Annotated in this window: 51 protein-coding genes and 1 pseudogene (1 of these 52 cut by a window edge); 22 read left to right on the top strand and 30 right to left on the bottom strand. The window is 73.9% G+C overall.

Annotation, left to right across the window (positions count from 1 at the left end; all coding sequences use genetic code 11):
- Nucleotides 1-896, top strand: the 3' end of a protein-coding gene (gene ligA, locus AMK19_RS27470; RefSeq protein WP_073816309.1) for an NAD-dependent DNA ligase LigA. It extends 1,162 nt beyond the left edge of the window; the window shows 896 of its 2,058 coding nt (coding positions 1,163-2,058); its start codon lies off the left edge, out of view; it ends in the stop codon at nucleotides 894-896.
- Nucleotides 897-960: 64 nt separating this feature from the next.
- Here ligA and AMK19_RS27465 read toward each other — a convergent pair whose 3' ends face one another.
- Genes AMK19_RS27465 through AMK19_RS37620 form a run of 4 tightly spaced genes read right to left on the bottom strand, consistent with a single transcriptional unit; the run spans nucleotide 961 to nucleotide 5,160 of the window.
- On the bottom strand, nucleotides 961-1,665 hold the full coding sequence (locus tag AMK19_RS27465) for a TSUP family transporter (RefSeq protein WP_073816307.1): 705 nt from the start codon (nucleotides 1,663-1,665) through the stop codon (nucleotides 961-963).
- A complete protein-coding gene (locus AMK19_RS27460) occupies nucleotides 1,662-2,984 on the bottom strand; it encodes an MFS transporter (RefSeq protein ID WP_073816305.1) in 1,323 nt (440 codons plus the stop codon). The genes AMK19_RS27465 and AMK19_RS27460 overlap by 4 nt, the downstream gene beginning before the upstream one ends.
- Complete coding sequence (locus AMK19_RS37625) at nucleotides 2,981-3,826, bottom strand: SDR family NAD(P)-dependent oxidoreductase (protein ID WP_073816303.1); 846 nt, start codon at nucleotides 3,824-3,826, stop codon at nucleotides 2,981-2,983. Before AMK19_RS37625 ends, AMK19_RS27460 begins: the two co-directional genes overlap by 4 nt.
- A complete protein-coding gene (locus AMK19_RS37620) occupies nucleotides 3,823-5,160 on the bottom strand; it encodes a flavin-containing monooxygenase (protein ID WP_073816302.1) in 1,338 nt (445 codons plus the stop codon). The genes AMK19_RS37625 and AMK19_RS37620 overlap by 4 nt, the downstream gene beginning before the upstream one ends.
- 132 nt (nucleotides 5,161-5,292) lie before the next feature.
- Between AMK19_RS37620 and AMK19_RS27445 the strand changes: the two genes are divergently transcribed.
- Nucleotides 5,293-5,931 (top strand): TetR/AcrR family transcriptional regulator, encoded by a 639-nt coding sequence (locus AMK19_RS27445; RefSeq protein ID WP_073816300.1) that lies wholly within the window; start codon nucleotides 5,293-5,295, stop codon nucleotides 5,929-5,931.
- A gap of 7 nt (nucleotides 5,932-5,938) precedes the next feature.
- On the opposite strand, the gene AMK19_RS27440 is transcribed toward AMK19_RS27445, so the two are convergent.
- The gene (locus AMK19_RS27440) at nucleotides 5,939-6,325 is read right to left on the bottom strand and encodes a hypothetical protein (protein ID WP_073816298.1); all 387 of its coding nucleotides are present in this window, start codon (nucleotides 6,323-6,325) and stop codon (nucleotides 5,939-5,941) included.
- 63 nt (nucleotides 6,326-6,388) lie between these two features.
- Between AMK19_RS27440 and AMK19_RS27435 the strand changes: the two genes are divergently transcribed.
- The 3 genes from AMK19_RS27435 (at nucleotide 6,389) to AMK19_RS27425 (ending at nucleotide 9,701) form a co-directional block, all read left to right on the top strand.
- Nucleotides 6,389-6,982, top strand: coding sequence for a TetR/AcrR family transcriptional regulator (locus AMK19_RS27435; protein ID WP_073816296.1), 594 nt, complete (start codon nucleotides 6,389-6,391; stop codon nucleotides 6,980-6,982).
- 115 nt (nucleotides 6,983-7,097) lie between these two features.
- Nucleotides 7,098-8,528 carry an MFS transporter gene (locus tag AMK19_RS27430; protein ID WP_073816295.1) on the top strand — a complete coding sequence of 477 codons (1,431 nt, stop codon included), beginning with the start codon at nucleotides 7,098-7,100 and terminating at the stop codon, nucleotides 8,526-8,528.
- Between the two features lie 555 nt (nucleotides 8,529-9,083).
- Entirely contained in the window at nucleotides 9,084-9,701 is a 618-nt protein-coding gene (locus AMK19_RS27425) for a TetR/AcrR family transcriptional regulator (RefSeq protein WP_073816293.1), read from the top strand.
- A gap of 7 nt (nucleotides 9,702-9,708) precedes the next feature.
- Here the strand turns inward: AMK19_RS27425 and AMK19_RS27420 are convergent, their stop codons facing one another.
- Nucleotides 9,709-10,086: a hypothetical protein gene (locus tag AMK19_RS27420; RefSeq protein WP_073816291.1), complete on the bottom strand. Its 378-nt coding sequence runs from the start codon at nucleotides 10,084-10,086 to the stop codon at nucleotides 9,709-9,711.
- A gap of 32 nt (nucleotides 10,087-10,118) precedes the next feature.
- Entirely contained in the window at nucleotides 10,119-11,108 is a 990-nt protein-coding gene (locus AMK19_RS27415) for a helix-turn-helix transcriptional regulator (RefSeq protein ID WP_073816290.1), read from the bottom strand.
- A gap of 159 nt (nucleotides 11,109-11,267) precedes the next feature.
- On the opposite strand from AMK19_RS27415, the gene AMK19_RS27410 reads away from it, so the two are divergent.
- A complete protein-coding gene (locus tag AMK19_RS27410) occupies nucleotides 11,268-12,956 on the top strand; it encodes an MFS transporter (protein WP_241844614.1) in 1,689 nt (562 codons plus the stop codon).
- A gap of 81 nt (nucleotides 12,957-13,037) precedes the next feature.
- On the opposite strand, the gene AMK19_RS27405 is transcribed toward AMK19_RS27410, so the two are convergent.
- Nucleotides 13,038-14,432, bottom strand: a complete 1,395-nt coding sequence (locus AMK19_RS27405; protein WP_073816289.1) for a helix-turn-helix domain-containing protein — start codon at nucleotides 14,430-14,432, stop codon at nucleotides 13,038-13,040.
- A 257-nt stretch (nucleotides 14,433-14,689) separates the two neighbouring features.
- Here AMK19_RS27405 and AMK19_RS27400 point away from each other — a divergent pair, with 257 nt between their 5' ends.
- The gene (locus tag AMK19_RS27400) at nucleotides 14,690-17,881 is read left to right on the top strand and encodes a M28 family peptidase (RefSeq protein WP_073816287.1); all 3,192 of its coding nucleotides are present in this window, start codon (nucleotides 14,690-14,692) and stop codon (nucleotides 17,879-17,881) included.
- An 85-nt stretch (nucleotides 17,882-17,966) separates the two neighbouring features.
- Here the strand turns inward: AMK19_RS27400 and AMK19_RS27395 are convergent, their stop codons facing one another.
- Nucleotides 17,967-18,800 carry a hypothetical protein gene (locus tag AMK19_RS27395; protein ID WP_143200426.1) on the bottom strand — a complete coding sequence of 278 codons (834 nt, stop codon included), beginning with the start codon at nucleotides 18,798-18,800 and terminating at the stop codon, nucleotides 17,967-17,969.
- A gap of 157 nt (nucleotides 18,801-18,957) precedes the next feature.
- Here AMK19_RS27395 and lepB point away from each other — a divergent pair, with 157 nt between their 5' ends.
- Nucleotides 18,958-19,650: a signal peptidase I gene (gene lepB, locus AMK19_RS27390; protein WP_241844613.1), complete on the top strand. Its 693-nt coding sequence runs from the start codon at nucleotides 18,958-18,960 to the stop codon at nucleotides 19,648-19,650.
- Nucleotides 19,651-19,721: 71 nt separating this feature from the next.
- A complete protein-coding gene (locus AMK19_RS27385) occupies nucleotides 19,722-20,051 on the top strand; it encodes a cupin domain-containing protein (RefSeq protein WP_073816283.1) in 330 nt (109 codons plus the stop codon).
- Nucleotides 20,052-20,082: 31 nt separating this feature from the next.
- Here the strand turns inward: AMK19_RS27385 and AMK19_RS27380 are convergent, their stop codons facing one another.
- Complete coding sequence (locus AMK19_RS27380) at nucleotides 20,083-20,640, bottom strand: NIPSNAP family protein (protein WP_073816282.1); 558 nt, start codon at nucleotides 20,638-20,640, stop codon at nucleotides 20,083-20,085.
- On the bottom strand, nucleotides 20,637-21,110 hold the full coding sequence (locus tag AMK19_RS27375) for a hypothetical protein (protein WP_073816280.1): 474 nt from the start codon (nucleotides 21,108-21,110) through the stop codon (nucleotides 20,637-20,639). The genes AMK19_RS27380 and AMK19_RS27375 overlap by 4 nt, the downstream gene beginning before the upstream one ends.
- Before the next feature lie 64 nt (nucleotides 21,111-21,174).
- Between AMK19_RS27375 and AMK19_RS27370 the strand changes: the two genes are divergently transcribed.
- Nucleotides 21,175-22,119 (top strand): helix-turn-helix transcriptional regulator, encoded by a 945-nt coding sequence (locus tag AMK19_RS27370; RefSeq protein WP_073816363.1) that lies wholly within the window; start codon nucleotides 21,175-21,177, stop codon nucleotides 22,117-22,119.
- On the opposite strand, the gene AMK19_RS27365 is transcribed toward AMK19_RS27370, so the two are convergent.
- From AMK19_RS27365 to AMK19_RS37615, 7 genes and pseudogenes are all read right to left on the bottom strand, one after another.
- Complete coding sequence (locus AMK19_RS27365) at nucleotides 22,116-23,717, bottom strand: MFS transporter (RefSeq protein WP_073816278.1); 1,602 nt, start codon at nucleotides 23,715-23,717, stop codon at nucleotides 22,116-22,118. The genes AMK19_RS27370 and AMK19_RS27365 overlap by 4 nt on opposite strands.
- Before the next feature lie 31 nt (nucleotides 23,718-23,748).
- Nucleotides 23,749-24,039 carry an SHOCT domain-containing protein gene (locus AMK19_RS27360; protein ID WP_073816277.1) on the bottom strand — a complete coding sequence of 97 codons (291 nt, stop codon included), beginning with the start codon at nucleotides 24,037-24,039 and terminating at the stop codon, nucleotides 23,749-23,751.
- Between the two features lie 52 nt (nucleotides 24,040-24,091).
- Entirely contained in the window at nucleotides 24,092-24,553 is a 462-nt protein-coding gene (locus tag AMK19_RS27355; RefSeq protein ID WP_241844612.1) for a DUF6325 family protein, read from the bottom strand.
- 181 nt (nucleotides 24,554-24,734) lie between these two features.
- Entirely contained in the window at nucleotides 24,735-25,394 is a 660-nt protein-coding gene (locus AMK19_RS27350) for a hypothetical protein (RefSeq protein WP_073816275.1), read from the bottom strand.
- A 68-nt stretch (nucleotides 25,395-25,462) separates the two neighbouring features.
- The gene (locus AMK19_RS27345; RefSeq protein WP_073816274.1) at nucleotides 25,463-26,467 is read right to left on the bottom strand and encodes a LacI family DNA-binding transcriptional regulator; all 1,005 of its coding nucleotides are present in this window, start codon (nucleotides 26,465-26,467) and stop codon (nucleotides 25,463-25,465) included.
- Between the two features lie 607 nt (nucleotides 26,468-27,074).
- Complete coding sequence (locus AMK19_RS27340) at nucleotides 27,075-27,812, bottom strand: hypothetical protein (RefSeq protein ID WP_073816272.1); 738 nt, start codon at nucleotides 27,810-27,812, stop codon at nucleotides 27,075-27,077.
- A 134-nt stretch (nucleotides 27,813-27,946) separates the two neighbouring features.
- A pseudogene (locus AMK19_RS37615) lies at nucleotides 27,947-28,069 on the bottom strand (transposase); the annotation flags it as partial.
- 436 nt (nucleotides 28,070-28,505) lie between these two features.
- Between AMK19_RS37615 and AMK19_RS27330 the strand changes: the two are divergent.
- A complete protein-coding gene (locus AMK19_RS27330; RefSeq protein ID WP_073816270.1) occupies nucleotides 28,506-28,757 on the top strand; it encodes a hypothetical protein in 252 nt (83 codons plus the stop codon).
- A gap of 497 nt (nucleotides 28,758-29,254) precedes the next feature.
- Here AMK19_RS27330 and AMK19_RS27325 read toward each other — a convergent pair whose 3' ends face one another.
- Nucleotides 29,255-30,259 carry a hypothetical protein gene (locus AMK19_RS27325; protein ID WP_073816268.1) on the bottom strand — a complete coding sequence of 335 codons (1,005 nt, stop codon included), beginning with the start codon at nucleotides 30,257-30,259 and terminating at the stop codon, nucleotides 29,255-29,257.
- A gap of 102 nt (nucleotides 30,260-30,361) precedes the next feature.
- Nucleotides 30,362-30,595 carry a hypothetical protein gene (locus AMK19_RS27320; protein ID WP_073816267.1) on the bottom strand — a complete coding sequence of 78 codons (234 nt, stop codon included), beginning with the start codon at nucleotides 30,593-30,595 and terminating at the stop codon, nucleotides 30,362-30,364.
- Between the two features lie 257 nt (nucleotides 30,596-30,852).
- On the opposite strand from AMK19_RS27320, the gene AMK19_RS27315 reads away from it, so the two are divergent.
- From AMK19_RS27315 to AMK19_RS27295, 5 genes are all read left to right on the top strand, one after another.
- Complete coding sequence (locus AMK19_RS27315) at nucleotides 30,853-31,431, top strand: hypothetical protein (RefSeq protein WP_073816265.1); 579 nt, start codon at nucleotides 30,853-30,855, stop codon at nucleotides 31,429-31,431.
- A gap of 253 nt (nucleotides 31,432-31,684) precedes the next feature.
- Entirely contained in the window at nucleotides 31,685-32,215 is a 531-nt protein-coding gene (locus AMK19_RS27310) for a toxin-antitoxin system HicB family antitoxin (RefSeq protein WP_073816263.1), read from the top strand.
- A 110-nt stretch (nucleotides 32,216-32,325) separates the two neighbouring features.
- Nucleotides 32,326-33,171, top strand: a complete 846-nt coding sequence (locus AMK19_RS27305) for a DUF4097 family beta strand repeat-containing protein (RefSeq protein ID WP_073816261.1) — start codon at nucleotides 32,326-32,328, stop codon at nucleotides 33,169-33,171.
- A gap of 77 nt (nucleotides 33,172-33,248) precedes the next feature.
- Complete coding sequence (locus AMK19_RS27300; RefSeq protein WP_073816259.1) at nucleotides 33,249-34,235, top strand: ATP-binding cassette domain-containing protein; 987 nt, start codon at nucleotides 33,249-33,251, stop codon at nucleotides 34,233-34,235.
- Nucleotides 34,232-35,017 (top strand): ABC transporter permease, encoded by a 786-nt coding sequence (locus AMK19_RS27295; protein ID WP_073816258.1) that lies wholly within the window; start codon nucleotides 34,232-34,234, stop codon nucleotides 35,015-35,017. Before AMK19_RS27300 ends, AMK19_RS27295 begins: the two co-directional genes overlap by 4 nt.
- A 49-nt stretch (nucleotides 35,018-35,066) precedes the next feature.
- Here the strand turns inward: AMK19_RS27295 and AMK19_RS27290 are convergent, their stop codons facing one another.
- The 3 genes from AMK19_RS27290 to AMK19_RS27280 form a co-directional block, all read right to left on the bottom strand.
- Nucleotides 35,067-36,725, bottom strand: a complete 1,659-nt coding sequence (locus AMK19_RS27290; RefSeq protein ID WP_073816256.1) for an alkaline phosphatase D family protein — start codon at nucleotides 36,723-36,725, stop codon at nucleotides 35,067-35,069.
- Between the two features lie 235 nt (nucleotides 36,726-36,960).
- On the bottom strand, nucleotides 36,961-37,602 hold the full coding sequence (locus tag AMK19_RS27285; protein ID WP_073816254.1) for an HNH endonuclease family protein: 642 nt from the start codon (nucleotides 37,600-37,602) through the stop codon (nucleotides 36,961-36,963).
- A 197-nt stretch (nucleotides 37,603-37,799) separates the two neighbouring features.
- Entirely contained in the window at nucleotides 37,800-38,294 is a 495-nt protein-coding gene (locus tag AMK19_RS27280) for an Lrp/AsnC family transcriptional regulator (protein ID WP_073816252.1), read from the bottom strand.
- Nucleotides 38,295-38,399: 105 nt separating this feature from the next.
- Between AMK19_RS27280 and AMK19_RS27275 the strand changes: the two genes are divergently transcribed.
- Nucleotides 38,400-39,671, top strand: coding sequence for an APC family permease (locus AMK19_RS27275; protein ID WP_083647407.1), 1,272 nt, complete (start codon nucleotides 38,400-38,402; stop codon nucleotides 39,669-39,671).
- A 66-nt stretch (nucleotides 39,672-39,737) separates the two neighbouring features.
- Here the strand turns inward: AMK19_RS27275 and AMK19_RS27270 are convergent, their stop codons facing one another.
- Nucleotides 39,738-40,253, bottom strand: coding sequence for a GNAT family N-acetyltransferase (locus tag AMK19_RS27270; RefSeq protein WP_073816251.1), 516 nt, complete (start codon nucleotides 40,251-40,253; stop codon nucleotides 39,738-39,740).
- 560 nt (nucleotides 40,254-40,813) lie between these two features.
- Here AMK19_RS27270 and AMK19_RS38280 point away from each other — a divergent pair.
- Together AMK19_RS38280 and AMK19_RS27265 are read left to right on the top strand one after the other, a co-directional pair.
- Nucleotides 40,814-40,942, top strand: a complete 129-nt coding sequence (locus tag AMK19_RS38280; protein ID WP_274537003.1) for a hypothetical protein — start codon at nucleotides 40,814-40,816, stop codon at nucleotides 40,940-40,942.
- Nucleotides 40,939-41,325 (top strand): hypothetical protein, encoded by a 387-nt coding sequence (locus AMK19_RS27265; protein WP_073816249.1) that lies wholly within the window; start codon nucleotides 40,939-40,941, stop codon nucleotides 41,323-41,325. The genes AMK19_RS38280 and AMK19_RS27265 overlap by 4 nt, the downstream gene beginning before the upstream one ends.
- 60 nt (nucleotides 41,326-41,385) lie before the next feature.
- Here AMK19_RS27265 and AMK19_RS27260 read toward each other — a convergent pair whose 3' ends face one another.
- Nucleotides 41,386-42,801, bottom strand: coding sequence for a glycoside hydrolase family 6 protein (locus AMK19_RS27260; RefSeq protein WP_073816247.1), 1,416 nt, complete (start codon nucleotides 42,799-42,801; stop codon nucleotides 41,386-41,388).
- Between the two features lie 338 nt (nucleotides 42,802-43,139).
- On the opposite strand from AMK19_RS27260, the gene AMK19_RS27255 reads away from it, so the two are divergent.
- Nucleotides 43,140-43,775: a hypothetical protein gene (locus AMK19_RS27255; protein ID WP_143200423.1), complete on the top strand. Its 636-nt coding sequence runs from the start codon at nucleotides 43,140-43,142 to the stop codon at nucleotides 43,773-43,775.
- Between the two features lie 7 nt (nucleotides 43,776-43,782).
- On the opposite strand, the gene AMK19_RS27250 is transcribed toward AMK19_RS27255, so the two are convergent.
- Complete coding sequence (locus AMK19_RS27250) at nucleotides 43,783-44,160, bottom strand: ArsR/SmtB family transcription factor (RefSeq protein ID WP_073816243.1); 378 nt, start codon at nucleotides 44,158-44,160, stop codon at nucleotides 43,783-43,785.
- A 151-nt stretch (nucleotides 44,161-44,311) separates the two neighbouring features.
- Between AMK19_RS27250 and AMK19_RS27245 the strand changes: the two genes are divergently transcribed.
- The gene (locus AMK19_RS27245) at nucleotides 44,312-45,685 is read left to right on the top strand and encodes an NAD(P)-binding domain-containing protein (RefSeq protein ID WP_073816242.1); all 1,374 of its coding nucleotides are present in this window, start codon (nucleotides 44,312-44,314) and stop codon (nucleotides 45,683-45,685) included.
- Between the two features lie 74 nt (nucleotides 45,686-45,759).
- Nucleotides 45,760-46,458, top strand: a complete 699-nt coding sequence (locus AMK19_RS27240) for a DUF6193 family natural product biosynthesis protein (RefSeq protein ID WP_073816240.1) — start codon at nucleotides 45,760-45,762, stop codon at nucleotides 46,456-46,458.
- A 7-nt stretch (nucleotides 46,459-46,465) separates the two neighbouring features.
- Here the strand turns inward: AMK19_RS27240 and AMK19_RS27235 are convergent, their stop codons facing one another.
- The 4 genes from AMK19_RS27235 to AMK19_RS36170 form a co-directional block, all read right to left on the bottom strand.
- On the bottom strand, nucleotides 46,466-47,752 hold the full coding sequence (locus tag AMK19_RS27235) for an SUKH-4 family immunity protein (protein WP_073816359.1): 1,287 nt from the start codon (nucleotides 47,750-47,752) through the stop codon (nucleotides 46,466-46,468).
- A 58-nt stretch (nucleotides 47,753-47,810) separates the two neighbouring features.
- Entirely contained in the window at nucleotides 47,811-49,622 is a 1,812-nt protein-coding gene (locus tag AMK19_RS27230) for a hypothetical protein (RefSeq protein WP_073816238.1), read from the bottom strand.
- Between the two features lie 43 nt (nucleotides 49,623-49,665).
- Nucleotides 49,666-51,786, bottom strand: coding sequence for an SUKH-4 family immunity protein (locus AMK19_RS27225; RefSeq protein ID WP_073816236.1), 2,121 nt, complete (start codon nucleotides 51,784-51,786; stop codon nucleotides 49,666-49,668).
- A gap of 68 nt (nucleotides 51,787-51,854) precedes the next feature.
- Nucleotides 51,855-53,669, bottom strand: coding sequence for a toxin glutamine deamidase domain-containing protein (locus tag AMK19_RS36170; protein WP_073816234.1), 1,815 nt, complete (start codon nucleotides 53,667-53,669; stop codon nucleotides 51,855-51,857).
- Nucleotides 53,670-55,635 lie beyond the last annotated feature (1,966 nt).

The raw sequence follows: 55,635 nt of genomic DNA, 5'->3' as shown, positions 1-55,635 counted from the left end.
CGCTGGTGGAGCAGCGCACCGGCGCGGAGCGGCCGATCGTCTTCCCGGAGGCGTGTCCGCGCTGTGGGGAGGCGATCGACACGAGCGAGCAGCGGTGGCGGTGCTCGCGGGGCCGCAACTGCCAGGCGGTGGCGTCGATCATCTACGCGGCGGGCCGCGACCAGTTGGACATCGAGGGTCTGGGTTCGACCCGTGCGGTGCAGCTGGTGGAGGCGGGCCTGGTGGCGGATCTGGCGGACGTGTTCACGTTGACGCGGGATCAGCTGCTGGCGCTGGAGCGGATGGGCGAGACGTCCACGGACAACCTGCTGGCGGCGATCGGCGCGGCGCGCTCGCAGCCGCTGCACCGGGCGTTCTGCGCGCTGGGCATCCGGGGCACCGGCCGCAGCATGTCGCGCCGGATCGCGGCGCACTTCGGTTCGATGGCGGCGATCCGTGCGGCGGACGCGGAGACGCTGGCGGCGGTGGACGGCATCGGCCCGGAGAAGGCCCGCCTGCTGGTGACCGAACTCGCCGAGCTGGCCGACCTGTTGGACCGGCTGGAGCAGCAGGGCGTGGGCACGGCCGTCACCGAGCCGCAGGCTCCGTCGCCGGCCGCGGACACCGCCGAGGGGGGTCCGCTGCCGGGCGAGGGGGGTCCGCTGGCGGGCGAGGCGGTGGTGGTGACGGGCGCCATGACGGGTCCGCTGGCGGCGCTGTCCCGCAACGGGATGAACGAGTTGGTCGAGCGGGCCGGCGGCAAGGCCTCGTCCTCGGTGTCGAAGCGGACGACGCTGCTGGTGGCGGGCGAGAAGGCCGGTTCGAAGCGGGCGAAGGCGGAGGAGCTGGGCGTCCGGATCGTCTCCCCGGACGAATTCGCGGTCCTGCTCGCCGAGCACCTGCCGACGCAGGGCTGACGTCGGCTCGCCCAGCACCTGCCGCCGCAGGGCTGACGTCGGGTCGGCGCGGGCCGCGCCGACGTCAGGTCAGCGCGGTGCCGATCAGGGCGAGCGCGCCGGCGCAGGAGACGGCGAGCACGCCGGTGCGGGTGGCGGTGGGCGACAGGCGCGGGGAGAGCGCCATGCCGGTGGCCGCGCCGACGGCGAGCGCGGCCACCGCGGGCCAGGACGGCAGGACGATGCCGAGCACGACGGCGGTGGCCGCGTTCTGCACCAGGAAGAAGGCGTGCAGGGTGGCCCGTGCTTCGCGCGCGGGCCAGCCGGCGTTGGCGGCGTACAGGCCGATCGGGGGGCCGCCGACGCCTCCGACGACGTTCAGTCCGGCGCTGGCGAGGCCGCTGATCCAGGCCCCGGCGGGGCGGCGCAGGAACGCGGAGCGCAGTCCGCGGGCGAGCAGGGCGACGCCGGCCAGCACGCCGAGGCCGGCGGCGACGGCGAGCAGCCGGGTGTCGACGGCGGTGAGCAGCGCGGCGGCGACGGGGGTGCCGATCAGGGTGGGCAGCAGCAGGCGGCCGGTGTCCCGGGGGCGGGTGTGCCGCCAGTCCCGGGACAGTGGCAGCAGCGAGGCGAGCAGGGCGAGCAGCAGCACGGTGGGGACGCCGCGGTGCGGGCCGACGGCGGCGATCAGCGCGGGTGCGGCGATCAGCGAGAAGCCCATGCCGGTGGCGGCCTGCGCGAACGCGCCGAGCGCGACGGCCGCCACGGCGAGGGCGTCGGGTCCGGTCACGGGGTGCGGTCCAAGGTGCATCGGCGCTGGAACCACAGGGCGACGGCCATCAGCGCGGCGGGCAGGGCGGTGAAGCCGAGCAGCAGCGCGTCCAGGGCGGTGGCGCTCTGCGCGGCGGGGTGGCCGCCGGTGCTGGAGGCGAAGCCGCCGAGGGCGAGGACGGCGGAGTACAGGTAGGGGCCGACGGCGGTGCCGGTGGCCTCGGTGGCGGTCCACACGCCGGTGTAGGCGCCGGCCTTGGAGGAGCCGGCGGCGTTGACGGCGTCGGACAGCATGGAGAACGCGAACAGTTGCAGGCCGGAGAAGGCGAGGCCCATGGCCATCACGACGACGGCGGTGAGCGCGACGCCCGCGGTGCCTGCGGCCTTCGCGCCGGGCAGCAGGGCGAGCGAGCCGGCGGCGAACACGGCCTGGGAGATCAGCAGTCCGCGCTGTTTGCCGATCCGGCGCGACCAGGCCGTCCAGGCGGGTCCGGCGAACATCGCGGGGCCGAGGAACAGGCCCATGAACAGCGCCGTCAGCTTGGCGTTGTGGAACAGGTACTGGGTGACGTAGGGCAGCGCGGCCAGGAACAGGTGGGTGGTGGTGCCGGTGAACAGGTAGGAGGCCACCAGGGTGCGGAAGTTGCGGTCCTGGCGGGCGATCCGCAGGTCGGCGAGGGTGGAGTGTCCGGCCTGCGGGTCGGGCGGGCGGAAGCCGCAGGCGTCGGTGAGGCGGCGCACGCCGCGCAGCGCGACGGCGGCGGAGGCGGTCGTCGCGACGGCCAGCAGCAGCGCCATCCGGGTGTAGTCGCCGCGTCCGCCGCCGGCGGCGAGGGCGGGTGCGGCGACGCCCGCGCCGAGCAGGCCGATGGTCAGCAGCGCCATCCGGAACATGAAGACCCGGGTGCGTTCGTGGTAACCGACGAGCAGGTCGGACGGGGTGGTGAGGTAGGGCACCTGGAACGCGGCGAACAGCAGGTTGCCGACGACCAGCCAGCCGCCGACCCACAACGCGGCCGGTGCGCCGGTGAGTTGGGCGGGGACGGTGAACATGGCGGCCATCGCGAGGCCGAGCAGCAGTCCGGTGCGCATCATCCCCCGGCGGTGGCCGTGGGCGCGGGCCTGCCGGTCGGAGCGGGAGCCGAGCAGCGGGTGGACCACGATGTCGACGATCTTGGGCAGCAGCAGGGCGAGGCCGGCCAGCGCGGCGGGGACGCCGAGCACGTCGGTGAGGAAGTAGAGCAGCAGCAGTCCGGGCACGGTGACCCACACGCCCATGCCGACCGAGCCGCTGGCGTACAGGGTGAGCGTGCGGCGGCCGGCCCGGGGGCCGGTCACCGGGTGCTCCGGTGGCGGGCGGCGACGCCGGCGGCGAGCGGGGCGTCGTCGAAGGAGCCGGCGGCGGCGCGCTTGGCGAGGGTGTTCCGGACGATCCGGTCGGTGAGCGCGGGCAGGTGCCGGGCGAGGAAGAACTCGACGGCGCCTTTGCGGGTGGTGGGCAGGTCGCGGCGGGCCCGGACGGCGAGCGCGGCGCGTTCCACGGTGTCGACGACGCCGTCGAGCGGCTCGTAGACGCTCATGCCGTCGAGCGAGAGGCCGGCGGCCCTGGTGGAGTCGTGGATGGGGCTGCGCACGGCGGACGGGTAGACGCAGGAGACGGTGACGTGGGTGCCGAGTTCGAGGCGCAGCGCGTCGGCGTAGGCGACCATGGCGCGCTTGGAGGCGCCGTAGGCGGCGGCGAGCGGGAGCTGCATGACGGCCATTCGGGAGGTGACCATGACGACCCGGCCGCGGGCGGCGACCAGGGCGTCGACGCAGGCGGCGGTGGTGCGCCAGGTGCCGAGCAGGTTGATCTCCAGCTGGCGGCGGACTTCGTCGCCGGGGGCGTACTCGGCGGGTGCGGGGCCGCCGATGCCGGCGTTGTTGACCAGGACGTCGAGGCCGCCGAGGGTGTCAAGGGCTTCGGCGACGGCGGTGGCGGTGCCGGTGTCGTCGGTGATGTCGCACGGCAGGACGGTGAAGGGTTCGTCGCCGGTGGGGTGCAGGTCGAGGCCGACGACGTGGGCGCCGGCCCGGGTGAGGCGTTCGCCGAGGGAGCGGCCGATGGTGCCGGAGGCGCCGGTGATCAGGATGCGGCGGCCGCGCGGGTCCTGACGTCGATCGAAGAGTCGGATCGTCATATCGCTGCCTTCGTGGTGGGGTTGGCGCGGGCGACGCGGCGGGCGGCGCGGCGGGCGCCGGCCCGCAGTTCGCGCGGCACGGCGGCGGTGTACTGGTCGAAGTCGATCCGCATCATCGGCCGCTTGTCGCCCCAGCGGCGGACGGCGGCGGTGTGCGCCCGGCGCACCTGCGCGCGCTGCTGTTCGGGGGTGGGCAGCGCGTAGCGGCCGGCCAGGTGGGCGGCGACCAGCTTGCCCTGGGCCTCGACGACGGGCAGCGCGGCGCCGGTGGACTGCATCAGGCCGACGAAGCTCAGGGTGGGGTCGTCGAGGTGGAACACCCTTTGGTAGAGCGGCAGTTCCTGTGGGTCGTCGCCGACCCAGCGGGCGTCCAGGAACGGGACGGTGACGTGGTAGCCGGTGGCCCAGACGATCACGTCGACGCGGTCGGCGGTGCCGTCGGTGAACTGCACCCGCCGGCCGTCGAGCCGTTCGATGCCGGGGCGGGCCTCGACCTCGCCGTGGGTGAGGCGGTGCAGGATGGTGTCGCTGATGGTGGGGTGGTTCTGGAACAGCCCGCCGGCGGGCTTCGGCAGGCCGTACTTCTCGGGGGTGCCGACGGCCAGGCGCAGCACGCGCTGGGCGACGCTCTGTCGGATCCGCCAGGGCAGCACGGCGAGGGCGCCGCCGGTGGCGTCGGAGGGGCGGCCGAACAGGTACTTGGGCACGATGTGGCTGCCGTGCCGGGCGGAGAGCAGCACCGGCCCGTGGGCGACGTGCGAGGCGTCGACGGCGATGTCCATCGCGGAGTTGCCCATGCCGACGACCAGCACCCGCTTGTCCCGGTAGGCGTCGGCGCTGCGGTGGTCGTGGGCGTGCAGCTGGGCGCCGTCGAAGGTTCCGGGGTAGCCGGGGCTGGGCCATTTCGGTTCGCGGTTGTGGCCGTTGGCGACCACCACGGCGTCGAACTGCTCGGCGCCGGCGGCGGTTTCGACCTCCCAGTGGGTGTGGGTGCGGCGGACGGCGGTGACGTCGGCGCCGAACCGGATCCGTTCGGTGACGCCGAACCGGTGGGCGTAGTCGGTGAGGTAGCCGGCCACCTTGGCGGCCGAGGGGTAGTCGGGCCACTGTTCGGGCATCGGGTGGTCGGCGAACTGGGTGCGGCCCTTGCTGGTGTTCAGGTGCAGGCTGTCGTACGCCGGTGACGTCCCGGCGCTGTCGTCGCCCGCCCACAGGCCGCCGACCCGGTCGCCGCGTTCCAGCACGGTGACGTCGAGGTCGTGGTCGAGCAGCGCCTTGGCCGTGGCGAGCCCGGCCGCGCCGGCGCCGATCACCGCCACCTTCGTGGAGCCCATGCCGGGCCCTCCTCTCCGTGGAAGGCGCTCATTCAATCGAATGATGGAGGAATGGGCAATGCTCGGTGACCTGGGTTTTCTGTCTCCGTCATGTGATTGAAACAGGCACGACACGTCCGGTAGCCTCGACCCATGAGCACCCGGTCCGACGACAGTCCTCGCGAGCGCATCGTGGCGACGGCCACCCGCCTGTTCGCGGAGCGCGGCTACGACGCGACGAGCACCAGGGCGATCGGCGACGCGGTCGGGCTGAACATCGCCACCGTGGCCTACCACGTGGGCGCCAAGCCGGAGTTGTACCGCGAGGTGATGCGCCGCGCGCACCTGGCGCAGCGCGAGGTGGTGACCGACGCGGTGCGCCGGCTGCACGCCTGCGGGCCCTCGGCGGAGGAGACCCGGGCGGCGCTGCTCGCCTTCGTGGACGCCTATCTGTCGTTCTGTCTGAGCAACCCCGCGGTGCCGGCGCTGTGGATGCGCCGCTGGCTGGCCGAGGGCTCCGACCTGGCCGACATCGAGACGGAGTTCGCCGGCCCGCTGGTGGCCGAGGTCGCCGCCGCCGTCCGCGAGGTGCTGGCCCGGGCGGGCCTGGGCGCCGGGGTGGACGTCGAGATGCTGGTGTTCACCATCGTCTGGACGTCCCACTCCTTCGGCCAGGCCGGTGTCATCGACGCGGACGGCCGCCGCCTGGGCCCGCTCGACATTCCGATGCTGGACCGCTTCCGCCGCCACCTGCACACCGTCGTCAACGGCGTGCTGGACCAGCACTCCTGACGGTTCGTCAGTTTTCCTGCCCGGCCGGGCCCACCTCCCGCCCCCGGGCCAGCACGGCCGCGAACACCGGCGCCGCGAGCAGCTGGTAGCCGATCCACACCTCGCCGCCCGCGCTGCTGCCACTGCGGGCCAGCAGCAGCCCGACGGCGGCGGTCAGCGCCCATCCGGCGTCGTAGCCGACCATCAGCCGGGTGCAGGTGCGGGCCGACCGCCGCCGCACGTACCGGATCTCGACCTCGCCGCAGATCAGCAGCGCCACCGCACTGGCGATCATCAGCCATGGTGCGACGCCGAGTTGGCGGCCGACCGGCACCGCGCCGAGTCCGTACACCGCCGCCAGCAGCACCTTGAAGGCGCCGTCGGCCACGATCCCGATCGTCATGTTCCTCGCCATGCGGGTTCCCCTCCCTGGACGGTTTTCTCGTAACGAGATTACGAGCATAATCCTCTTATGCGAATGACGAGAGCCGAGGCCAAGGAACGCAACCGCCGGGCACTGCTGGACGCCGCCCTCCAGGTGGTCTCCCGGGACGGCCACCGGGCCCGCCTGGACGAGATCGCCGAGCTGGCCGGGGTGACCACGGGCGCGGTCTACTCGCTGTTCGGCAGCAAGAACGGCCTGGTGGTGGCCGTCGTCGCGGACCACCTGGGCCCGCACTACGCCGAGCTCGAACAGACCCTGCCGCGCGAGCTCGACCTCCCGGCGGCGGTCGAGTCCTTCGCCCGCCACTACCGCCGCAGCTGCGACGCCCCCGGCGCGACGGCCGCCCTCTCGCTCCAGGTCACGCTGCTGGACATGGCGGTGCACGACGCCGACCTGCGCATCCGGCTGGCCGAGTCGATCCGCGCCCAGGAGGACCGGCTGGTGGGGCTGTTCGCCGGCCGGGCGCACGGTGCCGGCACGGTGACGGCGGATCAGGCGCAGCGCCTGGTCGGCGCGCTGCGGCCGCTGTTCGTCGGCCTCACCCAGGGCGTGGTGCTGGGCCTCGCCGACACCGCCGACGAGCAGTTCTTCGCGGACGCGGCCCGGGCGCTGGTCCAACTCGTCTGAGCCGGCCGGGAGATCCTCGGAAATCCGCTCGAACTCGAACACTACTGTTCAAGTTCGAGGTTTTCCGGTATCCATTAACCCGTACACTACTGTTCGAGTTAATGGGGGTCCGACCATGCACGGCACCGCACACCGACCGTCCCCGCCCCACCGGCCCTCGCCCCACCGGCCCGCGGCGCACCCGCGCCGGCGGCTGCTGCTGGGGGTGCTCTGCCTGGCCCAGTTCATGCTGATCGTGGACGTCACGGTGATCAACGTCGCGCTGCCCGCGATCGGCGCCGACCTGCACCTCGGCCGCTCCGCGCTGACCTGGGCGGTCACCGCGTACACGCTCTGCTTCGGCGGACTGATGCTGCTGGGCGGCCGCCTGGCCGACGCGTTCGGGGCGCGCCGGATGCTGACGGCCGGTCTGGTCCTGTTCACCGCGGCCTCGTTGACGGCCGGGCTGGCCGACGGTCCGGTCCTGCTGCTGGCCGGGCGCGCGGCGCAGGGGGTGGGTGCGGCCCTGGTGTCGCCGGCCGCGCTGACCGCGCTGACCCGTAGCTTCGACGGGCCGGAACGCACCCGGGCGCTGGGCGTGTGGGCGATGCTCGGCGGAATCGGCTTCGCGGCCGGCGCGATGCTCGGCGGCCTCCTCACCGCCGGCCCCGGCTGGCACTGGGTGTTCTTCGTCAACCTGCCGGTCGGCCTCGGCCTCCTCGCCGCCCTGCCCGCCCTGCTCCCCGCCGCGCCGCCGACCGGCGGGCGACACGTCGACCTGCCCGGGGCGCTGCTGGTCACCGCCGCCACCGGCGCGCTCGTCCTCGGACTGGTCAACGCCGGTGACAGCGGCTGGAGTTCGGCCGACGTGCTGCTGCCGCTGCTCGGCGCCGCCGCGCTGTACGTCCTGTTCGCGGTGGTCGAGCGGCGCACGGCCGCCCCGCTGCTGGACGTCCGCGTGCTGGCCCGCCGTCCGGTCGCCGCCGGGTCGCTGCTGATGCTGGTGGCCACCGTGCTGCTGCTCGGCCTGGTCTTCCTCGGCTCGCTCTACCTGCAGGAGGTCCGCCACCTCTCGGCGCTCGCCACCGGCGCGCTGGTCCTGCCGATGGCGGCCGGCACCGCCGTCGCCGCCCACCTGACGGGTCATCTGCTGGCCCGCGCGAGCGTCCGCGCCGTCGCCGCCGGCGGCCTGCTGCTCGCGGCGGCCGGAAGTCTGCTCCTCGCCCTCACCGACGGCCCGGCCTGGACGGTCGCCGGGCTCACCGTCGCCGCGTTCGGGGTGGTGCCGGTCCTGGTCTGCGCGACCACCACCGCCCTCGGCGACGCCTCCCACCACGAGGCGGGCGTGGCCTCCGGCGTCGTCAACACCTTCCACGAGGTCGGCGGCGCGATCGGCATCGCCCTGGTCTCCACCGCCGCCGCCCCGGGCATCGCCGCCCACACCTCCGCCGGCTTCCCCACCGCCCACCTCCTCCTCGCCGCCGTCGCCCTCCTGACGGCCGCCCTCGCCCCGACCCTGATCCCCCCGGGCCGCGCCCAGCACCCGGCGGGCATGCACGCCCACTGAAACGCCCCGGGCCGGGGCCCCGGGCGGAGCAGCCAACCGGTCGCACGCCGGGCGCAGTCGGGTGGCCTGCCGGCAACGCCCGTACGGCCACCGCAGCTCCCCGGGGCCCGGAAAGGAGATCCCGGCGTCACGTGCCGCCCGGCCGAGAGGCACACCTGCAACCGGCGGCGCACACCGTGCCCTCCGCTCAACCCCGACCGGGCCGGTGCGTGCGACCACGCGGGCGGGCCAACCACCCTCCTGCCCCAGCCAGTTGACCGGCCCGTCCGGGCTCGGCGGGAAGGTCTCCCGGGCCACCGGGTCGAACGGCGTGCGCGGACCGTTCCACCTGGCCTGCCCGGACCAGCAGGTAGCTCCCCGGGTCGAGGCCGGCGTCCCTGCCCCGACCACCCATGCACTGCGCGCAGTCGGGCCGTTTTCCCGCTCGACCCGCACTTGCCGGCGCACCTTCGAGGTCGCCGCCGGCCTCCCCCGTACCACCGGAGTCTCCAAGCCGCTCCGGGCCCGGAAGGAGCCCTCCGGGGGTCCGCAGGAGACGGGCCTAGACTTCCCACCATGGACTCCGACCAGCGCCGCGCCGCCGCGCCCACCCGGCGGGGCGGCTCCGGCCAGGCCCGGCGGGCCGACGCCGAACGCAACATCGCCGCGATCCTGGCCGCCGCCGCCGGCTGCTTCGCCCGTGACCCGCAGGCCAGCATGACCGAGATCGCCGCTGCGGCGGGCGTCGGCAGGGTCACCCTGTACGCGCACTTCCCGTCCCGGGAGGCGCTGCTCGGCGAGTTGATGGACCGTGCGCTGCGCGAGGTCACGGCCACTGTCGCGGCCCAGAACCTGGCGGACTCTCCGGCCGACCAGGCCCTGCGCACCCTGCTGCGTTCGTCCTGGCAGCTGCTCGACCGCAACCTGCGGATGCTGCACGCCGCCCGTCGCGCCCTGCCCGCGGAGACCGTCGAGGACCGGCATGCCGACATCCTCGCCACCGTCGAGCAGTTGATCACCCGCGGGCAGGACGAGGGCGTCCTCCGTGCCGACCTGCCCGCCCACTGGCTGGTCACCAGTGTCTACACGCTGATCCTCGCCGCGGGCGACCAGGTCGAGTCCGGCCGGTTCACCTCGGCCGAGGCGCTGGCCGCGCTCGAAGCGACCGTCGCCTCGGCCGTGCGGCCGGACTGACGCACCGTCAGCGCTCCTCGCGCGGGCGCTCCCACTCCTCGGGCTCGTCCGGCCCGTACTCCGCCTCGGACTGCTCACGCAGCTTGACCGCCCGCTTCTCGGACTCGGCGCGCTCCTCCGGCGACAGGTTCTCCGCCGCGGTCCGCATCTCGCCGAGCCGCGCGCCGATCGCCGAGAGGTACCGGTCGGACTCCACCACGTCCCGCATCCCGATCCGCCCGCTCAGCACCTCCCGGGCCATCTGCTGGAGCTCCGGCCCGACGCCGTCCGTCTTCGCGATCGTCCGCAGCGCCCGGTGCAACTCCGCGGCCTGCGACGGATTGTCGGCGACGTCGAGCAGGTCCGCGTCCGAGATCTCCGGCTCGCGATCGTCTGCTGCGCCCATGGCTGCCTCCTCGGGATCGGTGAATCAGGCGATCATAATCCCCGCCCGGAGGGGGCGTCATGCGCGGCGGCGTCGAGGCGGCCGATCACCTGGCGGGCCGCTTCGGCGAGTTCGGGCGGTCCTTCGACGGTGAACGGGCAGTTGAAGGTGATGAGGAAACCGATGAGCCCCGACCAGGACCACGCCCCCATCCGGATCCGGGTGATCCGCTCGTCGATCGCTTCGAAGCTCGCCGTGCCCGGAGCCCACTTCGCCACCAACGTCGCGGGGCACTCCATCAGGACGGTGCCCCAGCACGGCCAGGTGTCCGCGGCGTCCCCCCGGTCGGGCTGGAGCTGGACGAAGCGGGTGAGGTCCGCCTCCGGCACATCACGGGGACCGAACCGCCAGGCGGTGGAGGTCAGTTGCCCGATGCGGTCGAGCCGATAGGTGTGCCAGGAGTTCCCGCGCCGGTCGTACCCCACCAGATACCAGCGCCCGGACCAGACGACGAGCCGATGGGGTTCGACCAGAACCTCGTCGTCCACCGGGTCGCGGTCGACGGACCGGTAGGCGAACCGCACCAGCTCGCGCTGCTGCGCGGCGGCGCTCAGCTGCGCCAGCAGCGCGGGATCGACCTGGGGCGGGGCCAACTCCCAGGCGTTCTCCAGCTGTTCGACCGAGAAGGTCGCCAGCCTGCGGGCCAGGTGGGGAGGCAGCAGCTCCTTGATGGAGTTCAGCGCCCGCTTCGTGGCGTCCCCCATGCCGATCACCGAGGCCGGAGCCGTCTGCAGGGCCAGCGCGATGGCGACGGCCTGCTCGTCGTCGACGATCAGCGGGGGCAGCCGCGCTCCGCGGGACAGCCGGTAGAAGCCGGAGGGGCCTTTGCGCGCCGTGACGGGATAGCCCAGTTCGCGCAGTCGGTTGATGTCGCGCCGGACCGTCCGCGGGGACACCCCCAGCCGCTCGGCCAGACCGTCGCCGGTCCACTCCTTCTGGGCCTGAAGCAGGCTGAGCAGCTCCAGCGTTCGGTTGGCGATCACGGACTGCCCTCCGGATTGGTGTGAGTAGCGGTCAGATTACGTCCTCTTCTGCTGGCAGGGTGCCACTGGCTCGGAGGCCGGACGCCTCCCCGGCACCCCCTGCCTCGCCCTCGGCGACCGAACCGGGTGCACCCCCGTCGAACAGAACGGAAGAACGCCGTGTCCGAGAAGGCTGTGCCCGAAAATGCTGTGCCCGAGAACCCGGCTCGGGCCTCGCCCGCCGATCGGCGCGCCTGGTGGGGCCTGGTCGCCATTTCCCTCGGCGTCTCGCTGGTGGTCGTGGACTTCACCATCGTCAATGTGGTGATGCCGCCGATCATCGACGACCTGGAGCTCTCCGCCTTCGGCGCCCAGTGGATCCAGGAGTCCTACGCGATCGTCCTGGCCGCCCTGCTGCTGGTGATGGGCCGTCTCTCGGACATCCTGGGAGCGCGCAGGCTGTTCATGGTCGGGACCGTGGTCTTCGGGCTGGCCAGCGTCGCCGCGGCGGTGTCGCCCACCGGGGAGCTGTTGATCGCCGGCCGGATCGCGCAGGGTGTCGGGGGCGCGATCGTCATGCCGACCTCGCTGGCGCTGCTCAATCTGACCTTCCGGGGTCCGGACCGCGGCAAGGCGTTCGCCGTCTGGGGATCGACGATCGGGGCGGCCGCCGCAGTCGGACCGCTGCTGGGTGGCCGGCTCGCCGACTACTCCTGGCGGTGGGCGTTCGGCATCAACATCGCGGTCGTCGTGCTGATCCTCGTCGGCGTCATGAGGTTTCTCCGGCCCTCCCTCCGCCGACCGGGACGAATCGACGCCGGCGGCGCGGTGGCGTCGGTGCTGGGCCTCGGTCTTCTCGCGTTCGCGCTGATCGAGGGACGCAATTACGGGTGGTGGGAACCGCGCAAGGACTTCGGCCCTTTCGGGGACGGCACGGGCCTGTCGGTCGTTCCGGTCTCCCTGATCGTCGCGGTGGTGTGTCTCGCCCTCTTCCTGTTCCTCCAGGTGCGGCGCACCCGGGGCAACGGCACGGCGCCGCTGATGGACACTTCGCTGTTCGCCATCAAGTCCTTCAGCACGGGCAACCTCGCGACACTCGTCATCGCCCTGGCCGAGTTCGGCATGCTCGCCGTGCTGCCGCTGTGGCTCCAGTACGCCCTGGGTTACTCCCCGCTCCGGACCGGGCTACTGGTCTTCGTCGTCGCGGTCGGCAGCTTCTTCGCGAGCGGCGCGAGCTTCGGCATGGCCGAGCGGATCGGGCCGCTCGGCCTGGTCCGGATCGGCCTGGCCCTGGAGGCCGCCGGCCTGCCGGTGTTCGGCCTGCTGGCCGACCGCGACTCCCAGTGGTGGGTCATCGCCATCGCCCTGTTCCTGTACGGCATGGGGGTCGGCTTCGCCACGGCCCGGATCACCGACGTGGTCCTGGCCGACGTGCCGCCGTGGCAGGCCGGCCAGGGCTCCGGGATCCAGAGCGCCGCACGCCAACTCGGCTCCGCACTCGGTATTGCGGTCCTGACCTCGACGTTCTTCACGGCACTGGCCTCCGACCTGTCGCACCGGCTCGTCCGGCTGGGAACACCCGGGGCCACCGCCGACCAGCTGTCCTCGGCGGTCTCCGACAGCGCCGGCGCGATGATCTCCGGGCTCGGCAACGACCCGCGGACGGCGTCCGCCGCCGACGCCGCCCGCGACGCCATGTCCCACGCGGTCCGGATCAGCGGCTGGACCTGTGCCGCGCTGCTCGTCCTCGGCATGCTGGCGACCTTCCTCGTCCCCCGGCCCGGCCAGGGCACCCGGCAGCGGGGAGGGCGCCAACCCGCCGAAGCGGCATCGAACGCCGCGATCGACGCCGGCCGGCTCCACACCTAGGAACGGTGCGTCTCCCGAGGGGCCACCGCCGACCGGAACGCCGTCCCTCCGTGGATCGTCACGGCACGGAGGGAGTCGTGGTCAGATCGCGGCGGCCAGCCGGGCGGCGGTCTCGGTGGCGGTGCGGCCCCAGCGGGGGGCGCCGGCGGCGAGGCGGGTGCGCAGGCCGCGCAGTTCGTGGCGGACCAGGGCGGGGAGGGCGTCGGGCGGGGTGTCGAGGAGGGGGGCGAGGGTGGCGACGGCGGCGTGCGGGTCGTCCTGGCAGAGCTGGCAGTCGGCGATGCGGGCGGTCAGCATGGCGCGGGCGGCGGGGAGTTGGCCGGTGCCGAGCAGGTCGAGGGCGGTGTGTGCGGCGGTCAGGGCGCGGCGGGCGAGGCGGGGGTCTCCGCCGGCGACGGCGAGGTCGCGCAGGGCGGCGGAGGAGCCGGATTCGAGGCGCATCCGCAGGGCGGGCGGGGCGAGCCAGGAGACCAGGGAGGAGGCGTCCTCGGGCTGGTCGAGGTGGTGGCGGGCCAGCGCGAGGTGGCGGACGGTGGCGCGGACGTCGCCGGCGAGTGCGGTGGCGCGGGCCTCGCCGATCCGGGAGAGCGCGCCGGACCAGTGGTGTTCGGGTGCGGCGCGGCGGATCTCGCGGGCGTAGTCGCGGGAGGAGGCGGGGTCGTCGTCGAGCAGTCCGAGGACGGCCATGTCGCTGAGGGCGGCGACCTGGGTGGCGGGGTCGCCGGCCAGGGCGGCCCAGCCGACGGCGCGGTCGAAGCAGGCCATCGCGGTGGCGGGGCGTCCGCCGTGCAGGCGCAGGCTGCCGGCGGCGTGGGCGTGTTCGGCGGCGAGGCGGGCGAGGACGCGGCGGTGCCGGGTGGGGGCGTCGACGAGGCGGGCGACGACGGCGCGCAGCGTGGTCTCGATCACGGCGCCGGGTCCGCGTTCGCCCATGGCCCGTTCGGCGCTGTGGAGTTGGGTCCCGAGGACGGCGACGAGGGCGTGCACGGTGTCGGTGTCGAGCGGTGCGGCGGGGTCGTCGCGGAACGCGGCGTGCAGGGCCAGGGCGACGGCGGGCGGCGGGAGTTGGCAGCCGGCCGCGCCGTGCAGCGGGCACTGGAGGTCGTGGTGGGGCAGGCCGGTCGGCCAGTGGTCGGCGGCGACGACCGCGGCGGCGCTGTCGCCGGGCGGCAGCGGGGGGCGCAGCAGGTGGGCGGGCAGGGCGGGGCGGTCGGCCTCGGCGGTTTCGGCGCGTCCGTGGCAGCGGGTCAGTTCGCCGCTGGTGCACAGGAGTTCGTCGAGGCGGCGGGCGAGCCGGGGGGTGGCGCGGCGGGCGCCGTGTTCGAGGCGGCTGACGGCGGTGTGGTCGTAGCCGACGGCGGCGCCGAGTTGGGCCTGGGTCCAGCCGGCGTGGCGGCGCCAGTGGCGCAGCAGTGCGCCGAACTCCTGCCAGCTTCCGCTGTCCGGTGTGTCGACCCGGTCGGTTGTCTCCAGCATGCGCCGCCACCTCCCCGAAGGCTTCGCTGCGTCCGCCCGGGGTGGGGGCGGTATCGAGACGGTACCGAACGCACCCCGGCCGCGTACATGGCGTGGTCTGTACCAATTCTTTGCCAATGTCTCCCGGGGGCCGGGCATTTGACGGAACTTGCCAGCCCTTGGTGCGGGCTGTCCGATCCGTTGACCGTGGCATGGCGAGGGTGTGAGGGTTCCGGGCACCCCCACACCTGTGGCACCCCCACACATAGGAGCTCTGAATGAAACGCAGATTGCTGACCGCCGGCACCACCCTGGCCGTGCTGGGCGGCATGCTGGGCGGTTTCGTCGGGCAGGCTGTCGCCTCCCCGACCCCCGCCCCGCTCGCGCCGACACCACTGGCCGCGGCGGTCTCGGCCGCGGATCTGGCCGCCTCGGCCGGCCTGGACGCGCTGGCCAAGGGTCCTGACGAGGCGTACGAGCGGTCCTCGGTCACCCCGTTCGTCGGCGGCCTGTACTCGGTGTCGTACGAGCGCACCTACAAGGGCCTGCCGGTGGTCGGCGGCGACGCGGTGGTGCTCGCCGACGGGCAGGGCAAGGTCCGCTCGGTGCAGAGCGCGGCGTCGGGCCCGGTCGGGGTGCCGACGAAGGCGAAGGTGAGCGCGGCGGCCGCGGAGAAGGCCGCGCGCGCGAAGCTGGCGAAGGTGGACTCCGCCGAGGCGCCGCGCCTGGTGGTCCGGGTCAAGGACGGCACCTCGCGCCTGGCCTGGGAGTCGGTGCTGTCGGGTTCGACCGAGAGCCGGCCCAGCCACCTGCACGTGTTCGTCGACGCGATCACCGGCGAGGTCGCCGACAGCTACGACGACGTCAAGGCCGGCACCATCAACAGCAAGTGGAACGGCCCGGCGGGCCTGACCATCTCGACCACCGGCTCGGGCAGTTCGTACTCGCTGCGCGACCCGAGCCGTCCGGGCCTGCAGTGTTCGGACTACTCGACCGGTTCGGTCTTCAGCAAGTCCACCGACTCCTGGGGCACGGGTGCCGCGACCTCGAAGGAGACCGGCTGCGCCGACGCGATGTTCGCGGCGCAGAAGGAGTGGGACATGCTCCGCGACTGGCTGGGTCGCAACGGCCACAACGGCAACGGCGGCAGCTGGCCGGTGAAGGTCGGCCTGAACGACGTCAACGCGTACTGGGACGGCTCGACCATCTCGATCGGCCACAGCCAGGCCAACGAGTGGATCGCGGCGATCGACGTGGTGGGCCACGAGTTCGGCCACGGCCTCGACCAGTTCACGCCGGGCGGCGCCTCCAGCAACGAGGCGGGCCTGGGCGAGGCGACCGGCGACATCATGGGTGCGCTGACCGAGGCGTACGCCAACGAGCCGGCGCCGTACGACACCCCGGACTACACGGTCGGCGAGATGATCAACCTGGTCGGGCAGGGCCCGATCCGGGTGATGTACAACCCGTCGCAGATATCCGGCAACCCGAACTGCTACTCGTCGTCGATCCCGAACACCGAGGAGCACGCGGCGGCCGGCCCGCTGAACCACTGGTTCTACCTGCTGGCGGAGGGCTCGGCCCCGGGCGGCGGCAAGCCGTCCAGCCCGACCTGCAACTCGTCCTCGGTGACGGGCGTCGGCATCCAGACCGCGGGCAAGATCTTCTACGGCGGCATGCTGCTGAAGACCAGCGGCATGACGTACAAGAAGTACCGCACCGCGACCCTGACGGCCGCGAAGAACCTCGACTCCACCTGCAACCTGTTCAACCGCACCAAGGCCGCCTGGGACGCCGTCTCGGTGCCGGCCCAGCCCGGCGACCCGACCTGCGCCGGCAACCCGAGCGACTACTCGCTGGCGCTGAGCCCGTCCTCGGGCACCGTGCAGGCGGGCTCCTCCACCACGGCGACGATCTCCACCTCCGTCACCGCCGGCTCGGCCTCGACCGTCTCGCTGTCCGTGACCGGCGCGCCCTCCGGCACCACGGCGACGGTCTCCCCGTCGAGCGTGCAGTCCGGCGGTTCGGCGACGCTGAACATCAGCGTCGGCGCGAACACCGCGGCGGGCACCTACCCGCTGACGGTGACCGGCTCCGGCCCGGCCACCCACACCGCGCAGTACCAGCTGACGGTGAGCGGCGGGGGCAACCCCGGCGGTTCGGCCCCGGACATCAACGTCGCCAACGTGCAGGCGCACCTGAGCCAGCTGTACACGATCGCGCAGCAGAACGGCGGCAACCGCCGGGCGGGCAGCGCGGGTTACACGCAGTCGCTGGCGTACCTCAAGGGCAAGCTGCAGGCGGCGGGCTACACCGTCAGCGAGCAGACCTGCACCTCCTGCTCGTACAGCTCGAACAACCTGATCGCGGACTGGCCGGGCGGCCCGTCGGACCAGGTCACCATGTTCGGCGCGCACCTGGACTCGGTCTCGGCCGGCCCGGGCATCAACGACAACGGCTCCGGTTCGGCGGTGCTGCTGGAGAACGCGCTCGTCCTGGCGCAGCAGAACCCGAACATGACCAAGCACGTCCGGTTCGCCTGGTGGGCCGGTGAAGAGCAGGGCATGCAGGGTTCGGCGTACTACGTGGGCCAGCTGTCCTCGACCCAGCGTTCGGCGATCAAGGGCTACTACAACTTCGACATGGTCGGCTCCACCAACGCCGGCTACTTCGTCAACAACGTCAACTCGGCCACCGCGGCGCCGCTGAAGGCGTACTGGGACTCGCTGAACCTCCAGCCGGAGGAGAACGTCGAGGGCCAGGGCCGTTCCGACGACTACTCGTTCCAGCAGGCGGGCATCCCGACCTCGGGCTACGCGGCGGGCGCGGACGCCACCAAGACCTCGGCGCAGGCCGCCAAGTGGGGCGGCACGGCGGGCCGTTCGTACGACTCGTGCTACCACTCGTCGTGCGACACCACCTCCAACGTCGACGCGACGGTGCTGAACCGCAACGCCGACGGCGTGGCGTACGCGATCTGGAAGACCTCGGTCGGCGGCACCACCACGCCGGTCAACGACTTCAGCGTCTCGGTGAACCCGGCCACCGGCACCGTCCAGGCCGGCTCCGCCGCGACCGCGACGCTCTCCACCGCGACCACCTCCGGCTCGGCGCAGAGCGTGGCGCTGACCGCGAGCGGCGCGCCGTCCGGCACCACCGTCTCGTTCAGCCCGTCCTCCGTCTCCAGCGGCGGCAGCTCGTCCGTGACGGTCGCCACCTCCTCCTCCACCCCGGCCGGCACCTACACCATCACGCTGACCGGCACCGGCGCCTCGGCCACCCACTCCACCACCTTCACCCTGGTGGTGAACGGCGGTGGCGGCGGCAACACCACCTGGGCCGCCGGCGTCAACTACAACACGGGTGACGTGGTCACCTACAACGGCGTCAGCTACCGCTGCCTGCAGGCGCACCTCTCGCAGAGCACCTGGACGCCGGACGTGGTTCCCGCCCTCTGGCAGCGCATCTAGCCGCGGGGCAGTAAGGCAGTACGGCGGGTGGTGCCGCGGCCGGTTGGGGGACGGGCCGCGGCACCGCTCGTTTTTCGGCGTCGCGTCAGTTCGGCAGTCGCACCACGGCCGTGGCGGCCTGCGACTCGCCGAACCCCCAGCCCGCGACGGTCGAGCAGCCGGCGGCGTCCAGCACGTCGCTCCACGGTCCGTCGCCGGCTCCGGTGAAGAAGCCGCCCTCGCTGCGCGCGTCGGCCTCGGAGCGGCACAGCACGCGCAGGTGGTCGCGGAGCGCGGGGTGCGTCAGCGCGCCGAGGCGCTCCTGCCAGGGCGCGGCGGCGGGGCGGGCGGTGTCCACGTCGTACGAGGTCACCAGGTGGTCGGGGCCGCGCTCGGTGAAGGTGGCGGCCCGCATCGCGTCGTGCAGGGTGCCGTCGGTGGCGACGCGCAGCACGACGGTCAGCCAGTAGTTCAGCTTCTTGCACCGCTTGTCGGCCAGGTCGAGTCCGTGCCGTTCCAGCAGCGGCGCCAGGGCGGCCCCGGTCACCAGGGCCGCGCCGGCGGCGTCCTCGGCGGCCGCGGCGCGCAGGTCGGCGACGAAGGCGTCGTCGAACGGCCGGGGGCCCTTGTGGCCGTCCGCACCCCACAGTCCGGTGGCGGCCAGCAGGTCGGCGTCGAAACGGAACAGCGACGCCGCCAGGTCGAACCGCCAGTTCCACGGCGAGAACGGGTACGGGCCGTCCGGGTCCGGCAGGTGCCTGGGCGCGCCGTCCGCCAGCGCGTCGGCGGTGGCCCAGGCGCACGGGAACAGGAACTCGTCGAGGGTCTCCGAGGCGTAGTACACCCCGTACCCGGTGTCCTTCCCGTCGTCCGCCGCGCCGTCGAGCAGTATCGCGAAGGCGTCGGCCAGTGCCGCGTCCCAGTCCGTTCCAGTCGTCACGGGCGCATCTCTCTTTCCATTCGTACCAAGGGAGTTGACGCAAGGTATCGGCTCCCGACGACAGCCGCTTACGCCCGCCCGACGGGCCGCGTCCGTACGATGGCGCACGGCCGGGGCCGCGAGGGCCCGTTCGGCCTCCCGGGGGAAGGGTCGTCCGTTGCCGTACCGCTTCGCGCCGCTCGCCGGCGCCTCGACCCGGAAGCTGCGCGGGCTGGTGGTGCCGGCCGCGGTGGCGCTGCTGGCGGCGTTCGTGCTGAAGACCTTCGTGTTCCAGGTGTTCGTCATCCCGTCCGGCTCGATGATGGGCACCCTGCAGAAGGGCGACCGGGTCGCCGTCGACCGGTTCAGCCCGTGGCTGGGCGAGACCCCGCGCCGCGGCGAGGTGGTGGTCTTCCGCGACCCGGGCGGCTGGCTCACCTCGGCGCCGGCCGGTGCGGGCGGCGTCCTCGGCGGGGTCCGCTCCGCGCTGAGCTGGGTCGGGCTGGCGCCCTCCGCGGACGAGAAGGACCTGATCAAGCGCGTCGTCGCGGTCGGCGGCGACACCGTCGACTGCCGCGCGGGCCACCCGCTGACGGTGAACGGCACCGCCCTGGACGAGCCGTACCTGTACCCCGGCGCGACGCCCTGCGACGACTACCCCGTCGGCACGGTCACCGTCCCGCCCGACCACCTGTGGGTGATGGGCGACCACCGCAACGACTCCGCGGACTCCCGCTACCAGCAACTCCACAACGCCGGCGGCGGATTCGTCCCCGTCGACCACGTCATCGGCCGCGCCCGCGTCCTGCTCTGGCCACTCCCCCGCTGGGCCTCCCTGCCCGTCCCCGCGACCTTCCGGCACGTCGGCTGACGCCGCCCGGCCCGGGCGTGCGCCCAACTGCCGTTTGGCCGGGGGCAGTCGGCGTGCCAGGATCGGGCCCCGTGGAGATCATCGACAGTGGACGGTTCCGCCCGGGGGCGGACGGCGCGGCCGAGTACGTGGAGCAACTGCGCGTCCCCGCACTGAGTTTCGGCACCTACTCGCTGCCGGCGGGCTCGGCGGACGGGCAGTCGCCGCACCGCGAGGACGAGGTGTACGTGGTGACCCAGGGCCGGGGCCGGTTCACCTCCGGGGAACGGACGGTGGACGTCGGGCCCGGCACGGCGCTGTTCGTCCCGGCCCTGGAGGCGCACCGCTTCCACGACATCACCGAGGACCTGGTGGCCCTGGTGTTCTTCGCCCCCGCCTACAGCGGCGTCCCGCAGGACTGACGTTCGGTCGCCGACCCAATGTGCGGCGCCGTCAGCCTGCCGCGGTCACCGGGGCCAGCCGCAGGCGTTGGAGCGGGGGCCAGGGCGGCGGTTCCGACGGCCCGAACCAGGCGCGGACGTCCAGGCCGGTGCGGACGGGGAGTCGGGGGAAGTCGTTGACGGCGTGTTCGGTGCGGTGGAGGGCGTGGCGCGGGTGGAGGTGCCGGTCGGCCCAGGCGTCGAACGCGGTGGCGGTGGGCGGTCGGCAGATGGTCGCCTGCACTTCCGTCGCGCCCGGGTCGGGGAGGAAGCCGGGGCCGCGCAGCAGCAGGACGTCGTCGCTGTCGATCATCGTGGCGTTGGCCTCGTCGCGGTGCGCCCGCCAGACCGGGCCGGTGTAGAACGCCTCCAGGGCGCGCCGGCGGTGCGCCATGTCGGGGAAGGCGCGCAGCCAGACGAAGCGGTCGGGGTGGTCCAGGTCGCGGAAGCGGCCGCCGAGCGTGATGCCGACGGCCTGCTGGCCGGTGACGAACTCCCGCTCGAACAGGTCGATCAGGGCGTCCCGGGCGCCGGGGTGCAGGGTGTACTGGCGCAGTTCGACGACGCTCATGCGGCGGCTCCGTCGGCGGTGCGGGTGAGGTCCATGGTCCAGTTGAGTTCCCAGCTGCGGCCGCCGTCGGCGGAGAACTCCTGTTCCCAGCGGGCGGTGTCCGGTCCGAGGCGTTGCCAGACGAAGTGCACCCGGATCGGGCGGCCGTCGTAGTGGTCGTCGCCGTAGAAGTCGCCGCGGTCGCCGGTGAAGCGGCCGGCCATCGGCGGGTCGAGCCGTCCGGTGCGGCTGTCGGACCAGTGGATGGTCCACTCCTTCGCGGCGTGGTCGTACAGGCGCAGCGTCAGGCCCTGCCGTCCGAGGGTCGGGAAGTCGATCTCGTCGATGTTGCCCGCGCCGCCGAACAGCGGCCGCACCACGGCGAGGCCGGGGAACTCCTCCCAGGTGTCGCCGGCGGGTTCGGCGAGCGGGGCGGTGAGGCGGCGGTTGGCGACCTGCCAGGTGCCGTGCAGGAAGTCGAAGTCGTTCATGCGCCGCAGGTTAGGGCCGCTCCCCTGACATCCACTGTCAGTGGAGATCGGCACACTGGTGCTCATGCGTGCGAGCCGACTGGTCACTCTTCTGCTGCTGCTCCAGAACCGCGGCCGCCTGACGGCCGGTCAACTCGCGCAGGAGCTGGAGGTCTCCGTCCGGACGGTCTACCGGGACGTGGAGGCGCTGGCCGCGGCCGGCGTCCCGCTGTACGGCGAGGCCGGGCACGCGGGCGGCTACCGCCTGGTGGACGGCTACCGGACGCGCCTGACGGGGCTGACGGCGGACGAGGCGCAGGCCGCGTTCCTCGCCGCGCTGCCCGGCACGGCCGCCGAACTCGGCCTCGGCGAGGCCCTCGCCACCGCCCGCCTCAAGCTCCGGGCGGCGCTCCCGGCGGAGTTGCGCACGCACGCCGACCGCATCCAGGAGCGCTTCCTGCTCGACGCCCCCGGCTGGTACGGCGACGCCGACCGCACCCCGCACCTGACGGCGGTGGCCGGCGCGGTGTGGGCGCGGCGCGCGGTGCTGATGGGCTACCGCCGCTGGCGCGCCCCGGAGGAGATCTCTCGGCGGGTCGAGCCGTACGGGCTGGTGCTGAAGGCCGGCCGCTGGTACCTGGTCGCGGGCGGGCCGTCCGGGCCGCGCACCTACCGGGTCGACCAGATCCTCGAACTCACCTGCCTGGACGATGAGTTCACCGTCCCCGCGGACTTCTCCCTGCCCGCCTGGTGGTCCGCCCACCTGACCGGCTTCCGCGCCCGCCTGCACACCGGCCACGCGGTCGTCCGCCTCACCCCGGAGGGCGCCCGCCGCCTCGGCGTGCCCCCGGCGGCGGACGGCGGCTGGACACAGGCCCGGGTCCCGATCGAGTCGGTCGACCACGCGCACGGCGACTTCCTGCGCCTGGGCGCCGAGATCGAGGTCCTGGACCCGCCCGAACTCCGCGCCCGCCTCGCCACGACCGCCCGCACCCTGGCCGCCCGCTACGCCCAGGGGGCCGGGGCCTAGCCCGTGGCCGAGCTGCGCGCGTTGGGGTCGCGGGTCCTGGGGAGGTGGCGGGTGAACAGCAGGGCGCCGCCGGTGATGACCGTGCAGGCGAGGACGGCCGACCTGAGGCCCTGGATCTGCGCGTCCCGGTAGTGGCCGACGAGGGCCTCGGCCTCCTGCGGCGGCACGTCGGATCGGGTGGCCAGCGCGGCCGAGACCTGGTCGGCGGGCACGAAGGCGATGCCCGCCGAGACGTGCGTGGCGGTCTCCTGCGCGACGGCCGCGCTCACCCGCGGGTCGCTCTCGATCCTGGTGGTGACGGAGGTGGCGAGGGCGCCGATGAGCAGTGCGCCGATCAGCGCCGTGCCCAGCGAGGAGCCGAGGTTCTGCGCGGTGTACTGCAGGCCGCCGGCCTCGCTGCGTTCCGCGGCGCGCACGCTGGACTGCACCGTGTTGCCCAGCTGGGAGGCGAGCATGCCCAGGCCGATGCCGAGCAGCGCCATCGCGCCCGCGAACGAGCCGCCCTTCAGCTGCGGCCCGATCGCCGCGATCAGCCACAGGGTGGCGGCGAACAGCACCAGCAGGCCGGTCCGGACGATCGTCCGGGGCGAGGCGAACCGCAGCAGCAGCGAGCCGCACATCGAGGTGGCGAGCATCGTCACGGAGACCGGCAGCAGCCGCAGGCCGGTCTCGAACGCGTCCAGGCCCTGCACCACCTGGAGGTAGAGCGGGATGACGAAGAACAGGCCCAGCAGGACGGTGTTCTGGTTGAACAGCGTCACCAGTCCCGCGCGCAGCGGCCGGTTGCGGAACAGGTCCAGCGAGACCAGCGGTGTCCCGCCGCGCCGCTCCCAGCGCCGCTCGTGCACGCAGAACGCGTACAGCAGGACGCCGCCGAGCCCGATGGCGAACAGGGTCGGCGCGAAGCCGAGGACGGTGAACGGCGGGTTGCGCGGCTGCACCCAGCCCCAGCTGCCGCTCTGCAGCACGGCCAGGACCGCCAGTGCCAGGCCGGCGGCGGACAGCGCGGCGCCGAGGACGTCCAGCCGGGACCGCTCGGTGGGCGCGGGCTGCGGCGGGATCCAGCGCATCACCGCCAGGATCGCGACGACCAGGACCACCTCGCCGGCGAACACCAGCCGCCAGGTCAGGTAGGTGGTGACCCAGCCGCCGAGCAGCGGCCCGACGGCGATGCCCGCGCCGGCCAGCCCGCCGACCACGCCGTAGGCGATCGCCCGCTCGCGTCCCTGGTACGACCCGGCGACCAGGGCGGCCAGCGCGGGCAGCACCAGCGCCGCGCCCAGGCCCTCGATCACCGACCAGCCGAGCGCGAGCACGGCGACCGTCGGTGCCAGCGCGGTCAGGCCGGAGCCGACGCCGTACACGACCAGGCCGACCACGAAGACCTTCCGGCGGCCGACCATGTCGCCGATCTTGCCGCCGGTCAGCATGAAGGCCGCCATCACCAGGGTGTAGAGGGTGATGACGGCCTGGATGGTGGTGACCTCGGTGTGGAAGTCGGCGACCAGTTGACTGATCGACACGTTCATCACCGAGGCGTCCAGCACCATCAGGAACTGCGCCGTCCCGAGGACGAGCAGCGGCTTCCACCTGTTCACCGTGCCGTGCCTCCTTCGGCCGCCGGGAGCGTCAGCCGCCGAGGATCCGGGCCTTCTGCGCGGCGAACTCCTGCTCGGTGAGCACGCCCTGTTCCTTGAGCGTGGCGAGCTGCTGGAGCTGGTCGAGTTTCTGCTCCATGCTCATTCCCGCCGGCGGGGGCGGCGGCGGAGGGGGCGGGGCGACGGGTTCGGCGTAGCCGACGTGCTGGGGCTCCTGCTGGGCCCACCGGCCGGCCTGCCGCCGGGAGACCCGGTTGGAGACGGCGGTGGCGGTGCCGGCGACGACCGCGGTGCGGGCGACGCCGCGGAGCAGTCCGGGCATGGTTTCCACCCTTCTGTGGGTTCTGTCGGTGGGGTGCTCCGCACGGACGCGATCAGCCCGTGCTTCCGGTCCCCTCGATCGCGTCGAGGTCCTCGATCACGTCCTGCAGCGGCACCCGCCCGCCGGCGAGCATCCGGGCGTCGGCCCGGCGCAGCGCGGCGGCCAGCGGGGCGGCCCACCGGTTCTCGTAGAGCAGGACGAGGGCGGAGTTGCCGGGGTCGAGCAGGGAGCCCGCCTCGGCCACGTCGTCGTCGCCGAGCAGGCCGGACGAGGCGCCCTCGAACACGGCGAGGTCCAGCTGTCCGTCGCCGTCGAGGTCGGCGACTTCGACGACCAGGACCGTGCCGTCGGTGTCCTTGCGCAGGAACGTCAGGTCGAGGATGCGGATGATGCCGCGGTCGACCAGGTCGACCAGCAGCGGCATTCCCTCGCCGGTCAGTCGGCTGCCGGGGAAGGAGATCACCAGGTAGTCGATCGGGCCGAGTTCGTCCAGGTCTTGGTTTTCCGTGCTCACGGCGGCTCCCGGGGAAGAGCGGGCGGCCGACTACGGGGCCGGCCGGGGCGGGGCCGGCGTCTTCGCAGCCGACCGGCTCCTCGTCCACGCTAGCCCTTGCCGTCGCCCGCCGCCCTTCCTGGCCACTACGGAGCGTGACGTCCCGGTGGGTGTGACCGGCTCCGGTCGGGCGCCGTCGGCGTCACCGGCGGACCGGCCCACCGGCCCCGGACGGGCGCAGCAGGACCTCGCTGCCGATCGGGGTGAACCCGCAGGCGAGGAAGGCGCGCAGGGAGCGGGCGTTGCCGGGCGAGACGGCGGCGAACACCGGCTCGCCGATCGGGACGAGGGTGAGCGCGTCGGCGATCAGCGAGCGTCCGAGGCCGGGCCGGCCGCTCTCCTCGGGCCGGTGCAGTTCGATGCTCAACTCCCGTCGCCCGGCGAGGCCTTGGGCGAGGGTGACCAGTCCGCGCCGGTCGCCGTAGACGCCGACGTCCGTGCGCAGTTCCCGGGCGTGCCGCACCCGGTCGTGGCCGTCCAGGCCGTCCAGCGGCCCCAGTTGCGCGGGGCCGCCGGCGCCGCGGGCGACCAGGGTCGCGTCGAGGCAGCCGATCCACCCGCCGGGGCCGGCCAGGTACCGCAGGAAGTCGGGCGCCATCGACTCCCCGTACCCGTCGGGTCCCTGGGCCCGCACCTCGGCCGCCGGGCACGCGGTGGCCAGCACCGCGTGCCCGGTGAACGCCACGGCGGCCGCGAGTCCGCCCGCGAGCGCGGGGAGCACCGTCACTCCGCCGTCCACCGGCGGGAACGCGCCGTCGGCCGCGTCCAGGAAGTGCCCCAGCAGCGGATGCGAATCGTCCATCCTTCGACCACCGTCCGTCGGTTGTGGATCGTCGTCGGCCGGCCGGCCGGTGATGTCGGGGCCCGGGCTCAGGTGGAGTCCCGCACCACCAGCTGCGTTTCGAGGATGATCATGGGTCGGCTCACCGTCTCGCCGTTGATCCGGGCGATCAGCAGGCGCGCCATCTCCCGCCCCATCTTCTCCAGCGGCTGGTGCACGGAGGTCAGCGGCGGATCGGTGTGGAGGGCGATCGGCGAGTTGTCGAACCCGACGAGGGCGACGTCCTCGGGCACGCTGCGTCCCTGCGCCTTCAGGACGCGCAGGGCGCCGATCGCCATGTTGTCCGAGGCTGCGAAGACGGCGTCGATCTCCCTGTCGAGCAGCAGCAGTTCTTCCATCGCGAGGGCGCCGGAGTCGGCGGAGAAGTCGCCGTGGGCGACCAGCCCGGCGCCCAGCGAGGCGTCGGCGAGCGCGTCCTGATAGCCCTGCAGCCGCTGCACCCCCGCCCGCATGTCCTGCGGGCCGGTGATGGTGGCGATCCGGGTCCTCCCCTGCTTCACCAGGTGCCGCACGGCCCGCCGCGCGCCGTCGCGGTTGTTCACGTCCACGCAGTACGTCGGGTCGAAGCCGGTGGGGGCTCCGGCGACCACCGTCGGGATCCCGCTCTCCTCCAGGAGGCGGGGCATCGGGTCGTCGCCGTGCAGCGAGGTCAGCAGCACGCCGTCGACGTGCTGGGCCGTCAGGTAGTGCAGCAGTTGGTCCTTCTCCGGCTCCGACTGCGCGATGGCCAGCAGCAGTTGCAGGCCGGTGCTGGCCAGTCCCCGCTTGATGCCGCTCATCAGGCCGGAGAAGTACGGCTCGTCCCAGACCGTGTCCTCGGAGACGGCCATCACCAGGGCGACCGTGTCGGTGCGGCGCCGCACCAGCCCTCGGGCCAGGCTGTTGGGCACGTAGCTCAGTTCGTCGATCGCCCGCAGCACCGCCTCCCGGGACTTGGCGCTGACCTTCGACGAGCCGTTGATCACGCGGGACGCAGTGCCGCGGCCGACACCCGCGTGCGCGGCAACGGACTCCAAGGTCGGTCTTTGGCCCATGGTGGCATCCCCCTCTTGCCGAGAAAACCTCTGCTGTCGTCACCCGCCCCACAGGGGTGGTGACATGCCCGTCCGTGCAGGCTACCCGCTCTGCGGCCCCGGCGGCCGAGCAGTCTGCATGTTCAACGCCGCGCCGGTGACGGGGCGTTCGGAGCGTCACTGCCGGCCTGGCGAACCCGGTCGGTGGCTTCGCACCGGACCCGCCGCGCGGTCGGCGGAGGTGGGACGCGGCGGACGCCAGGACGTCCTCGATCCGCAGACCGCGCCGGGCGTCCAGAGGATGGCCCGTCCCGGACCTCACCGCCGCGGCGAACTCGTCCGCCACCCGCGCGAACGCGCCTTCCAGCTCCCCCGGCCAGTCCAACTGCACGTGCTCCCGCGCGCCGTGCACCTCGACCCGCGCCGGGAGCGGCGCACCGTCGACCGCAGTCGACGTAGATCGCGGCGGTGGCGCGGCGCGGGCGATGGAACCGATCCGGCTCGGAGACGGACCGCCGTGATGTCGGGGGTGGAGCGCCCGGCTCGACGTCCGTGGCCAGGACTTCGTGCCTGACCCGTACCGCCGCGCCACCCACCGGCCTCGCAGAGATTATTTCGCTGAGAAACCTCAGTGCTCGGCGGCGTTGCGGAACTGGAGGGCGAGAGTCGACACCTGCTGGATGTCGGTGGCACCGGAAGCCATCACGGTACCGTCAGTTCCGGCGTCCTCCCAGTGGCAGATGACGACGCTGCCGCTTTTGGTGCGGCCGCAGCGCATCAGCCCGCCGAGCGGGCCGGGGTCGACGTCCTTCGCGTCCTCGACCTTGGCACCGGCGAAGAAGTTGACGAAGAGCCATTCCAGGGAGTGCTCAGACTTCTCGGCGGCGCCTTCCGGATCCCACGCGGCCGTCGATGCGGAGAACACGACACTGGGCTGCGTCCCGCCCGGAGCCTTCGAGTAGTACCAGAGATGTTCGGACGTCCTGCCCTTCGTCTTCGCGGCGAGCTGGGCCGCAGCTTCACCGGTGATGAGGTGATAGCCGGCGACGGTGTCGGGCGCGTCGACGGTCCGGTTGGTCGGCCCGGTCTCGGCCGCCGCCCCGTAGGGGGTTTCGCTTCTCAGGTCCAGGACGAACTTCGCTGTGAAGGAGGCGCAGATCACGACCATGGCCAGAGCCAGCAGGATTTGGCGCTTCTTCCGCAGCGCGGTGACCCGGGGCAGGTCCTCCGGCATCATGGCGACCGGATTGCGCCACCTTCGGGTGAGCACCCAGACGACGACGATGCCGACGGCCAACACGGCGGCCAGGCCGAGGACTTGTCCCTGCAGGAATGCCGTGGAATGGGTGTCGATGGCGAGAAGCATGCGCGGCACCCTAACGGTCACTCACATGCCGGCTACGGAGTTGCTGCCGGGCGATCACCGTGAAACAGGACGAATCGCCGACGAATGAAGGCGAATTCGTTATGCGCCGAATTCGTTATGCGCCGATCGACGGTGAAACGTGTATGCAGCGTGGCCCACGGTCCGTAGCGCTCGGGCACATCTCGCCAGGCCGTCCCGGTTCGGAGCGTCCACACGATCCCGTTCAGGATCCTGCGGTCGTCCAGCCGCGCCACACCAGTGTCGTTGACGACCGCCCCAAGAGCCGATCCGGAGCGAACACCCTCGCCGCCGTAAAGATGTGACGGTCAGTCGGATCGCCGTGGATGACGGTTCGTCACGGTCCTTCCGAAGTGCGACGCCGCGCTCCGCCGGGGAAGTCGTCGGCCGGACACCGCTACAGGTGTCATCTACGCCTCCTGCCAGGGGAGTTCGCCCAACGGGCCGTGCCGCACCACCCACCGGCTCGGGCGGCGCGCGGCGGCGCACCCGGACGGCCGCACGCCGGGACGCGGTAGTACGTACCACCCGATCGGCCGAGTTGGGGCACGCTCGCATCGATCACGCCGGTCTCGGGCCGCCATCATCGTGCCGGTACCCGAACCACCGCGTCCGCCACCGGCCTCGAGCGGTGACGGTGCCTCCCGCATGGTCGCTCGAAAAGGAACACGCACGATGAACTTCCACAGCCTGGCCCGCCGTGCCCAGTCGATCGCCGCCGCGCTCGTACTCGCCGCCGGGGCCTTCACCGGCGCCTCCCCCGCCCACGCGACCGACTGCGGCCCGGACGCGCAGCTGCGCCCCGTCTCGACCACGGCGGGAACAGGCAGTTGGTCGTCGCCCCACGGGCACCCGCTGGCCGGCCTCGCCGGGGGCGCGTCCGGCGGGCCGACGGCCCACGACATCGCCGGTCGGCAGCACCGCTGACCGCCGCCCGCCCTGCGCCGATCTCGCGCAGGCCGGAACGAACCCGCGCTCGGCCCACGCGCGTTGGGACGCGACGCTGTCGTGGCAGGCGGTCGCCACGCCCCGGCCCGCGGCCCGCTCCGCGACGCGGTGGGCGACGCGGCCGGTGCCGTCCTCCAGGTCGGCCGCACTCGGCAACAAGCAGGTAGAAGGCGCAACTGCCCTCCGCTGCTCGGCCAGTGCGGCTCCGGACCCGTCGGCGAACCGGTCGAAGAACGCGTCGCCGCGGTCGGAGATCGAGCCGGCGAAGCAGCTGCGGTCGGCCGGCTCGAGGACCAGGGCCGCCGGGACATGGTCGGGCATCGGCCGAACCCCCGGCCTCGTCGCGCGCCGGGGTCGCCCGGGTTCCCACCGCCGAGGCAGCCGAGAACCGTCGGCGCTCTCGGCAGCCGGTTCGTCGAGGGCGGTCGCCCCTGCCGCGCGTCGCGGCTCCGCCGCCGCCTCGGAGGCCGGGCCCGCTATACGGGCCGTGGGACCGGGTGGCGGGCCAGCAGGTCGCCGATCAGCCGGCCGTCGAACCAGATGCCGATGTGCCGCCTCGGCGGGGGTGGGTCGTCGCGGTCGAGTTCGGCGCGCAGCGGGCCGGGGACGTGGACGGCGGAGCGCAGGGGCGGGAAGGCGAGGTACCGCCAGATCGCGAGGTCGAGCGGGATGCCGGCGACGCCGGGCGGGGTGGGCCAGGGCCGGCCGGTCTGCGGGTGGCAGGGCACGAGGGCGAGCTCGGAGTGACGGTTCGTCAGGGGGCGGCCCGGGCCGTGCAGGGCGCAGCGTTTCGCCGGCCCGGCGGCACCGGGCCGGTGGCGGCGCAGGCCGCGGTCGAGGAGGGCCGCGGCCGTGTCGTCCTGGAACACCACGGGCGAGCCCTCGGCGGCGAGGATCAGTGCGACCAAGGTGACGCTCGCCTCCTGCTCGTAGCGGTAGCGCCAGCGGCCGTTCGCGTCGAGCGGCGGGACGGCGTGGCGGTCGTGGAGCAGATCCGTCCAGTCGGCGACGGGCAGCGCCGGGCCGGCGGGGACCGTGCGTATCGCGTCCGGCTCCAGCCACACGGCGTGCCAGAGCGAGCAGTCGTCCACCCACGCGCCCACCGGGTGTCCGCAGTGGGCGCAGGCGAGGTTGGGGCCGTCCTGGCCGGCGACGCCGCAGCAGCTGCCCTCGTAGCGACCGGGGATCGTCATGGTGCCGATGTCGTCCCCGGGTGCCAGCAGGATGCGCCCGGGCGCGCCGTCGGACAGCCGGCGGTCCGGACCGGATCGGCGGGGTGGGTAGCCGCGGGCCTCGGCCAGTTCCTCCCAGGGCCGCCAGGGCGGGCCGGACGGGTCCGGGTCGGCGGCGTAGCTCCCGGACTCCATCAGGGCCGGCAGCGGCATGTTGCCCACCCTGTGATGGGCGTAGACCGGGAACCGGACGCGGCTGACCGGCCGGGTGAGTGCGGTCGCGCAGTGCGCGCACGCGAAGAGCTCCAATGGGCACCCTCCTTCGACGACCCGCGCAAGGTCGCACACCGACCGCTGCGGCCGCAAAGGGTTTTCCGACGCCCTGTCAAGACCGCGCCGAGGCCGCCGTGTTCAGCCCTGTTCGCGCAGCGCCTCGTCGACCTGGTGGCGCTCGTAGCCGATCCGCACGATGTCGAAGGCGGCGGGGCGCGGCCGCTGCTCCGACGGCAGCGCGAGGTGGGCGTCGACCTGCTGCCGGTCGTAGCCGCGCCGCACCAGGTCGAACGCGGCCACCGTCTCCTCAACGGGCTTGGCGGCGGCGGGAGTTCGACGCTGCCACCAGCGGGTGCGGTGTTCCTCGGTCATGGCGGTGGTCCTCCCCGTCGGCGTTTCCTTTCTGGATGCTATCCGGCGCGCCGCGAGGCTCCGTGCCGCTCCCTCGCCGGGCGGCGAGCGGTGCCGGACCTGGGCCTCCCGGCCCGCACTGCCGTGTGCGTCACGGTCGGGGCCGGGGGCGTCATTCCACGTCTGCACGCCACCCGTCAGGGGGAAACCACTCAGAAAGGTCGCATACGAATCCGATGGAGGGCGCAGGGGACACCACTCACGAACGGAGCCACCCGATGCGTCGGATCAGCACCGCACTCACCGCCTTGGCCGCCACGGCCGCCACCCTCCTGCCCGCCTCCGCCGGGGCGGCCGACTTCGGCCGCCCCGGGGCCGCCGCGGACCCGAACCCGAACTTCGCCGTCGACTGCGCCACCACCGGCGGCGGCGTGCAGCAGACCGAGAGCTGGCTCTTCAAGCCCGCCCCGAGCACCGACGGCCGCAGCGTCTCCGCGACCCACCGCACCAGCTACCGCGGCTGTTCGGGCAGTGCGAAAAGCACGCTGAACCAGAACGCGCCGGTCACCTGGAACTCCAGCTGCACGGACCCCTTCCCGGACTCGACCACCGAGACGGTCACCTACACCTGGGACACCGGCGACACCACCACGGTGAACTTCGACAAGGTGACGGTGACCAAGGAGGCCGGCGGCAACGTGATCCGCTTCCGAATGAAGAGCACGGGCACCGTCACGGCGGGCAGCGGCGTCGGCAAGGCCGTCACCCGCAACACGCTCTTCGACCCGGTCGGCAGCGGGTGCGACAAGGACTCCACCGAAGTGTTCGGCGTCACCGCCGACTTCACCATCGGCTGAGCACCCTCGGCGCCGCCGGGCGTCCGCCGGTACGCCGGTGGCGCGCCACGCGCAGGGCACCGGCGGCGCCGCCCTTGGCACACACCTGGCACCACATGGCACCACGTGGCACCACATGGCACCAGCCCGATCTGCCCGGCACCACCGTACGCCGCACTCATCCCCGCAGGTCAGGACGGTCCACCCCGCGCCCCCAACCACCGCCCCCCACAACGGACTTGTCGTGGCATCAAAGTGATGCCACGATGGGGCCATGGACCTCACCCCGTATGTCGACAACCTCCGCCGCGAGTTGGCGGTGGCCGCCGAGGCCGGTGGGCCTGATGCCCGCGCTCTGGCCGAGCGGCTGACCGCCCCGCTGGAGTCGGCGACCCGGCTGACCATGCTCCATGTGCTCTCCGCCGCGATGGCCGAGGTCACCCGCGAGCTGGCCCCGGGTTCGGTCGATGTCCGACTGCGTGGACTGGACCCGGACTTCGTGGTGACCGCACCGCTCCCCGAGCCCACCGCCCCCGAGCCCGCCCCCGCCACTGCGCCCGCCCCTGTGCCCGCGACCGCCGACCTGTCCGCCGCCGAGGACGACGGCGGGACGGCCCGGATCAACCTGCGGCTGCCGGCCCAGTTGAAGGCGCGCGCCGAGGAGGCCGCCGCCCGCGAGGGGCTGTCGGTCAACGCGTGGCTGGTGCGGGCGGTGGCGTCCGCCGTCGAGGGCGGCGCCCGTCCGCGCGGGCCGGTGGAGCGCTCGCAGACGTTCGGCCAGAGCTTCACCGGCTGGGTCCGCTGAGCCCGCGCCGCCACCTCAACTCCCGAGACTCCCGGACCTGCCGCGACTTCCGCGACTTCCGCGACGCCGGAAACTCCCGCGACGCCAGAGACCCCAAGGACGGTACTGCCATGCCTTCGTTCGACACCCCCGAGCCGATCTCGCTGAACGCCCAGGTGTCCGCGGGCTCGGTGCACGTCGTCGCGACCGACCGCACCGACACCGTGGTCGAGGCCCGGCCGCGCGACCCGGAGCGGGAGGCGGACGTGCGCGCCGCCGAGCAGACCGCGATCGACTTCGCGGGCGGCGTGCTGACCGTCCGCACCCCCAAGCAGCGCCACCTGCTGGGGCGGACCGGCGTGGTGGACGTGTCCGTCGAACTGCCGGCCGGCTCACGGCTGGAGGCCGGCGGCGCGTGGGCGCAGGTGCTCGGCGAGGGGCGGCTCGGCGAGGTGCGGGTGAAGACCGCGTCCGGGGACATCCGGCTGGACCGCACCGGGCCGTTGCAGCTGACGGCCGCGCACGGGTCGATCACCGTCGACGAGGTGCAGGGCCGGGCGGAGATCACCACGAGTTCGGGCGCCGTCCGGGTGGGGCTGCTGGACGGCCCGGCGGTGGTGAAGAACTCCTACGGCAGCACCACCGTCGCGGTCGCCACCGGCGACCTGCAGGTGAGCGGTGCCAATGGCGACATCACGGTCGAACGGGCCGCGGCCTCGGTCCGCGCCAGCACCGCCCGGGGCACTCTGCTGGTCGGCGAAGTCGCGCGCGGCAGCGTGCAGTTGGAGAACGGCTTCGGCGCGATCGAGGTCGGCGTCCGGGCCGGCACGGCAGCCTGGCTGGACGTCAGCGCGCAGCGCGGGCAGGTCCGCAACTCGCTGGCCGACACGGACGCGCCGGAGCGGCACGAGGAGACCGTCGAGGTCCGCGCCCGTACCCGGTTCGGCAACATCGACATCCGCCGTGCCCGCTCCTGACGATCCGTCAGCACCGTCAGCTAAGCCACCACCACCGCATCCGGTCCACCAAGGGGGGACACATGCCCACGTTTGTCATGCCCACACCCAGAAAGCTCAGGGAAGAGCCCTCGCGCCCGGCCGTCACCGCCGTCGGCCTGCGCAAGTCGTACGGCGGCCGGACCGTCCTCGACGGCCTCGACCTCGCCATCCCCGCCGGGACGGTGTTCGCCCTGCTCGGGCCGAACGGCGCGGGCAAGACCACCACGGTCGAGATCCTCACCACCCTGGTGGCCGCGGACGGCGGCCAGGCGCAGATCGCCGGCCACGACCTGCGCACCGACCCGGACGGGGTGCGCTCGGCGATCGGGGCCACCGGGCAGTTCGCCGCCGTGGACGACCTGCTCACCGCCGAGGAGAACCTCCGCCTGATGGCCGACCTGCTGCACCTGCCCAGACCCCAAGGACGTTCCCGCACCAGGGAGTTGCTGGAGCGCTTCGACATCGCGGAGGCGGCCGGCCGGCGCGCCTCGACCTTCTCGGGCGGGATGCGCCGCAGGCTCGACCTGGCGATGACGCTGGTCGGCGCCCCGGAGGTGATCTTCCTGGACGAGCCGACCACGGGCCTCGACCCGCGCAGCCGCCGCACCATGTGGAAGACCGTGCGCGGCCTGGTCGCGGGCGGCACCACGGTCTTCCTGACCACCCAGTACCTGGAGGAGGCCGACCAACTCGCCGACCGCATCGCCGTCCTGGACGGCGGCCGGATCGTCGCCGAGGGCACCCCCGACGAACTGAAGACCCGCATCCCCGGCAACCACGTCCGCCTGCGCTTCGCCGACCCGGCCGCCTACGGGCGCGCCTGCGCCGCGTTCCCGGGCGCGAGCCGCGACGAGGAGAACCTCGCACTGCGCATCGCCGGCGACGCCGGACTGGACGCCCTGCGCGCCCTGATCGACCGCCTGGACGCGGCCGGCGTCCCCACCGCCGACTTCTCGGTGCACACCCCGGACCTCGACGACGTCTTCTTCGCGCTGACCGGCAGCGCCGCATCCCGCCACCACGCCGAGGAGACCCCGCGATGAGCAGCACCCTCGCCCTGACCGCCCACGACTCGCTGACCATGCTGCGCCGCAACCTCAAGCACGCCGCCCGCTACCCGGCGCTCACCTTCGGCCAGGCGATGACGCCGATCATGATGCTGCTGCTGTTCGTCTACGCCTTCGGCGACTCGATCGGCGCGGGCCTCGGCGGCGGGCGCGACGCGTACCTGTCCTACCTGACGCCCGGCATCCTGGTGATGGGCGTGGCGGGCGGCTCGATGTCCACCTCGGTGGCGATCTGCTCCGATCTGACGGGCGGCATCGTCAACCGCTTCCGCACCATGAACATCGCCCGCTCCTCGTTCCTGACCGGCCATGTGGTCGGCAGTGTCCTCCAGACCATGGTCGGCGTCGTGCTGGTGGTCGCGGTGGCGCTGGCGGTCGGGTTCCGCTCGGACGCGGGCGCGCTGGAGTGGCTGGCGGCGTTCGGGCTGCTGGCGGCGGTCGCGGTCGCGGTGACCTGGCTGTCGGCGGCGCTCGGGCTGCTCTCGAAGACGGTGGAGTCGGCCAGCAACAAGCCGCTGCTGATCCAGTTCCTGCCGTTCCTGGGCTCGGCGTTCGTGCCGGCCGACTCGATGGCGCCGGGACTGCGCCTGTTCGCCGAGTACCAGCCGTTCACCCCGGTGACGGAGACGCTGCGCGGTCTGCTGTCGGGCTCGGCGATCGGCTCCGCCGGCTGGGTGTCGCTGGCCTGGTGCGCGGGCATCGGCGTGCTCGGCCACGCCTGGTCGCGGAGGCTGTTCGACCGTACCGGCCGGCGCTGAACGGTTCCGGGGGCCCGGCGATCCGTCGGGCCCCCGGTGGCGCGCGGCGTCAGTTCACCGGGGCGTTGACGCGTTCGATCTGCTGGGTGCCGCTGCGGGTGCGGTAGGAGCGGGTCCACTTGGCGGTGGCGTCGGGCCTGGTGCGGTCCGACAGGACGTAGTAGTCCATCTGCGCCCGCTCGGCGGTGATGTCGAGGACGCCGTAGCCGTGCGAGTCCAGGTCGGTCCACTTGACGTGCCGGTTGGCGGCCTGGATCGCGGCGACGGCCACCAGCGAGAGCGTCTGCGGGGCGACCTTCAGGATGTCGTCGATGTTGTCGGAGCTGACCGAGGTGACCACGAACTCGGTGGCGGCGCTGCCGGACGCCGGGTAGGTGGCGGCCTCGAAGGGCACGTCGCAGGCCCAGGCGGAGTGGATGTCGCCGGTGAGGAACACCGTGTTCGTGATGTGGTGGTCCTTCAGGTGGCCGAGCAGTTCGCGCCGGTCGTGGGTGTAGCCGTCCCACTGGTCGACGTTGACGGCCAGGCCCTCGCCGGGCAGGCCGAGCAGCTGGGCGAGCGGGCGCAGCAGGTAGTCGGGGAGGGCGAGGAACGCGACGGGCGAGATCATCACCTCGTTGCCGACCAGCCGCCAGGTGGTGTCGGAGGCGGCCAGTCCGGCCTTCAGCCAGTCGAGTTGGGCCCGGCCGGTGATGGTGCGGTCGGCGGAGTCGACGTCGCCGTTGCCGATGCCGGCCTGCTGGGAGCGGAACGAGCGCAGGTCGAGCAGGTGCAGGTCGGCGAGCCTGCCGTAGCGCAGCCGCCGGTAGGTGGTGCCGGCGATGGACGGGCGGACGGGCATCCACTCGAAGTAGGCCTGCTTGGCGGCGGCGACCCGGGCGCTCCAGTCGCCCTCGGCGCCGGGGGTGTGGTTCTCTGCGCCGCCGGACCAGGCGTCGTTGGCGAACTCGTGGTCGTCCCAGATCGCGACGGTGGGGACGGCGGCGTGCAGCGCCTGGAGGTCCTGGTCGGTCTTGTAACGGCCGTGCCGGGTGCGGTAGTCGGCGAGCGTGACGATCTCGTTGGCGGGGGCGTGCGGGCGCACCACGGTGCCGCGGGTGCCGTACGCGCCGGAGGCGTACTCGTAGATGTAGTCGCCGAGGAAGAGGAAGACGTCGAGGTCGCCGCGGGCGGCCAGGTGGCGGTAGGCGGAGAAGTAGCCGGCCTCCCAGTTGGCGCAGGACGCGACGCCCAGGCGCAGCCGGTCGACGGCGGCGTCGGTGGCGGGGGCGGTGCGGGTGCGGCCGACGGGCGAGACGGCGCTGCCGGCCAGGAAGCGGTACCAGTAGGCGGTGTCGGGGCGCAGGCCGCGGACGTCGGCCTTGACGGTGTGGTCGGTGGCGGCGGTGGTGGTGACGGTTCCGGTGGCGACGACGGCGGTGAAGGCGCGGTCGGTGGCGAGCTGCCACTGTACGGCGGTGTCGGGTCCGAGTCCGGAGCCGGGGACGGCGGCGGCGCCGGGGGTGACCCGGGTCCACAGCAGGATGCCGTCGGGCAGCGGGTCGCCGGATGCGACGCCGTGCAGGAACTGGGCCGGCTCGGCGGCGGCCGCGCTGCCGTGGGCGGCGGCGAGCGGCAGGGCGAGAGCCCCGGCGGTGAGGGCGGCCGCCTGGATGACCTGGCGGCGCGCGGGGCGGGCGGTGGGCGCGGGAGCGGTGGGTTCGGTCACACCACAGGAGAATTACCGACCGGTAATGCCTTGTCCAGACCGCGAGTTGACTATTCGTCAACGCTTCACCACGATATCGCCAAGACATTCGGATCGCCTCCGAACCATCAGGTCGCGAGTGCACAGCCATGGGGTCGGCCCCGCACGCCGTCCAGGCAGTGGCCATACAGGTCGGACTGGGCGGCACGGCCGACAGGGCGGCGGGGAGCCGGCCGCCCTGTCGGGGGGTGGTGGGTCAGCAGCCGGCCAGGACGTTGGTGAGGGCCGTCTTCTCCGCGCTGTCGACGGAGAGGTTGTAGTAGTACTTCACCTGCACCCAGGCGCGGACGTAGGTGCAGCGGTAGGAGGTGACCGGCGGCAGCCACTCGGCCGGGTCCTTGTCGCCCTTGGAACGGTTGGTGCTGGCGCTGACGGCGAGCAACTGGGGGCGGGTGACGTCGTTGGCGAAGGCCTGGCGCTGGGCGGTGGTCCACGCGGAGGCGCCGGAGTCCCAGGCCTCGGCGAGCGGGACTATGTGGTCGATGTCCAGGCCGGAGGCGGCGGTGATGGTGACGCCGTCGTACGGGGAGACCCAGGTGCCGGAGGTGGCGGCGCAACTGGCGTCGGTGACCACGTTCGAGCCGTCGCGCTTGAGGACGGTCTCCCGGGTGTTGCAGGTGCCGGAGATGGTGATCCAGGTCGGGAAGAGGTCGCGGTTGTAGCCGGTGCGGTCCTCGGCCTTGACGGTGAGCAGGCCGAGGTAGCTGCGGGCGGTGGCGGCGGAGATCGGGGTGGGGAGCGCGGCCTCGGCGTTGCCGGCGCTCACGGTGACGACTCCGGCGGTGAGCGCGGCGGTGGCGGCGAGGGTGGCGAAGCGGCGGAGGAAACGGTTCGTCACGACGGGGAGCTCCTGGACTCGGTGCTGGGGCAGGGGGGTTGCGGTGCCGAGTCAGCGTGGCAGGCCTGGGTCTATGCGGGTAGATCCCCGGTCGTGAAAATTGCATTACCGTCTGGTAGCCATATCCGTCCGCGATGTGAAGGTTCATCATCAATCGGGCGGCGTCCGGACCCGGCATCCAGGTCCGGCGTCCGGGTTCAGCGTCCGCGCGCGGCCGGCCAGCGGTCGAGCGGGAGCGGGCCCCGGGAGCGGATGGTGCGGATCGCGAACGTGGACCGGGCGTCCCGGACCGGGCCGATCGCCAGGATCTCGTCCAGCAGCACCAGTTCGTAGGTGGCCAGGTCCGGCACCGCGATCTCGACCAGGAAGTCGGCCTCGCCGGAGACCACATGGCAGGCGACCACGGCGGGGATCTCGGTCAGCGCCTGCTCGATCTGCCGCGACGTCTCCCGCGAGTGCTGCTCGACCCGCAGCGAGACGAACACCGTCAGCCCCAACCCGACGCGCTCCCGGTCGAGTTCGGCCCGGTACCCGGCGATCACCCCGTCCGCCTCCAGGGCCTTGGTGCGGCGCAGCGCGGAGGACGGGGAGAGCCGGACGGCCTCGGCGAGATCGACGTTGGCGGTGCGGCCGTGGCGCTGGAGGTGCTCCAGGATGGCACGGTCGATGCGGTCGTACTGCTGGCTCGGCATGCCGTGCACCCTAGTAGCGCCGGCGCGGTGGATTCTGCCGTTCCGGGCACCGAGTGCGGCGATATTCGCCAGCGTGTGCCGCGCGATCGGGGCCACAATCGCCGCATGACCGAGACGATCGCCGAAAGCCGTCCCCACCTGTCCACCGCCGGGGCGTCCGCGCTGTACATCGGGGCCCTGCTGGGCCCGAGCCTGCTGCTACTCCCGGGGCTGGCGGCCCGCGCCGCAGGTCCCGCCTCCCTGCTCGTCTGGCTGGCCCTGCTGGTGCTGTCCGGGCTGATAGCCGCCGTGTTCTGCGCGTTGGGCACCCGGCTCGGCTCGACCGGCGGCATCGCCGGGTACACCGCCGCCGGTCTCGGCGAGCGGGCCGGACGGGCGGCCGCCTGGTGCTTCCTGGCGGGCGTGGTGGCGGGCGCGCCGGTGGTCTGCCTGATCGGCGGCAGCTACGCGGCGGCGGCACTCGGCGCGGGCGAGTCGACGGCGATCCGCGCGGCGCTGGTACTGCTGGGCCTGGTGCTGGCGGTCCGGCTGCTGGGGGTGCGCACCGGAGCGGGGCTCCAACTCGCGCTGGTGTCGGTGCTGGTGGCGCTGGTGCTGTTCGCGGTCCTCGGCTCCGCGCCGCACTCGCGGGCCGCGAACTGGACGCCGTTCCTGCCGCACGGCTGGGCCGGCGTGGCGAGCGCCGCGCCGCCGCTGATGTTCGCGTTCGTCGGCTGGGAGGCCGCGGCCTCGCTCACCACCCGGCTGCGCGACCCTCGCCGGCAGCTGCGCCGGGTGGTGCTGATCGCCTTCGTGGTGACGTCGCTGCTCTGCCTCGGCCTGGCCGCGGCCACCGTCGCGGTGCTCGGCCCCGGCGCGGGCGGCGCCGTCCCGCTGGCCGACCTGCTGAGCTCGGCGATCGGCGACAGCGGCCGAATCCTGGCCGCCGGCGCGGCACTTGTGCTCACCCTCGCCGCCACCAACACCTACCTCACGGGCGCCGCCGAACTCCTTGAGGCCCTGCTGCCGCCCACCCCCGCCCCGGGCCGCCGCGGCTCCTACGCGGTCCTGGCCACCACCGCCCTGACCGGCGGCCCCCTGATCGCCCTGGTCGGCTCCGGCGTCCTGACCACCTCCCAGCTGGTCGCCGTCCCGACCGCCCTGTTCCTCTCCGTCTACGTCGCCTGCACCGCCGCCGCGGCCCGCATCCTGACCGGCCTCCCCCGCCTCGCCGCCCTCATCTGCTGCCCGGCCGTCCTCGCCCTCACCCTCGGCACCGGCTGGCCAGTCCTCGCCGTCGCCGCAGTCGCCCTCGCGGCCGCCTTCACCGGCCGCCGCACGACCGCCCCCGGACGCAAGGAAGTACCGCTGCCCACCCCCGAGTTGGACACCCACTGACCGCCCCCGGGGACGCTGCCGCGAGGCACCGGCGTCCCACCTCGCGCGGTGCGGCAGGATCACGGACTAGAGCTTGATCCAGTAGCGCCGCAGAAGGCCGTGTTCGGTGTCCTGTACGCCTTCGAGGACGCCGCTGTGGTGCTCGATCGTCTTCACCGAGGCGAGGTTGTCGACTTCGCAGACGATCAGCACCTGGTCCAGACCGAGCACCCGCGCCTCGTCGAGTATCCGGCCCAGTGCCCAGGTGGCCAGTCCGCGTCCGCGGGAGGACGGCCGGATGCCGTAGCCGATGTGGCCGGACTGCAGCACGTGGTCATTGAGCCCGTGCCGCAGCGCGATCCCGCCGTGCACCCGGTCGCCCTCGACGATCCATCGGTACGTACAGCCCTGATCGGTCGCGACCGCTTCCGCACCCGACTCCTCGGCCAGCAGCGCCACCCAGGCCGCGAACCCGTCCGGCGAGTCGACCTCGTCCGACGGCCCCAGCCCGAATCCGTCCTCGTGGAGGCCGGGACCCCACTCGGCATGCGCGTCGAGCCAGGCGGAGTGCAAGCGGGTGGTGGGCGCGATGAGTTCAGGCATACGGCGACGATACCGACTTGGACGCCCGCGGACCTGCGAGTCGTAGAAGACGCCGGCGGCGCGGTTGATGCCGGAGGCGATCCTCCGCGTGGGCGGGGTCGCATCGAACTGACGCCCCGGCCTCGTGCGGGTATTCCGGCTCGGGCGGTGGGTGGTTCACCGCCTCGTGGGGTTTGGGCGGGGACGGGTGTCGGGCCGGGTGGCGAGGGCCGGAGGATCGGGCAATGGACCCTGCCCCAAGCGCGTTCCCGCCGTTCCCGCACCCACCGTGGCCGCCACCGCACTCCCACTGCCCGAGCCCCTCGCCCAGCCCGTCACCCACGCCCCCGCCGACCCCGACCCCGGCCCCGTCCCCGGCACCCACACCGACGCCGTCCGCGACCCCGTCGGCAGCCGCCCCGGCGCCGCCGGCCGTCGCCTCGCCGCGTCATTCCCCGCCTCCGGCACGGAAGGCGGCCTCGCACGCACCCGCCCCAGCCGCCGCCGCGCCCCCGCCGGAGCCCTCGCGTCCCGCCCCCGCCGTCCCGACGACCGTCGCCGCCGCGCCGCCGACAGCGGCCGTGCCGGTGCACTCGGCGGCGATCGAGCCGTCGGTGTGGGCGACCGTGCTGCTGCTCACCGTCCTGCTGCCGGCGGCGCTCGCCGCGTTGGCCGGGCAGCATCTCGTGTTCTCCAGGAGGAGCCGATGAATCCCTCTCCGCTGCTCGGCGCACTGTCCGCGATGACGCTCGCCGTCGGCGCGCTCGCGATGGCGCACCGAATGCGCCCGAGGACGCCGGAGGGCGAGCCGCCCCCGGATCCGCATCCCGCGCTGGGCGCGATCGGCTCGGGGCTGCTGTCCGGGTTCACCCTGCTGACGGGGTTCCTGATCGCCACCGGCTGGGCCGCTCACAGCACCGGCATCGTCCCGCCGGACGGCCTGTACCTGGCGGACCTGGCGGCGGGTGCCGCGGTGCTGCTGTACCCGTCGCTCGCGGGGCTGCCGTTCACGCCGCGGTACGTGACGGCGGTGTGCCTGTTCGGGCTGCTGGTCGGCTATGTGATGGTGATGGCCGTTCAACTCCGGCCCTGAGCAACGTGGTTCGCCCCGCCGCCCCACCGGTTGGGGGCGACGGGACCGGGGAGGGGCGGGTCAGGACGTGGCGCAGGCCGACCCGTTCACGGTGAACGCGCTCGGGGCGGTGTTGTTGCTGCCGTACGTGCCCTGGAATCCGAACGCGGTGGACGCGCCGGCCGCCAGGGTCCCGTTGTAGCCCTGGTCGGTGGCGGTGACGGCGGCCCCGCTCTGGGCGACGGTGGCGTTCCAGGCGCTGGTGATCTTCTGGTCGCCGGGGAAGGTCCAGGCGAGCTTCCAGCCGGAGATGGTGGTGCTGCCGGTGTTCTTCACCGTGATGTCGGCGGTGAAGCCCCCGCTCCACGAGTTGGCCCGGTAAGCGACCGAGCACGACGCCCCACCGCTCGGCGGCTGCGACGTCGGCGGCTGCGACGTCGGCGGCTGGGAGCTCGGCGGGCTGCTCGGGTCGGGTGCGTTCGCCGCCAGCTGGTAGGCGATGTCGGGGACGAACGTCCCGGCGGTCGCCGCGCAGCCGTCCGCCTCGCCCGGGGGCTTGATCCACAGGAAGGCGTCGATCGCGCTGTCCCCGGTGCTGGCCGTCGGGTAGTTGCCGATGGCCCGCCCGGACGGGTCGCACCAGGTGCTGCCGGCGGGGCCGTTGCCGTTGCGGCTGGTGTCGACGACGGCGTGCAGGTTGCCGGGGTTGCCGAGCGCGGAGAGCACGTTGCGGGCGAACGCGGTCTCGCCCGAGGTGGCGTTGAAGTTGGAGACGTTGGTGAAGAAGCCGTCGGCGTTCAGCACGCCCGCGCTGCGCAGCCGGCTCGCCTGCTCGCTCGCGGAGTTCCAGGTGGAGTGCCCGCCGTCCAGGTACACCTTGGCGTTGGGGCCGGCGGCGTGGATGGCGGTGACGGCGCGCGACAGGGAGGCGAAGCGGTCGCTCTGCTGCTGGGCACCGAGGCACGTGGTGAGCGCGATCGAGTCCGGTTCGAGGATCACGATGGAGCGCGAACTGCCCAGCCCTGCCGCGAACTTGGTGGCCCAGGCGTCGTACGAGGCGAGGTCGGGCGCGCCGCCGGCGGACGCGCCGCCGCAGTCCCGGTTGGGGATCGCGTAGGCGACCAGCACCGGGGTCTGTCCGGCCTGCTCGGCGGCCGCCGTGACCGCGCGAACGTCCGAAGTGACGGTCGCGGGGCGGTAGTTGCTGAACCAGATGCCCTGCGGCTGGCTGGCGATCCGCTTGGAGATCACCGGCGTCCGGGAGTCGCCCGGGTTGGCGGCCACCCACTTGACGGCCTGCGAGGCCGGGTCCCGGTAGAACTGGGTGCCGGCGGGCAGGCTGCCCTGCACGGCGGCGTCGGCGCCACCGTTCAGGCCGACGACCAGTCCGAGCGCGACGGTCGTGGCGGCGAGCGCGAGCGCGGCCGCCCGCCGGGAGGGGCGGCCTGCGGGGCGCGGTGGGACGGTGCTGCGCCGGCGGGGGTCGGGGGTGTGCACGGTGTCCTCCGGGGGTGCTCTCGGGTGGGAGAGGATGGACGCCCGCCCTGGCGGGGGCGGGCCGACCTGCGCCGCAGCGGGGAACGGAGCGTGGGAGCGCTCCCGTAGCGGCTCGGCCGATGGTAGCGGCCGCCCGCCCTCCGGCGGCAGGCCGCACACATCGCCGACTCCCCTCGCGCCGCCCGCCGTTGACGTCTTCTCCCCCACCCCGACCTGCGCCCTTACCGTCGCCCGGGGCCTTCGCGCCCCCGCAGGCCCGCCTGTAACTTTCTGTCGCACCGCCGGTCGCGCCGCGTACGGTGGACCCGTCAGGTGCGGACACACCGGGGAGGCGGACGATGCGCACAGCGGGGCGGGCGGTCGGGAGTGTGGCGCTGGCGGCGCTGATCTGGGCGGCGGCGTACTTCGGGATACGTGAACTGGCCGCGTTCTCCTACCGGTTCAGCCTCCAGCTCGTCGCCCCTGCCGTACTGATCACCGCCCTGGTCCTGCTCCTCGCCGCCTGGTCGTCCAACCGGGACGACCCCACCGGCTGGATGGTCGTCCTCGCCGTCCTCGCCGTCGTCATGCTGATCGCCCACGGCCACCTGCTGGACGTCCGGGCGCTGCGCGACCACGGCCTGGAACAGCACGCCCGCGTCACCCGCGTCACCACCGAGTTCGACGCCAACAACTCCAGCTACCCGCGCCTCACCCTGGAGGCCCTGGACGGCCCGCCCCTCACCGGCACCGTCGACGGCAACCTGGGCTCCTCCTTCCGCGTCGGCCAGACCGTCACCGTCACCACCGACCCGGTCGGCCATGTCGGCCCGCAACTCGGCACTCTCCCGGGCGCCGCCAACCAGCGCTGGACGATCTGGATCGACGACACGACCGGTGCGCTGATGGTCGTGCCGCTCACCGGCTGGGCGATCGACCGCATCCGCAAGCACCTCGCCACCGCACGGAAGTCGCCTGCGGCAGAACAGAGTTGACGCTGTATCAGCGGTTCAGGTCGAGCAGGGCGGCCATCGCGGCGAGCACGGACGGGGCGACCCGGTAGTACACCCAGGTTCCACGTCGCTCCGAACTGAGCAGGCCGGCCTCGCGCAGCTTCTTCAAGTGGTGGGAGACGGTGGGCTGGGAGACGCCGACGTCCTGGATGTCGCACACGCAGGCCTCGCCGCCCTCGTGCGAGGCGACCTTCGAGAACAGCCGCAACCGCACCGGGTCGCCGAGCGCCTTGAACATCGCCGCCATCCGCACCGCGTCCGCCTCGGACAGCTCGGCCGACACCAGCGGCGGACAGCACGGCGCGCTCTCCGGCTCGGCCGTCGGCAGCTCGGCCGTCGGCAGCTCGACCACCGGCAGCCCGACCATCGGCAGCTCGGCCCTTGAATTCGACATGCATCAATATTGACATCTGTCGAACCAGTGGGCAAGGTCGAAGGCACCAGCACATCGACATGTGTCGAATCAGGCGACTCGGCCCCGGGGCCGCACCGCCCGGCACGAAGGGGAGAGATCCGCCATGACCTCCGACACCGGCCTGCCCGTCCTCGTCGTCGGCGCCGGCCCGATCGGCCTGGCCGCCGCCGCTCACCTGCTGGAGCGCGGCATCGAGCCGCTGCTCCTCGAAGCCGGACCGTCCGCGGCCACCGCCGTGCGCGAGTGGTCGCACGTGCCGCTGTTCTCCACCTGGTCCGAGGTCGTCGACCCCGCCGCCGAGAAGCTCCTCGCCCCCACCGGCTGGACCCGGCCCGACCCGACCGCCTGTCCGACCGGCGGCGACTGGGTCGGCCGCTACCTCCAGCCGCTCGCCGACGCCCTCGGCGACCGGGTCCGCTACCACTCCCGCGTCACCGGCGTGGCCCGCGCCGGACGCGACCGCATCGTCGACGCGGGCCGCGACGAGCAGCCCTTCACCGTCCACGTCGAGCACCCCGACGGCACCGAGGAGCGCGTCCTCGCGCGCGCCGTCGTCGACGCCTCCGGCACCTGGGCCACCCCCAACCCGCTCGGCGCGAACGGCCTCCCGGCCCTCGGCGAACGCGCCGCCGCCGGCCGCGTCGCCTACCGCATGCCGGACCTGAACGACACCGCCGTCCGCGCCCGGTACGCGGGGAAGCGCACCGCCGTCGTCGGCACCGGCGCCTCCGCGTTCACCGCGCTGGCCGCACTCGCCGACCTCGCCGAGGCCGAACCCGGCACCCACGCCGTGTGGGTGCTGCGCCGGGGCATCACCGGCTCCACCTACGGCGGCGGCAGCGCCGACCAGCTCCCCGCCCGCGGCGCCCTCGGCCTGCGCGCCAGGGCCGCCGTCGAGGACGGCCGGGCCACCGCCCTCACCGGTTTCCGCACCACCGCCCTCGAACCCGCCGCCGACGGCCGCCTCGTCCTGGTCGCCGAAGACGGCCGCAGCAGCGAACCCGTGGACCAGGTCGTCGTCCTGACGGGCCTTCGACCGGACCTGTCCTTCCTCACCGAACTGCGCCTCGGCCTCGACGACCGCCTCCAGGCCCCGACCGCCCTCGCCCCGCTGATCGACCCCAACCAGCACTCCTGCGGCACCGTCTACCCCCACGGCGCCGCCGAGCTCGGCCACCCCGAGAAGGACGTCTACCTCGTCGGCGCGAAGTCCTACGGCCGCGCCCCGACCTTCCTCGCCATGACCGGCTTCGAGCAGGTCCGCTCCGTCGCCGCCGCCCTCGCCGGCGACCACGAAGCCGCCGCCCGCGTCGAACTCACCCTCCCCGAGACCGGCGTCTGCGGCGGAGCCGGCCTCTACGACGCCCCCGCCCAGCCGCAGTCCGCCGAGTGCTGCGGCGCCCCCGCGCCGCAGTTGATCACCCTCGGCGCACCCTCCGCCGCGGCTTCCTGCTCCACCACCGGCGGAGGCTGCTGACCCGCTCCGGGACCGGTTGCCGACCCCCCGACGGACTGTCCCGCGTGGGCAGTTGAAGCCCTACACTGCCCTCCGTGACGTACACACCGGCCGAGCCGGCAGCCGCCGCAGCCGCCGCAGCCGCCTTCGGCGCCGAACTCGACCGGACGGCCGCCGGCCTCGGCCTGACGCTGCCCGCGCCGGACCGGCTCAGCCAGAGCGGCGCCGATTTCCTCGACCAAGGCACCGGCGACCGCGCCTGGATCCGCACCTGGGTGTCCAGGGCGAGGCCCGCTGTCTCCTTGCGGCGCGCCGGAGCGACCCTCGCCAACGGCCACGCGCCGAACCTCGCCGGGGCGGTGCGTGCCGTGGCGGCCTGGCAGGCGGGCGCCGACCTCGCGGCCGTCCGGGGCGTCGCACCGTTCCTGATCGTCCACGACTGGGCGTTCGCGCACGAGCGCGAACCCCTCGACGGGGTGGAGCTGGCCTGGCGTCATCGGCTCGGCCACTTCGACACCCGGCTGATCGGGCGCTACCCGCCGAACTTCCGGACGATGTTCGAGGCCGCCTTCGCCGAACCCCGCCTGCGCCGACTGGCACCCGTGACCAGCCACTACATGCTGTGGTTCTCCGCCACGCCGCCGCCGGACCACCGGAAGATCGGCGGATCCATCGAGCCGCGGCACGACGGGAGCTTCCTGGTCCGGAGCCGCAGGGGCGGCGACACCGTCGAGGTCGCCACCGTCGAGGAGGCCGTCGCGCTGGTGCTGGAGGGCCTCCCGCCGGGCTACTGACGGCCCGTCAGAGCAGCCCGTCCCACAGCTGTTCCACGATGACGGCCCACCAGTTCTCGGGGTCGCCGAAGACCGTGGGGTCGAGGGCGGCCAGGTCGCGCTGGAGGGCGTCGACGGCGAGGCCGGCGGGCTGCGGGTCGAGGCCGCGGAGCGCGGGGTGGCGGGCGGCGAGGAGGGACAGGCAGCGGAGGTGGGCGTTGAGCGAGGTGTTGAGGTAGCGGCCGGTGCCGGTGTCGGGGTCGACGGCCCAGATCCGGCCGAGGCCCGCGCCGGTGCCGGTGCCGCCGTCGCCGCACTGGACGGCGATCAGGGCGTGGCCGTCGTCGCCGAGCACCAGGTACTGGGCGAGCAGGGCGCGGGCCCGCTCGGGGGCGCGGGTGCCCCCGCCGGTGGCGGCGAGGTGGTCGGCGACGGTGGGCAGACCGGGCAGGTGGTGGAAGAACGCGGGGACGTCGGCGGGCAGTCCGGCCTCGGCGAGGGTCGCGGCGGTGGCGGCGGGCAGCGCGGCGGGGGTGTCGCCGGCGAGCCGGTGGACGGTGCCGAACTGCTCCGCCAGCCGGGCGCCCAGCGCGCTGTCGCTCTCGGGGGCGGCGGCGGGCACCGCGCGCGGGAACGGGATCCGGTTGGGCCGGGGCGGCGCGGGGCGGCCGGCGCGGCGGAAGCTGTCCTCGGTGGCGTCGGCGAGGGCGCGGACGGCGGCGGCACGGCGGTCGTAGCGCGGGCCGTAGGCGTGGCCGTAGTCGAAGGTGGCGGCGGGGAGTTCGGCGAGCAGCACGGGCGCGCAGTAGCCGCCGGGCAGTTCGCAGGGCCGCAGGTCGGTGTAGACGGACAGCACGTCCTGGGGGCGGACGCCCTGCTGCTGGAGGGTGCGCCAGGCGCGGACCTCGGGGTGGCCCTCGCCGGGCGCGGAGAGCTGGAACAGGCTCTGCTGTTCGCCGGCGGCGTCGCGGTAGGTGAGGACGACGGAGTTGCCGGGGCCGACCACCGGCGGGCGGGACGGGTCGTGGCTGCCGGCGCCGAGCTTGTCGCGGTAGAGCTGGACGACCTCGTCGACGGGCACCGAGGGCCAGTGGGTGAGTTCGCCGGTCTCCCGGTCGACGACGGCGCAGGCGGTGCCGATCTCGGCGGGTGCGCGGCGCTCGCCGACGGGCTGCTCGGGTTCGGCGCCGGGGACCGGCCACAGTACCCAGCCGAGGTCGAACTCGTGCACGCCGATCCGGTGCCACTGGTCCTCGGGCCGGGCGCCGTTGATCCACTGGTGGGCCGCCTCGATGGCCTGCTCACGGGTCGTCACGCGGTCGTTCTCCTTCGGGGCCGGTTGGTCGGTGTTCACAGTAATGGACGGGTTCCGGTCACTGTCCGGCCGGTTGCAGCGCGGCGACGCCGTGGGCGTCGGCGATCAGCAGCAGCCCGTCGGTGGTGAGGTCGGCGCCGGCCAGGGGTGCGGCGGACAGGAACGCGGCGATCGGCCCGGTGACGGTGCCGTCGGGGTTGCGCTGCCAGAGCCGGACGTAGTCGCTGCCGGTGGAGAGCGCGAGGGCGCCGGCGGCGCGCTGGTCGCCGTCGGGGCGGGCGAGCCGCTCGGGGTCGGTGTGGTCGATCTCGCCGGTGCGGGCGTCGTAGGCCGCCAACTCCGGTTCCTGGCCGGGTCGGTGGGCGATCAGCAGCTGGCCGCCGTCGGGCCGGACGGCGGCGGTGACGGCGCCGACGCCGGTGAGCGGGCGGGCCCACAGGGTGCGCCAGGGCACGTCGAGGCCGGTGGTGTCGAGGCCGGGGAGGCCGTCCTGGCGGGCGGCGTGGTCGAGCAGCGCGGCGCGCAGTTCGACGCCGAGTTCCTGGCGGGCGAAGAGCGGGGCGAGGCGCAGCCAGGTGCGGCCGAGCGGCGGCAGCGGGGTGCCTTCGGCGGCGAGGAGGTCGACGGCGGCGCGCAGGCGGTGCTGTTCGGCGTGCAGCAGGAAGCCGGGGTCGGTGAGGAGTCCGTCGAGCAGGCCGCCGTGCAGGGCGTGTCCGGGGAGTTGCTCGCGGAGGTAGCCGGTGGCGTCGGCCCAGCGTCGGGGGGTGTCGCCGGGGAGGGTGGCGAGCAGGGCGGTGGCGATGCGGCGGTGGACTTCGCGGGCGGTGCGGCCGAGGCGTTCGCGGATCTCGTCGGCGACGGCGGGGTGGACGATGCGGGCGCCGGGTGTGCCGTCGCCGGTGGTGGCGAGGTCGAAGAACGGCAGCAGCAGGTCGCGTCCGCCGGCCAGGGCGGGGCCGAGGTCCTTGCCGGCGACGGCGGAGGCGACGGGGGCCCACAGGTCGAACGGGAGGGGTTGGCCGGGGCCGGCGAGGGCGAGGGGGGCGAGCAGGCGGCGCAGGGTGAGTTCGTCGCTGCCGCAGCGTTCGGCGTGCAGGTCGAGGGCGTCGCCGGCGCTGCGGGGCAGCGGCAGCGGGCTGCCGGGGCGGGCCTGGACGGACCAGCCGGCCAGTCGGACCACCAGCGGGGTGTCGGCGACGGCGGCGAGCTGGCGGGCCACGGTGGGTTCGGGGAGGGCGAGTTCGGCCTGTCGGAGCAGGGCGTCGGGGTCGCGCCAGGGGTCCCGGTCGAGGTCGAGGATCTGCAGCTGGTCGGCGGGGACGTCGCCGGCGAGGCGTTCGGCCTCGGCGCGGGGCAGGTCGGCGAGCAGGCGGACGCCGGGGTTGAGGGCGAGGGGCAGCAGCACCTCGGTGGTGACTCTGGCGGGCTCGTCGGTGCCGGTGAGCAGGCCGGCCCGGTCGATGTCGGCGACGACCACGGCCTGCGGCTGCTCGGGGGTGCCGAGTCCGGCGAGCACGGCGGGCAGCCGCTCGGCCCGGTCGGTGCCGGGGGCGAAGGTGTCGGCGAGCAGCCAGCGCAGTTGGACGGCGGTGAGGCCGGTGGCGTCGAGGACGGGCGGTGCGGGGAGGTCGGCGGGCGGGACGGTGGCCGGGTCGAGGGCGGCGAGGTCGAGGCGGTCGCGGTGGGCGGGGTCGCTGAGCATCAGGAAGGCGGTCAGCAGCCGGGTGCGGCCGCTGCCGCTGTCGCCGGTGATCAGCACCGTGCGCGGTGCGTCGGCCGTGCCGGCCCGCCAGGCCGCCAGGGTGCGCAGCGCTGCCGCCCGGCCGCCGAGGTGGGGGTGGGGCTGGTGGGCGACGGTGGTGTCGGTCACTTCGGGTCTCTCCGGTCGGGGGGAGGGGAGGCGGCGGGGAGGCTCAGGCCCAGGTGTCGGGTTCGAGGACGTGCTGCCAGCTGTCGGTGGCGGCGGCGTCGGGGTCGATTCCGGCGACGCGGGTGCGGAGTTCGGTCAGCAGGTCGAGGCTGTCGGCCTCGCGGGGCCAGTAGACCGTCAGGTACTGGGCCTGGAGGGCGATCATGGTGAGGAAGCGTTCGAGGGTGGTGCCGATCAGGGGGTCGCGGGGGCGGGTGGTGGCGGGCCAGTGGGCGGGCATCATCCGCAGCACCCGGCCGTCGCTGCCGTCGAGCACCAGGTCGGCGCCGAGCCAGCCGCCGAGCAGGTGGTAGGGGCCGGTGCCGGCCCGTTCGACGCCGTCGGGCCAGGGGCGGGCGGGCAGTCCGTCGTCGGGGGTGAGCCAGTAGCCGGTGGGGCTGTCGACGGCGGGCAGGCCGACGGTGGCGAGCAGGTCGCGGGTCGGGCCGTGGGTGATGCCGTCGGGGACGGTGTCGATCCGGTGCAACTTCCCTGCGCCGAATGCCTGTTCGAGCAGCTGCCGGAGGTCGGGCTGTTCGGCCGGGTCGTAGCGGCGGGGCATTTGGCGGCCGAACAGGCCGACCAGCGGGACGAGTCGGTGCTCGGGCGCGTCGCGCAGCAGCTCGACGTCGGGTCGGACGGCGTAGACGCCCCGGTCGCCGGCCACCACCAGCAGGTCGCCGACCGCACCGCAGGTCTGCGCGTCGGGGTGGTGGAACAGTCCGAGCGGCGCGCCGTCCGGGCCGTCCAGGACGGTGGCGTAGCCGCGTCCCGCCTTGACCGTCAACTCGGCTTCGACGGGCGTGAGTCGGCCGTCCGCTGCGCCGATCGGGCGGCCGGTGGCGGCGTCGCTGACGAAGGCGTTCTCCTCCTCGTCCTCGGTGACCGCCACGGGCGTGCCCCGGAGTTCGGCGGCGTACACCCGGTCGATCTCCTCGGTGTGCCAGGGCTCGGTGCGGGGGGTGAACGCGCCGGGGGGGCTCCACCGGGACCACACCGTGCGGAACGTCAACGGCTCGGGGCACGCGGCGGCGAGGGCCTCGGCGCGCTCGGCCTGGCCCCGAGTGTGGGCGTCGTGCGCGAGCCGGGCGATCCACTCGCCGTGCGGCGCGCCGGCCAGACCGTAGCCGAGGAGGTAGCGCAGCGCGGCCGCGTGCGTGCCGTACCGGAACTGCCCGTCGGCGTACGCGACGCGCAGGGCCTCCACCAGCGCGTCCTGCGGGACGTGCGCCAGGGCGCGCGGGTCGTCGAGCAGGTCGTCGAAGCGTCCGGCCTCGACGGCGTGGCCGGGCAGCGAACGGGCGGCCCACGGGTCGGTCAGGTCGGCGGCGAGCAGGTGCTCCGTCATCCGGGCGTGGAACGCGGCGGCCTCGGCCGGGGTGTAGCGCAACTCCTCGACCAGCGCGGGCCGTTCGAGGCCGACCGTGCCGTCCGCCGCCCGGACCAGCGGCTCGGCGGGCAGCGCCAGCAGGTCGGCCTCCGTCACGGGGACGTCCGCGGCCCGGCACAGCTCGGCCCAGGCGGCCACCGGCACCCGGCGCAGCTGGGCGTTGGCCAGCGCCCGCAGGGCGGCCAGGGTCTGCGGGGGGACGGCCGAGGTCAGCGCCGCCAGTTCCTCCGGGCCGGTGCCGCCCGGCAGTCGGAGGACCTCCAGCCAGTACCCGGTGGGTTCGGCGGCGGGCGGCGCGGGGGGCTGCGCCTGTTCGACGACCAGTTGCAGCCGGCCCTCCTCGGCGGGGGTGGTGAGCGCGGCGACGACGGCCCGCAGGCGCTCGGCCCCGCCGCCGCAGGACAGCGTGCCGGCCCGCTGGGTGTTGGCGAGCAGCACGGTGCGGGGTGTCCGGTCGCGGCGCAGCGCCCGTTCCAGGTCGGACAGGGTGCCGTAGCCGCGTCGCCGCAACGCGCCGGTGCGGTCGACGAGTTCCTGCGCGACGGAGTCGGCGCCGCGGTCGGCGGCGTCGATCACGACGGCGTCCGGGAACGCCTCGGCGATCCCGGCGAGCACCGCGCTCTTGCCGCTGCCGGCCGGGCCGGTCACGTGGAGCCGGCCCCGGCTGCCGCCCTGCAGTCGTTCGGTGGCGGCGGCGATCGCCGCCGCCACCGCCGTCTCGTCGCGCCCGGTCATCCGGCCACTCCCTTGCTCACTGGCTCATGGTCGTTCGTCGCTGCGGTGGGCCGGAGCGGCCCCCGGGCTCACAGGCCCTGGCGCTTCTTCTCCATCTCCATCCAGGCCCGGCCGACCTCGGCCACGTGGTCGCCGAAGTCCCGCTCCATCTTCTGCTTGGGCGTCAGCTCGCCCTGGGGCACCTCCACGTCGACACCCGCGCCCTTGCGGTACCCGGTCGCATAGTAGACCGGCACGCCGGTCTGTTCACGCGACAGATAGCCGGAGCAGTCCGCGTGACCTGGGCCGATGCCGCAGGGCTCGCGCTCGGTGTACAGGCTGAGCACCTCCGGCTGGTCCTTCTGGTCGCGGGTCGCCTTCAGGTGGTCCATCCAGCCGCCGAGGTGCGTCTCGGAGTGCAGCGGCGTGATCCCGGCGCGCGGGGTGCTGGGCGGCACCGAGCTGTCCACCACGAAACTGACCTGCTTCGTCCTGGGGTCGTACACCTCGATCACCGCGTAGTTGCGCCCGGTGAGGTCCGGCCGGTGCGCGGCGTCCTTGACCGCGCCCTGGATGCTGCGCTTGCCGAACGTCTCCTTGATGTCGCTGCGGAGGTCGTTGTAGTTCGCGGACTGCTTCAGTCCCGCCTCGCCCTTGGACGTGGAGTGGTCGACGGCGCCGCGGCTGGAGGTGTCCGCCTCGCCCGGGGCGCTGCCCTGCACCCGGGGGTCGGCGTTGTAGGGGTACGACATCGGCTCGGGGCTGGCGCCGACGCCGTGGTTCTTGTGGAATTCGTCGCTCATCCGGCCCATGGCGGCGACCGCGGCGCCCTGCTCACCCGGGTCCATGTCCTTGAACCCGGGCAGCGCGTCCTCGAGCGCCTTGCGGTTGAACGTCTTCGGGTTGCCGGCCTTGCTCTTGTCGAGCACGTCGCCGAGTTCGCCGTTCTCCGCCCACTCGTTCAGGCGGTTGTAGACGTTCTCCATGTCGAGCTGGCGGACGTCGTTGGTGTCGCGCAGCTTCTGCTGGTTGGCGTCCGGCTCGACGCCGTAGAGCTTGTCCTTCGTCCCTTCCTTCGGGTCGAGGTGCTCGTCGCTGCGGGCCGGCTCGTGGATCGGGTGGTCGGGGTCGTTCTTCCGGCGCTCGTCGACGACCTCCTTGTCGGTCTTCGGCGTGTCGCCGTCCGGGTTGCTGTGCGACGGGCCCGCTTCGGCGTTCCCGTTCCCGTCCCCGTCGTGCTTCGACTTCTTCTTGGCCGCCCCGTCCTCGTGCTCGTCCTCCGCCTTGTTCTTGCCCGCCGGGTCCTCCGGCCGCCGGTCCGTCCTGTCGTGGTCGGTGGTCGGGCGGTCGGTGGTCGAATGGTCGTTCTTCGGCGGGTCGTTGGTGGGGTGGTTGTTGGTGGGGTGGTCGTTGGTGGGGTGGCGGTCCGGGTCGAGGGTGATCGCGAACACGCCGTGGTCACCGTTGTGCAGCGGCTTGTCGCTGCGCTGGCCGGTCTGGTTGTCCAGGTAGGTGATCTTGCCGTCGTGGTTGACGACGTTCCACGCGTGGGCGCGCCCGTCGGCGTCCTGCGTGATGATCACCGCCTGCGAACCGTGCCCGTCGTTGCGCAACTGGTCCTCGACCCGACGGAACGCCGGATCCCCGTTGCCCATGTCCCGGAACGGCGCGCCGAGCTGGTTCTCCGCCCGGTCCCGGCCGCCCCGCTCACCCTCCGGCCCGCCGTCCCGGCGCGGCGCGGCGGCCGTCGGATTGCCGCTGTAGGTGTCCGCCGTCGACAGCGCCACGTCGAGGCAGTTGTTGTCCCGCCCCGGCGCCCGGTGCCCGTCCCCGTTGACCGCCCCCGGCCAGTCCCCGTTCGGATCCGGATGCCGCTGCGGCGTCCCGTCCGGATTCCGCGGCACCCGGCTCTCCAGATCCGCCTGATGTTGCGGATCCGGCCGATCCAGCCCGCCCGGCGTGTCGTACGGCCGACTGTCCGCGAGCCCGCCGTCCGGCCGCGGACTGTGTCCGTCGGGCGCGGCGTCCTGGTGCGAATTGTCCGCGTCGGGGCGGTGGTCGGCGTCGGCCTGGTGATCGCCGCCGGGACCCTCGCCATCGGGTCGGTGATCGGCATCGGACTGGTGGTCGGTCTCGGGGCGGTGGCCGTCAGGACGGTGATCGGCGTCGGGACGTGCGCCGTCGGGGTTCGCCGAGTCCGGACGACTCGAATCCGGCCGCGCCGTGTCGGAGTGGTTGCCATCGGGGCGGGCAGCGTCAGGACGCCCACCATCCGGGCGAGTTGAGTCCGGATGCCCACCGTCGGAGTGGCTACCGTCCGGGCGGGCAGCGTCAGGACGCCCGCCGTCCGGGTGCGGCGAGTCGGACCGCGAACCGTCCGGCCGCGGCGAGTCGGAGTGGTTGCCGTCAGGGCGGGCCGCGCCCGGCTGCCCACCGTCCGGGCGAGCCGAATCAGGACGCCCACCATCGGGACGCGAACCGTCCGGCCGCGCCGTGTCAGGACGCCCACCGGCGGGGTGGCTACCGTCCGGGCGGGCAGCGTCAGGACGCCCACCGTCCGGGCGAGCCGAATCAGGACGTGCACCATCCGGCCGCGCCGAATCAGGACGCGCCTGGTCGGGGCGACCACCATCCGGCCGCGCACCGTCAGGACGCCCACCTTCGGGACGGCCTGGATCGGGACGCGAGCTGTCAGGCCGTGCTGTTTCCGGGCGAGTTGAGTCCGGACGTCCGCCGTCGGGGCGCGCCGAATCAGGACGCCCGCCCTCCGGGCGACCCGTGCCCGGGCGTGCCGCATCAGGCCGTGCCGTGTCCGGCCGTCCCGTGTTCGGCCGTCCCGTGTTCGGCCGAGCGCCGTCCGGGCCGCCGCCGGGGCGGCTCGTGTCGGGGCGGTCGGCCGCCGGGCGCGGCGTGAACGTCGAGTTTCCGGTGGGCTGTTGGCCTTGGCGGTCGGGGCCGTGGCCCTGTCCCGGCACCGTCGGGGTGGTGCCCGGCCCGGACGTCGGACGGCCCGCGCCGCCCCCGCCGGCCGGAGCGCCGCCGGTCGGCGCACCCCCGCCGGTCGGCATCCCGCCGCCCCCCATCGGCATGCCGCTACCCGCGACACCTCCCCCGCTCACGGGGCCGGTGCCGTCCGGACCGGTCGTCGTGGTGCCGCCGGCACCCGGCCGCTGGTCGGTGCCCACGTGGGGCGGCGGAGCGGTGGCCGTCCCGCCGAGACCGGCCACGTCCAGACGCGGCGGAACCTGACTGTGCGTCGAGGAGTCGGAGTCGCTCCGCTGCTCGCCACCCCGGAACGGGGGCGCACCCCCAGCCATGGCGGGGGACCCGACGGGCGGTCGCATGCCACTGCCGCCCGAACCGTCGTGCTGCGTCCCGTCCGAACCCTGCTCGTGGTGCGGACCGAGTGCCGCACCCGAAGGCCCAGGCTCACCCACCGCCACACCCGGCCGCTCATGATGCGGACCCGGCGCCCCACCCGAAGGCCCAGGCTCACCCACCGCCACACCCGGCCGCTCATGATGCGGCGTCTCCCCGGGACGCGGCGCAGGAATGTCGTGCGGACGGCCGCCGTCAGCCCCGTGCGACGGACCCGACGGCGAGTCGCCCCCGCGCACCGGCCCGGGCGCCGGGCTCCCGTGATCCACCCGCGGCTGGTGCCCGTCCCCGGGCCGCGGCTCGTGCTCAGGCCGATGCGACGGCCCGTCATTCCCGGCCGGGCGGCCACCATCGGCACCTGTGTGCGGCGAACCCTCATGACCCGCAGGCCGACCCGCATCAGCATCCGGCCGATGCGGCGCACCCTCGTGCCCGGCCGGACGCCCACCATCGGCACCTGTGTGCGGCGAACCCTCATGACCCGCAGGCCGA

The sequence above is a fragment of the Kitasatospora sp. CB01950 genome, from assembly GCF_001905465.1.
GTDB lineage: Bacteria > Actinomycetota > Actinomycetes > Streptomycetales > Streptomycetaceae > Kitasatospora.
Note: the sequence above shows the minus strand (reverse complement) of the source record. Positions and strands in the feature narration are given on the sequence as shown.

Excerpts from the sequence above, each read along its gene's own strand:
- AMK19_RS37625 (WP_073816303.1), bottom strand. The coding sequence starts at position 3,826 with ATGACGATCCGACTCTTCGATCGACGTCAGGACCCGCGCGGCCGCCGC.
- AMK19_RS37620 (WP_073816302.1), bottom strand. The coding sequence starts at position 5,160 with ATGGGCTCCACGAAGGTGGCGGTGATCGGCGCCGGCGCGGCCGGGCTC.
- AMK19_RS27445 (WP_073816300.1), top strand. The coding sequence starts at position 5,293 with ATGAGCACCCGGTCCGACGACAGTCCTCGCGAGCGCATCGTGGCGACG.
- AMK19_RS27440 (WP_073816298.1), bottom strand. The coding sequence starts at position 6,325 with ATGGCGAGGAACATGACGATCGGGATCGTGGCCGACGGCGCCTTCAAG.
- AMK19_RS27435 (WP_073816296.1), top strand. The coding sequence starts at position 6,389 with ATGACGAGAGCCGAGGCCAAGGAACGCAACCGCCGGGCACTGCTGGAC.
- AMK19_RS27430 (WP_073816295.1), top strand. The coding sequence starts at position 7,098 with ATGCACGGCACCGCACACCGACCGTCCCCGCCCCACCGGCCCTCGCCC.
- AMK19_RS27425 (WP_073816293.1), top strand. The coding sequence starts at position 9,084 with ATGGACTCCGACCAGCGCCGCGCCGCCGCGCCCACCCGGCGGGGCGGC.
- AMK19_RS27420 (WP_073816291.1), bottom strand. The coding sequence starts at position 10,086 with ATGGGCGCAGCAGACGATCGCGAGCCGGAGATCTCGGACGCGGACCTG.
- AMK19_RS27405 (WP_073816289.1), bottom strand. The coding sequence starts at position 14,432 with ATGCTGGAGACAACCGACCGGGTCGACACACCGGACAGCGGAAGCTGG.
- AMK19_RS27400 (WP_073816287.1), top strand. The coding sequence starts at position 14,690 with ATGAAACGCAGATTGCTGACCGCCGGCACCACCCTGGCCGTGCTGGGC.
- AMK19_RS27380 (WP_073816282.1), bottom strand. The coding sequence starts at position 20,640 with ATGAGCGTCGTCGAACTGCGCCAGTACACCCTGCACCCCGGCGCCCGG.
- AMK19_RS27375 (WP_073816280.1), bottom strand. The coding sequence starts at position 21,110 with ATGAACGACTTCGACTTCCTGCACGGCACCTGGCAGGTCGCCAACCGC.
- AMK19_RS27370 (WP_073816363.1), top strand. The coding sequence starts at position 21,175 with ATGCGTGCGAGCCGACTGGTCACTCTTCTGCTGCTGCTCCAGAACCGC.
- AMK19_RS27360 (WP_073816277.1), bottom strand. The coding sequence starts at position 24,039 with ATGCCCGGACTGCTCCGCGGCGTCGCCCGCACCGCGGTCGTCGCCGGC.
- AMK19_RS27350 (WP_073816275.1), bottom strand. The coding sequence starts at position 25,394 with ATGGACGATTCGCATCCGCTGCTGGGGCACTTCCTGGACGCGGCCGAC.
- AMK19_RS27345 (WP_073816274.1), bottom strand. The coding sequence starts at position 26,467 with ATGGGCCAAAGACCGACCTTGGAGTCCGTTGCCGCGCACGCGGGTGTC.
- AMK19_RS27340 (WP_073816272.1), bottom strand. The coding sequence starts at position 27,812 with ATGCTTCTCGCCATCGACACCCATTCCACGGCATTCCTGCAGGGACAA.
- AMK19_RS27330 (WP_073816270.1), top strand. The coding sequence starts at position 28,506 with ATGAACTTCCACAGCCTGGCCCGCCGTGCCCAGTCGATCGCCGCCGCG.
- AMK19_RS27320 (WP_073816267.1), bottom strand. The coding sequence starts at position 30,595 with ATGACCGAGGAACACCGCACCCGCTGGTGGCAGCGTCGAACTCCCGCC.
- AMK19_RS27315 (WP_073816265.1), top strand. The coding sequence starts at position 30,853 with ATGCGTCGGATCAGCACCGCACTCACCGCCTTGGCCGCCACGGCCGCC.
- AMK19_RS27310 (WP_073816263.1), top strand. The coding sequence starts at position 31,685 with ATGGACCTCACCCCGTATGTCGACAACCTCCGCCGCGAGTTGGCGGTG.
- AMK19_RS27305 (WP_073816261.1), top strand. The coding sequence starts at position 32,326 with ATGCCTTCGTTCGACACCCCCGAGCCGATCTCGCTGAACGCCCAGGTG.
- AMK19_RS27300 (WP_073816259.1), top strand. The coding sequence starts at position 33,249 with ATGCCCACACCCAGAAAGCTCAGGGAAGAGCCCTCGCGCCCGGCCGTC.
- AMK19_RS27295 (WP_073816258.1), top strand. The coding sequence starts at position 34,232 with ATGAGCAGCACCCTCGCCCTGACCGCCCACGACTCGCTGACCATGCTG.
- AMK19_RS27280 (WP_073816252.1), bottom strand. The coding sequence starts at position 38,294 with ATGCCGAGCCAGCAGTACGACCGCATCGACCGTGCCATCCTGGAGCAC.
- AMK19_RS27275 (WP_083647407.1), top strand. The coding sequence starts at position 38,400 with ATGACCGAGACGATCGCCGAAAGCCGTCCCCACCTGTCCACCGCCGGG.
- AMK19_RS27270 (WP_073816251.1), bottom strand. The coding sequence starts at position 40,253 with ATGCCTGAACTCATCGCGCCCACCACCCGCTTGCACTCCGCCTGGCTC.
- AMK19_RS27265 (WP_073816249.1), top strand. The coding sequence starts at position 40,939 with ATGAATCCCTCTCCGCTGCTCGGCGCACTGTCCGCGATGACGCTCGCC.
- AMK19_RS27255 (WP_143200423.1), top strand. The coding sequence starts at position 43,140 with ATGCGCACAGCGGGGCGGGCGGTCGGGAGTGTGGCGCTGGCGGCGCTG.
- AMK19_RS27250 (WP_073816243.1), bottom strand. The coding sequence starts at position 44,160 with ATGGTCGGGCTGCCGGTGGTCGAGCTGCCGACGGCCGAGCTGCCGACG.
- AMK19_RS27245 (WP_073816242.1), top strand. The coding sequence starts at position 44,312 with ATGACCTCCGACACCGGCCTGCCCGTCCTCGTCGTCGGCGCCGGCCCG.
- AMK19_RS27225 (WP_073816236.1), bottom strand. The coding sequence starts at position 51,786 with ATGACCGGGCGCGACGAGACGGCGGTGGCGGCGGCGATCGCCGCCGCC.